The organism is Lysinibacillus sp. G01H (genome assembly GCF_028872195.1).
Lineage (GTDB): Bacteria > Bacillota > Bacilli > Bacillales_A > Planococcaceae > Lysinibacillus > Lysinibacillus capsici.
The window spans coordinates 1,672,476-1,730,146 of sequence record NZ_CP118397.1 but is presented as its reverse complement, the minus strand read 5'-3'; the positions used below and the strand labels follow the sequence as shown (position 1 = coordinate 1,730,146).

Annotated in this window: 56 protein-coding genes and 1 riboswitch (2 of these 57 cut by a window edge); of the genes, 17 read left to right on the top strand and 39 right to left on the bottom strand. The window is 39.8% G+C overall.

All coding sequences use genetic code 11. The features are described 5' to 3' along the window. From PSR12_RS08375 to PSR12_RS08355, 5 genes are all read right to left on the bottom strand, one after another. Positions 1 to 860 carry the 5' portion of an ABC transporter permease gene (locus PSR12_RS08375; RefSeq protein WP_221680782.1) on the bottom strand. The gene continues 385 nt to the left of window position 1, outside the view, so only the first 860 of its 1,245 coding nucleotides appear in the window; the start codon lies at positions 858 to 860; its stop codon lies beyond the left edge, outside the window. Further along, complete coding sequence (locus PSR12_RS08370) at positions 844 to 1,749, bottom strand: ABC transporter ATP-binding protein (protein WP_257521825.1); 906 nt, start codon at positions 1,747 to 1,749, stop codon at positions 844 to 846. Before PSR12_RS08370 ends, PSR12_RS08375 begins: the two co-directional genes overlap by 17 nt. A gap of 13 nt (positions 1,750 to 1,762) precedes the next feature. Then, positions 1,763 to 2,293: a DUF2812 domain-containing protein gene (locus PSR12_RS08365; protein WP_274772608.1), complete on the bottom strand. Its 531-nt coding sequence runs from the start codon at positions 2,291 to 2,293 to the stop codon at positions 1,763 to 1,765. Positions 2,294 to 2,370: 77 nt separating this feature from the next. Then, on the bottom strand, positions 2,371 to 2,907 hold the full coding sequence (locus tag PSR12_RS08360; protein WP_274772606.1) for a DUF2812 domain-containing protein: 537 nt from the start codon (positions 2,905 to 2,907) through the stop codon (positions 2,371 to 2,373). 1 nt (position 2,908) lies between these two features. Next, a complete protein-coding gene (locus PSR12_RS08355) occupies positions 2,909 to 3,223 on the bottom strand; it encodes a PadR family transcriptional regulator (RefSeq protein WP_257521822.1) in 315 nt (104 codons plus the stop codon). A gap of 153 nt (positions 3,224 to 3,376) precedes the next feature. On the opposite strand from PSR12_RS08355, the gene PSR12_RS08350 reads away from it, so the two are divergent. Together PSR12_RS08350 and PSR12_RS08345 are read left to right on the top strand one after the other, a co-directional pair. Next, on the top strand, positions 3,377 to 3,964 hold the full coding sequence (locus PSR12_RS08350) for a TetR/AcrR family transcriptional regulator (protein WP_009374223.1): 588 nt from the start codon (positions 3,377 to 3,379) through the stop codon (positions 3,962 to 3,964). 58 nt (positions 3,965 to 4,022) lie between these two features. Continuing rightward, positions 4,023 to 5,219 (top strand): YhgE/Pip domain-containing protein, encoded by a 1,197-nt coding sequence (locus PSR12_RS08345; RefSeq protein ID WP_257521821.1) that lies wholly within the window; start codon positions 4,023 to 4,025, stop codon positions 5,217 to 5,219. A gap of 167 nt (positions 5,220 to 5,386) precedes the next feature. On the opposite strand, the gene PSR12_RS08340 is transcribed toward PSR12_RS08345, so the two are convergent. After that, on the bottom strand, positions 5,387 to 5,968 hold the full coding sequence (locus PSR12_RS08340) for a TetR/AcrR family transcriptional regulator (RefSeq protein WP_274772603.1): 582 nt from the start codon (positions 5,966 to 5,968) through the stop codon (positions 5,387 to 5,389). Positions 5,969 to 6,123: 155 nt separating this feature from the next. Here PSR12_RS08340 and PSR12_RS08335 point away from each other — a divergent pair, with 155 nt between their 5' ends. After that, entirely contained in the window at positions 6,124 to 6,882 is a 759-nt protein-coding gene (locus PSR12_RS08335; RefSeq protein ID WP_048390161.1) for an SDR family oxidoreductase, read from the top strand. A 48-nt stretch (positions 6,883 to 6,930) separates the two neighbouring features. Here the strand turns inward: PSR12_RS08335 and brnQ are convergent, their stop codons facing one another. Together brnQ and PSR12_RS08325 are read right to left on the bottom strand one after the other, a co-directional pair. Beyond that, complete coding sequence (gene brnQ, locus PSR12_RS08330; protein ID WP_274772601.1) at positions 6,931 to 8,271, bottom strand: branched-chain amino acid transport system II carrier protein; 1,341 nt, start codon at positions 8,269 to 8,271, stop codon at positions 6,931 to 6,933. Between the two features lie 166 nt (positions 8,272 to 8,437). Continuing rightward, on the bottom strand, positions 8,438 to 9,190 hold the full coding sequence (locus PSR12_RS08325; RefSeq protein ID WP_221680773.1) for an alpha/beta hydrolase: 753 nt from the start codon (positions 9,188 to 9,190) through the stop codon (positions 8,438 to 8,440). Positions 9,191 to 9,475: 285 nt separating this feature from the next. Between PSR12_RS08325 and PSR12_RS08320 the strand changes: the two genes are divergently transcribed. Both PSR12_RS08320 and PSR12_RS08315 read left to right on the top strand, forming a co-directional pair. Continuing rightward, positions 9,476 to 10,357, top strand: a complete 882-nt coding sequence (locus PSR12_RS08320; protein ID WP_048390154.1) for a LysR family transcriptional regulator — start codon at positions 9,476 to 9,478, stop codon at positions 10,355 to 10,357. 90 nt (positions 10,358 to 10,447) lie between these two features. Beyond that, a complete protein-coding gene (locus PSR12_RS08315; protein WP_221680772.1) occupies positions 10,448 to 11,014 on the top strand; it encodes a DUF5412 family protein in 567 nt (188 codons plus the stop codon). 142 nt (positions 11,015 to 11,156) lie between these two features. On the opposite strand, the gene PSR12_RS08310 is transcribed toward PSR12_RS08315, so the two are convergent. Both PSR12_RS08310 and PSR12_RS08305 read right to left on the bottom strand, forming a co-directional pair. After that, a complete protein-coding gene (locus PSR12_RS08310; protein ID WP_274772597.1) occupies positions 11,157 to 11,945 on the bottom strand; it encodes a DUF1835 domain-containing protein in 789 nt (262 codons plus the stop codon). A 12-nt stretch (positions 11,946 to 11,957) separates the two neighbouring features. Continuing rightward, a complete protein-coding gene (locus tag PSR12_RS08305; protein WP_221680770.1) occupies positions 11,958 to 12,581 on the bottom strand; it encodes a LysE family translocator in 624 nt (207 codons plus the stop codon). A gap of 215 nt (positions 12,582 to 12,796) precedes the next feature. On the opposite strand from PSR12_RS08305, the gene PSR12_RS08300 reads away from it, so the two are divergent. The 6 genes from PSR12_RS08300 (at position 12,797) to PSR12_RS08275 (ending at position 18,265) form a co-directional block, all read left to right on the top strand. Then, complete coding sequence (locus PSR12_RS08300) at positions 12,797 to 13,180, top strand: sodium:proton antiporter (RefSeq protein ID WP_274772595.1); 384 nt, start codon at positions 12,797 to 12,799, stop codon at positions 13,178 to 13,180. Positions 13,181 to 13,570: 390 nt separating this feature from the next. Further along, positions 13,571 to 14,662, top strand: a complete 1,092-nt coding sequence (proB, locus tag PSR12_RS08295) for a glutamate 5-kinase (RefSeq protein ID WP_274772593.1) — start codon at positions 13,571 to 13,573, stop codon at positions 14,660 to 14,662. 13 nt (positions 14,663 to 14,675) lie between these two features. Further along, positions 14,676 to 15,926, top strand: coding sequence for a glutamate-5-semialdehyde dehydrogenase (locus tag PSR12_RS08290; RefSeq protein WP_274772591.1), 1,251 nt, complete (start codon positions 14,676 to 14,678; stop codon positions 15,924 to 15,926). A gap of 39 nt (positions 15,927 to 15,965) precedes the next feature. Next, positions 15,966 to 16,850, top strand: a complete 885-nt coding sequence (locus PSR12_RS08285) for a DMT family transporter (RefSeq protein WP_004229564.1) — start codon at positions 15,966 to 15,968, stop codon at positions 16,848 to 16,850. Continuing rightward, on the top strand, positions 16,850 to 17,812 hold the full coding sequence (locus PSR12_RS08280) for a carbohydrate kinase family protein (RefSeq protein ID WP_274772589.1): 963 nt from the start codon (positions 16,850 to 16,852) through the stop codon (positions 17,810 to 17,812). Before PSR12_RS08285 ends, PSR12_RS08280 begins: the two co-directional genes overlap by 1 nt. A 63-nt stretch (positions 17,813 to 17,875) precedes the next feature. Next, complete coding sequence (locus PSR12_RS08275; protein ID WP_257521816.1) at positions 17,876 to 18,265, top strand: RDD family protein; 390 nt, start codon at positions 17,876 to 17,878, stop codon at positions 18,263 to 18,265. A 138-nt stretch (positions 18,266 to 18,403) separates the two neighbouring features. Here PSR12_RS08275 and PSR12_RS08270 read toward each other — a convergent pair whose 3' ends face one another. Together PSR12_RS08270 and PSR12_RS08265 are read right to left on the bottom strand one after the other, a co-directional pair. Continuing rightward, positions 18,404 to 19,084: a hypothetical protein gene (locus PSR12_RS08270; protein WP_257521815.1), complete on the bottom strand. Its 681-nt coding sequence runs from the start codon at positions 19,082 to 19,084 to the stop codon at positions 18,404 to 18,406. 94 nt (positions 19,085 to 19,178) lie between these two features. Continuing rightward, positions 19,179 to 19,610 (bottom strand): GNAT family N-acetyltransferase, encoded by a 432-nt coding sequence (locus PSR12_RS08265; RefSeq protein ID WP_274772586.1) that lies wholly within the window; start codon positions 19,608 to 19,610, stop codon positions 19,179 to 19,181. 126 nt (positions 19,611 to 19,736) lie between these two features. On the opposite strand from PSR12_RS08265, the gene PSR12_RS08260 reads away from it, so the two are divergent. After that, positions 19,737 to 20,189: a MarR family winged helix-turn-helix transcriptional regulator gene (locus PSR12_RS08260; protein WP_274772584.1), complete on the top strand. Its 453-nt coding sequence runs from the start codon at positions 19,737 to 19,739 to the stop codon at positions 20,187 to 20,189. Between the two features lie 43 nt (positions 20,190 to 20,232). Here the strand turns inward: PSR12_RS08260 and PSR12_RS08255 are convergent, their stop codons facing one another. Beyond that, on the bottom strand, positions 20,233 to 21,588 hold the full coding sequence (locus PSR12_RS08255; RefSeq protein WP_274772581.1) for an aspartate aminotransferase family protein: 1,356 nt from the start codon (positions 21,586 to 21,588) through the stop codon (positions 20,233 to 20,235). Between the two features lie 140 nt (positions 21,589 to 21,728). On the opposite strand from PSR12_RS08255, the gene PSR12_RS08250 reads away from it, so the two are divergent. Then, the gene (locus PSR12_RS08250; RefSeq protein WP_257521811.1) at positions 21,729 to 23,366 is read left to right on the top strand and encodes a PucR family transcriptional regulator; all 1,638 of its coding nucleotides are present in this window, start codon (positions 21,729 to 21,731) and stop codon (positions 23,364 to 23,366) included. Here PSR12_RS08250 and PSR12_RS08245 read toward each other — a convergent pair. The 13 genes from PSR12_RS08245 to pdxR form a co-directional block, all read right to left on the bottom strand. Beyond that, on the bottom strand, positions 23,355 to 24,182 hold the full coding sequence (locus PSR12_RS08245) for an ABC transporter permease (RefSeq protein ID WP_004229583.1): 828 nt from the start codon (positions 24,180 to 24,182) through the stop codon (positions 23,355 to 23,357). The genes PSR12_RS08250 and PSR12_RS08245 overlap by 12 nt on opposite strands. 12 nt (positions 24,183 to 24,194) lie before the next feature. Then, the gene (locus tag PSR12_RS08240) at positions 24,195 to 25,136 is read right to left on the bottom strand and encodes an ABC transporter permease (protein ID WP_009374228.1); all 942 of its coding nucleotides are present in this window, start codon (positions 25,134 to 25,136) and stop codon (positions 24,195 to 24,197) included. A gap of 16 nt (positions 25,137 to 25,152) precedes the next feature. Then, positions 25,153 to 26,709, bottom strand: a complete 1,557-nt coding sequence (locus tag PSR12_RS08235; RefSeq protein ID WP_221680759.1) for an ABC transporter substrate-binding protein — start codon at positions 26,707 to 26,709, stop codon at positions 25,153 to 25,155. A gap of 17 nt (positions 26,710 to 26,726) precedes the next feature. Next, complete coding sequence (locus tag PSR12_RS08230) at positions 26,727 to 27,698, bottom strand: P1 family peptidase (RefSeq protein WP_274772575.1); 972 nt, start codon at positions 27,696 to 27,698, stop codon at positions 26,727 to 26,729. Between the two features lie 3 nt (positions 27,699 to 27,701). Beyond that, on the bottom strand, positions 27,702 to 28,715 hold the full coding sequence (locus PSR12_RS08225) for an ABC transporter ATP-binding protein (RefSeq protein ID WP_274772572.1): 1,014 nt from the start codon (positions 28,713 to 28,715) through the stop codon (positions 27,702 to 27,704). Beyond that, positions 28,684 to 29,718 carry an ABC transporter ATP-binding protein gene (locus PSR12_RS08220; RefSeq protein WP_274772570.1) on the bottom strand — a complete coding sequence of 345 codons (1,035 nt, stop codon included), beginning with the start codon at positions 29,716 to 29,718 and terminating at the stop codon, positions 28,684 to 28,686. Before PSR12_RS08220 ends, PSR12_RS08225 begins: the two co-directional genes overlap by 32 nt. Before the next feature lie 15 nt (positions 29,719 to 29,733). Continuing rightward, positions 29,734 to 31,188: an aldehyde dehydrogenase family protein gene (locus PSR12_RS08215; RefSeq protein WP_274772568.1), complete on the bottom strand. Its 1,455-nt coding sequence runs from the start codon at positions 31,186 to 31,188 to the stop codon at positions 29,734 to 29,736. A gap of 10 nt (positions 31,189 to 31,198) precedes the next feature. Then, positions 31,199 to 31,945: an SDR family NAD(P)-dependent oxidoreductase gene (locus PSR12_RS08210; protein WP_274772566.1), complete on the bottom strand. Its 747-nt coding sequence runs from the start codon at positions 31,943 to 31,945 to the stop codon at positions 31,199 to 31,201. A 1-nt stretch (position 31,946) separates the two neighbouring features. Further along, the gene (locus PSR12_RS08205) at positions 31,947 to 33,035 is read right to left on the bottom strand and encodes a tartrate dehydrogenase (RefSeq protein ID WP_274772564.1); all 1,089 of its coding nucleotides are present in this window, start codon (positions 33,033 to 33,035) and stop codon (positions 31,947 to 31,949) included. Beyond that, entirely contained in the window at positions 33,032 to 34,264 is a 1,233-nt protein-coding gene (locus PSR12_RS08200) for a M20 family metallopeptidase (RefSeq protein WP_221680752.1), read from the bottom strand. Before PSR12_RS08200 ends, PSR12_RS08205 begins: the two co-directional genes overlap by 4 nt. A 628-nt stretch (positions 34,265 to 34,892) precedes the next feature. Further along, positions 34,893 to 36,020, bottom strand: a complete 1,128-nt coding sequence (locus tag PSR12_RS08195) for a conserved virulence factor C family protein (protein ID WP_221680751.1) — start codon at positions 36,018 to 36,020, stop codon at positions 34,893 to 34,895. Positions 36,021 to 36,032: 12 nt separating this feature from the next. Continuing rightward, positions 36,033 to 37,919: an ABC-F family ATP-binding cassette domain-containing protein gene (locus tag PSR12_RS08190; protein WP_274772562.1), complete on the bottom strand. Its 1,887-nt coding sequence runs from the start codon at positions 37,917 to 37,919 to the stop codon at positions 36,033 to 36,035. A 121-nt stretch (positions 37,920 to 38,040) separates the two neighbouring features. After that, positions 38,041 to 39,507 (bottom strand): MocR-like pyridoxine biosynthesis transcription factor PdxR, encoded by a 1,467-nt coding sequence (gene pdxR / locus PSR12_RS08185; RefSeq protein ID WP_274772560.1) that lies wholly within the window; start codon positions 39,505 to 39,507, stop codon positions 38,041 to 38,043. A 101-nt stretch (positions 39,508 to 39,608) separates the two neighbouring features. Between pdxR and PSR12_RS08180 the strand changes: the two genes are divergently transcribed. Continuing rightward, positions 39,609 to 41,015, top strand: coding sequence for a pyridoxal phosphate-dependent decarboxylase family protein (locus PSR12_RS08180; protein WP_274772558.1), 1,407 nt, complete (start codon positions 39,609 to 39,611; stop codon positions 41,013 to 41,015). A 139-nt stretch (positions 41,016 to 41,154) separates the two neighbouring features. Here the strand turns inward: PSR12_RS08180 and PSR12_RS08175 are convergent, their stop codons facing one another. The 7 genes from PSR12_RS08175 to PSR12_RS08145 all read right to left on the bottom strand — a co-directional run bounded on the left by PSR12_RS08175 (position 41,155) and on the right by PSR12_RS08145 (position 51,718). Continuing rightward, positions 41,155 to 41,769: an HD domain-containing protein gene (locus PSR12_RS08175; RefSeq protein ID WP_274772556.1), complete on the bottom strand. Its 615-nt coding sequence runs from the start codon at positions 41,767 to 41,769 to the stop codon at positions 41,155 to 41,157. 701 nt (positions 41,770 to 42,470) lie between these two features. Beyond that, positions 42,471 to 43,514, bottom strand: a complete 1,044-nt coding sequence (locus tag PSR12_RS08170; protein WP_274772554.1) for an S-methyl thiohydantoin desulfurase domain-containing protein — start codon at positions 43,512 to 43,514, stop codon at positions 42,471 to 42,473. A 16-nt stretch (positions 43,515 to 43,530) separates the two neighbouring features. Beyond that, a complete protein-coding gene (locus tag PSR12_RS08165; protein WP_221680745.1) occupies positions 43,531 to 45,105 on the bottom strand; it encodes an OPT/YSL family transporter in 1,575 nt (524 codons plus the stop codon). Positions 45,106 to 45,127: 22 nt separating this feature from the next. After that, positions 45,128 to 45,880, bottom strand: a complete 753-nt coding sequence (locus PSR12_RS08160) for an IclR family transcriptional regulator (RefSeq protein ID WP_274772551.1) — start codon at positions 45,878 to 45,880, stop codon at positions 45,128 to 45,130. 12 nt (positions 45,881 to 45,892) lie between these two features. Continuing rightward, the gene (locus PSR12_RS08155; RefSeq protein ID WP_221680743.1) at positions 45,893 to 47,572 is read right to left on the bottom strand and encodes a hydantoinase B/oxoprolinase family protein; all 1,680 of its coding nucleotides are present in this window, start codon (positions 47,570 to 47,572) and stop codon (positions 45,893 to 45,895) included. A gap of 3 nt (positions 47,573 to 47,575) precedes the next feature. Continuing rightward, a complete protein-coding gene (locus PSR12_RS08150) occupies positions 47,576 to 49,612 on the bottom strand; it encodes a hydantoinase/oxoprolinase family protein (protein ID WP_274772549.1) in 2,037 nt (678 codons plus the stop codon). Between the two features lie 426 nt (positions 49,613 to 50,038). Beyond that, positions 50,039 to 51,718: a formate--tetrahydrofolate ligase gene (locus PSR12_RS08145; RefSeq protein ID WP_257521794.1), complete on the bottom strand. Its 1,680-nt coding sequence runs from the start codon at positions 51,716 to 51,718 to the stop codon at positions 50,039 to 50,041. Between the two features lie 213 nt (positions 51,719 to 51,931). Between PSR12_RS08145 and PSR12_RS08140 the strand changes: the two genes are divergently transcribed. Next, complete coding sequence (locus tag PSR12_RS08140; RefSeq protein ID WP_004269397.1) at positions 51,932 to 52,132, top strand: cold-shock protein; 201 nt, start codon at positions 51,932 to 51,934, stop codon at positions 52,130 to 52,132. Between the two features lie 143 nt (positions 52,133 to 52,275). Beyond that, positions 52,276 to 52,545: an amphi-Trp domain-containing protein gene (locus PSR12_RS08135; protein ID WP_274772541.1), complete on the top strand. Its 270-nt coding sequence runs from the start codon at positions 52,276 to 52,278 to the stop codon at positions 52,543 to 52,545. 398 nt (positions 52,546 to 52,943) lie between these two features. Here PSR12_RS08135 and PSR12_RS08130 read toward each other — a convergent pair whose 3' ends face one another. Then, a complete protein-coding gene (locus PSR12_RS08130) occupies positions 52,944 to 53,729 on the bottom strand; it encodes a VOC family protein (RefSeq protein WP_221680739.1) in 786 nt (261 codons plus the stop codon). Positions 53,730 to 53,878: 149 nt separating this feature from the next. On the opposite strand from PSR12_RS08130, the gene PSR12_RS08125 reads away from it, so the two are divergent. Further along, complete coding sequence (locus PSR12_RS08125; protein WP_221680738.1) at positions 53,879 to 54,364, top strand: flavin reductase family protein; 486 nt, start codon at positions 53,879 to 53,881, stop codon at positions 54,362 to 54,364. A gap of 89 nt (positions 54,365 to 54,453) precedes the next feature. On the opposite strand, the gene PSR12_RS08120 is transcribed toward PSR12_RS08125, so the two are convergent. The 5 genes from PSR12_RS08120 to PSR12_RS08100 all read right to left on the bottom strand — a co-directional run. Continuing rightward, positions 54,454 to 54,609, bottom strand: coding sequence for a YezD family protein (locus tag PSR12_RS08120; protein WP_004269393.1), 156 nt, complete (start codon positions 54,607 to 54,609; stop codon positions 54,454 to 54,456). Positions 54,610 to 54,679: 70 nt separating this feature from the next. Next, positions 54,680 to 54,775: riboswitch (SAM riboswitch) on the bottom strand. 170 nt (positions 54,776 to 54,945) lie between these two features. Further along, positions 54,946 to 56,040, bottom strand: a complete 1,095-nt coding sequence (locus tag PSR12_RS08115; RefSeq protein ID WP_274772538.1) for a DUF418 domain-containing protein — start codon at positions 56,038 to 56,040, stop codon at positions 54,946 to 54,948. Further along, positions 56,024 to 56,626, bottom strand: coding sequence for a TetR/AcrR family transcriptional regulator (locus PSR12_RS08110; RefSeq protein ID WP_274772536.1), 603 nt, complete (start codon positions 56,624 to 56,626; stop codon positions 56,024 to 56,026). The genes PSR12_RS08115 and PSR12_RS08110 overlap by 17 nt, the downstream gene beginning before the upstream one ends. A 102-nt stretch (positions 56,627 to 56,728) precedes the next feature. Then, on the bottom strand, positions 56,729 to 57,400 hold the full coding sequence (locus tag PSR12_RS08105; RefSeq protein WP_274772534.1) for a phosphopantothenoylcysteine decarboxylase domain-containing protein: 672 nt from the start codon (positions 57,398 to 57,400) through the stop codon (positions 56,729 to 56,731). A gap of 71 nt (positions 57,401 to 57,471) precedes the next feature. Then, a protein-coding gene (locus PSR12_RS08100; protein WP_048390089.1) for a LysR family transcriptional regulator crosses the window boundary here: on the bottom strand, positions 57,472 to 57,671 show its 3' end. It continues 682 nt past the right edge of the window; 200 of the gene's 882 nt are visible here — the last part of the coding sequence; its start codon lies off the right edge, out of view; its stop codon occupies positions 57,472 to 57,474.

Below are 57,671 nucleotides of genomic sequence, written 5' to 3'. Positions count from 1 at the left end.
AGTAGGAATACGATAGCATAGACGACATAGCCAATGGACAATTCCTTGACAATGCTAGCAGCTGCATCCCAAACCATCCCACCTTTGATAAACTTCGCATAGATAAGGAACACGATCGCAATAATGCCCATCTGTGTTAAAGCAAGCAATAATACTCCAGCAATTTTTGCTTTAAAATGTGTCCCAGGTTTGACACTAACTAAAAGCATTTCCATTGCGCGTGAGCCTTTTTCAGAAGCTATTTCAGTCGTAATCATCGATAAGAATGTAGAAATGAAGAAATAGATTAAAATCCCTACCGCATAGGAAACTACTAGCCCTGATTGCTTTTCTTCTTCACTTTTTCCACCGGCTGATTCCTCATTTAAGTTTTTCGTTGAAATTGTTGTTTGAGCTGCCATAATTTGTGCCGCTTGCTCAGATGAAAGTGATAATTGTTGTACGGCAAAGTGCTGTCCTGCATATTGTAATAAGGATGATAATGTAGATTGATCGTTTAATTTCAGTGGTGTGAACGTAGCAATTTCCGCATGTAATTGACCATTTTGATCGTTAATCGTCACAATCGCATCCAGCTTGCCGTCCTTTACTCTTTTTTCAAGGGTCGATACATCTTGCTCATCCTGAATAAAGTTCATATCTCCATTCGAGACAAATATACCACTTAGATCAGCAGAGGTTTCATTAATAATCGCGATTTGCTGTGCTTCATCATCACCTGTGAATAGTTCCTTAATTTCTGACCAGAAGACAGCCACTGACATGACAAGGACATATAAACAAGTCATTAAGATAAAGGATTTTGATTTAATTTTAGCTTTATATAATTGCTTCATTAATAAACTAAACTTCGACAACATGGCCACCTACCTTATCTTTAAAGATTTCATCTAATGATAAATAATCTAAGCTGAATTTTTCAATATACTTCCCATTGGATAGCTGCTCAAAGATACCTTGAGCAAAGCTTTCGTCTACTAATGTAAGCACTGTTTGCTCCTTCTCTACACGCACATCCTTGACACCCTCAAGTGCCAATAATTGTGTTGTTGACCAATCCGTACGAACTGCAAGCTTTGTTTTACCATATTGTTTCTTTAAATCTAGTAAGCTTCCAGAAAATAAAGAAACACCTCGTTTTAATAAACACAAATGATCACAAAGCTCCTCGACATTATCCATTTGGTGACTGGAGAACAAAATCGTCGTGCCTTGCTCTTTCAATAGTAAAATAGCATCCTTTAGTAAATCTTTGTTGACGGGATCTAGCCCACTGAACGGCTCATCTAAAATTAAAAACGCAGGTTTATGGATAAAACTTGCAATTAGCTGTACCTTTTGCTGATTCCCTTTTGACAATGTTTCTGCCTTATCTTTACGTTTTTCTTCCAATTCAAAACGTTGAATCCAAAAATCTATTTCCTTTTTCAGCTCTGCTCGCTTCATACCTCGTAGCTCACCAAAAAAGTAAAGCTGCTCCTCTACCTTCATTGTTGGGAAGATACCACGCTCCTCTGGTAAATAACCAAGGACATCTCGGTTAATGGCATTAACTGGCTTACCATCCCAAGTAATTGTCCCCGCCGTCGTCTCCTGTAAATCTAAAATCATTCGGAATGTCGTCGTTTTCCCTGCACCATTTTGACCAATTAGACCGAAAATTTCACCCTTTTCAATGGTAAAATTCAAATCATCCACAGCTGTAAAATCCTTATACTTCTTTGTAACATGCTGTAACTGTAACGTCATGTTGTCATCCTCCTTATCCTTCAAATATATGTAAGTCTTGTTTCAAGCCCTTTTTACGATTTCCATTTTTCACTATAGGAATGAATAGCAGTAAGGCTACAATCAAATTTATGCACCCCACGCTTGTGTTCATAGCTCCTGCAGCGAATTCCTGTAAACCTAGCGATAGATTGTAAATACCAATGATTAAATTTAACAGTAACACAAATATAAATATGCGATTCATGGATTTAATATAGTTTATTTTCGAGGAAGCATCTGAAAATATCTCAAAAGGCCCCTCCGATTTTGGTTTTCGATAATAGGCCCACCCACCAAACTTAGACACACACTCGATATTCATTTCATCTAAAAATTCAAAATAATCCTTCGACTTTCTATTAACAAATTCATTTCGATAAATATATTGACCTGGTGTCCCTTTTTCAAAAACAAAGTAGCCTACCACTGTCTTTTTAAGATTCCACCCCCGATCTGCCATGTCATTGACCCATCGTTCTTCCTTTTCGTAATCAATAAAAAAACGATACATTCTTTTTTTCATTTTGCATCACCCCTACTATAAAATCATGCTTCCTTTTTCATTATTTTCTGATTTCCCGGAAAATAATAGACGCTTCGTTAATCTGAAAATACATTTAATTCTCTCTTTAATCGATTGCGCATACGCATAAGCTTATAGAATGGGAGGGCAAATAATGCTACAACCACAAAATTCAGCGTATTTAACGTGAAACCAACCCAGTCTGTTGTTTGCTCCGAAAAATCGCCAATTAAACCGATCAGTCCAATGAACAAATTAAGTAGAATAAGAGAAAGTAAGAGCATCATCTTTTTTGACAGGTTACCAATTTTCGTTTTTTTATCTGTATACAGCTCAAATGGACCTTCCCGTGCTGCTTTTCTAAAAAATACAAAATTACCAGAACGGTCTACTTGCTCAATACCAGAGGTTTTAAGAAATTCGAGATATTCCTCTTCATAGTGCGTACCGAATCGCTCTAATTCATCATGGCGATAAACATAGTTATTTGGTTCTCCACGCTCAAACGTAAAGCGAATCCATGTAAATTTTTTCAAGTACCAGCCCTGACTAGCCATGTCATTGACCCACTTCTCTATTGCATAGGGATTAATCATCAATCGATATTTATGCATATTATTCAACTCCTCTCGTTATACGGATACCATTGTCAAAAAGTTCCCTTAATCTTAAAATTTCATATTCCACCATTGTTTTTCCAGTTTCGGTAATAACATACTCTTTCTTTCTGCCATCCCCACCAAGTGCCTCTATCCATCCTCGTTCCAACAATGTTTTAATCGCACCATATATGGTTCCTGCCCCTAAGCGCACTCTTCCATTGCTCATTTCTTCCACCAATTGCATAATGCCATAGCCATGCCTCGCCTCATATAATGCTAATAAAATATAATAAACGCCCTCTGTTAATGGCGGATGCTCCTGTGTCATACAAATCCTCCTTTATATCGTCCATCAATATATCGTCAGTCGATATACTAAAAATATATCAGCAGTCGATATAATTGTCAACGCTCATTCATAGTGTTGCAGTTCCTCGTACACTATGCTAGGATGTAAGTAATTACTTGCATGGAAGGAAGTATGTTTTTGACAACGAAAGGAACTGCACAACGAATTATCGAAGCTGCTCTACAATTGATTAGTGAAAAAGGCTATACAGCTGCAACTACCAAAACCATTGCAGAATTAGCAGGTGTCAATGAGGTCACTCTTTTCCGTCACTTTGGCAACAAACGTGGTTTATTAAAAGCCATTATTGAGCAATTTTCTTATTATCCGCTTCTACAGCAGGAGATCAATCAAAATGTAACGTGGGAATTAGAAAAGGATTTATTAAATTTCTCATTGAAGCATTTTCATTTTTTAATGTCGATAAAAGATTTTGTCATGATCGGCTTTAAGGAATCTATTCAATTTCCTGAAATTAGTGAGGAAATCGCCAATATCCCTCTCCTCATCAAAAAGGAGCTCATTCACTATTTTCAAGAGATGCATCGTCAGGGGAAAATAAGAGAAGTTGATTTTGAAGCAGCAGCATTATCGCTTATCGCTTTGAATTTTGGTCATTTTATGTCACGTGCTCAACTTGGAACAATCGTGTCTGACTTACCAACGGAAGAACTTTTACAAACTAGTGTTGCTATTTTTTCTAGGGGACTCGTTTCCTAGAAAAAATTTTTCCAATCAATGCAAGTAAGTACTTACTTAATTTTAGGAGGAATAAAAAATGACAGGTTTACAAGCATTTTTACGAGTTCGCGAAACCTATATTGGCATTGTTGCAACCATTGCCTTTCAATTAATCTTCTTTACAATCTGGATGACTGCCTATGATGGTGTCAATGAAAGAGCTGAACAGTTAAGCATTGGCATTGTTGTGGAAGATTCTGTAATGGGGCAACAGGTAGCACATAACATCAAAGGCTCCATCCCCTTTGCAATGGAGGACTATTCTTCGATGAAGAAAGCTGAGAGCGCATTAAATGAACGAAAAATTAATATGATTATGCAGATTCCAGCCGATTTTACAAATCAAATCCAAGCAGGGAAAGAGGCTGAAATTATTTATGCGATTAATCAAGCCAATGCAAGTGTAGCGAAAAATATGATGGAGGGTGTTGCAAAGCAATTAACAGAAGAAATCAATCAAGCCCTTTATCCAATGCAGCAAAATCAAGCGGTTGCAGTCTTTGCTCAACAATTTGCTCAGCTTCCATTCGAGCAAGACACTGCCCAACAAATTACCACCTCTGTCAAAACGACTGTAATGAATGTCAAAGACCATCCCGTCGATGGTACAATTGTAAAAACCAATGATGTAAAGGGATTTGCTGCAAACTTCGTCCCATTTATGGTCATCATTTCCTCCTTTGTGGGAGCGATGGTCATGATTATGCAACACCAAGAAGCAGCACAGCTCGTTCAAGCAAGCCTATCAAAATGGCAATTGTTTCTCGCACGACAGCTACTCAATGTGGGCGTAGCCTTTACATTGCCATTCATAACAATTGGTTTGATGCACCTTTTTAATATCGATAGTCAAGAAAGCCTGTTGTCGATTTATCTCTTCCAATCTGTAATGTATCTTGCTTTCCTTAGCTTGGCCCAAGTATTTGTGATTGCCTTTGGGAATATGGGGATGATATTTAATATTTGTGCTCTCTCACTCCAATTAGTAACATCAGGTGTACTTGTTCCAAAAACCATGCTATCTGAAGGATACAAACAGGTCGCTGCTATGCTACCTGCCACTTATGGAGCAGATGGCTACTACACGATCATCTTTGGTGGTAGTTCTGATAATCTCCTGCAAAACAGTAGCTCATTGGCCATCATCATCTTCGTGACACTAGCCATTGCTACGTTGATCGTCACATTTAAGCCAACAAATGATTTAATAGAAAAGAAAAGGTCTACAAGTTGATGTAGACCTTCTCTTTGAGGGGTTATCCGCTACTTCTTCTCTTCTATCCTTCAAATTCTGGCGTTCTATCCGCTACTTCTTCTCTTCTATCCTTCAAATTCGGGCATTCTATCCGCCGCTTTTCTCTCTATCCTTCAATTCTAACGTTCTATCCACTGCTTCTTACTCTATCCCCTACTTCTCACATTCTTTAAAATAGCTGCTAGCTGTTGATTTAACATGGTCACGCTATCGCTGAAATCGCCGCGATACCATTGGATGATGAGACCGATGATGGCGTTTGCTTGATAGGCGCTATAATAGTCGATCGATATATGATCCTCCATTTGATGTATGTGCTGTGTGGTAATATCTCGTTTTAGCAGAGAATAAATGCCATCAAAAAGCATGTAATAATAGGTCAGCGGGACATTTTTAGAAAAGACGATACGGTAAAACATTTTAAAGCGTTCGATATGATGAAAAATACGGATGGTATTGGGATCTAATTGATTTGTGTTCAATGTCGTGACCGCACGATAGGGTTCTTCATAGGATTGATATAAATCCTCCATTATCTCCTGAAAGTATTCTTCAAAGAGCCCCTCTTTTTGCTCGTAGTGTAAATAGAAGGTTCCTCTATTGACCTTTGCTTCTCTACAAATTTCAGCAATGGAGATTTGCTCTAATGGCTTTTGGCTAAGCAAGGTCAATAAAGCATCGTGGAGAGCTTGCTTGGTTTTAATAATCCGTAAATCCGTTGTACGCAATTTTTTCAGCTCCTTAATAAACAGTTTGTCCAAATGTGTTGATTACTCAACACATCCCGTTTTTTTGCATATTGAAATCGCTTTCATTTTTATTATATGATTTTAATGAACAGATGTTCAATAAGTAAAGAAATTACTATGAGGAGGTCTTTGAGATGAGATTAGAAGGTAAAGTAGCCATTGTGACAGGTGCAGCTTCAGGTATGGGGAAAGCCATTGCAGAAGGATATGCAAAAGAAGGCGCTAAGGTTGCCGTTTCAGACTTAAATTTAGAGGGTGCCCAAGCGGTTGTGGAAGGTATTCAAGCGGCTGGAGGAACAGCATTTGCCATTCAAACCAATGTCGCATCTACAGAAGACTTACAACGCTTATTTGATGAAACAAAAACGAACTATGGTCAATTAGATATATTAGTCAACAATGCAGGTATTATGGATGGTATGGAGCCAGTTGGAGAAATTTCTGATGAACGATGGGAAAAAGTATTTGCAGTGAACACAACAGCTGTTATGCGCTCTATGCGTATGGCTACCGAAATTTTCCTTGCACAAGGTCACGGTGTCTTTGTCAATAATATTTCTGCAGGTGGCTTATATGGTGCACGGGCTGGGGCTGCTTATACAGCTTCAAAACATGCGGTAGTTGGTTTAACAAAAAATACAGCTTTTATGTATGCTGATAAAAATATTCGCTGTAATGGTATTGCGCCAGGAGCAGTGATGACCAATATCGCCTCTTCTATGACAAATATGAGCCAAACAGGAGCTGCACGACAAGCACTAGGACTATCCATCAATCCGCGGGCTGGTCAGCCAGAAGAAATCGCTCAATTAGCGATCTTCCTAGGATCGGATGAGGCTAGCTTTGTGAATGGACAAGTTATTGCAGTTGATGGTGGCTGGACAGCTTACTAATTCATAAAGAAACACGCACAGAGACATTTTCTGTGCGTGTTTCTTTCATTATATAACTTTTCGAGACGGAATCATGCTTCCAATTACTGCCCCTATTAACGCTGGCAGTATCCATCCTAAGCCAATATCATAAAAAGGTAGCATCGCAGAATAGTATTTCTCTACTGCGTCCAACACACCTAACTTCGCATCTGGCACACTTTCTACCAGGGCTTTATAGCCATCAATCAGGCTAATGAAAAATGTAAAAATCATCGCAATGGCATACACTGTTTGCTTATTCTTAAAGAAGGATGAGCTTAGAGCAAGCAAGATTAAGACGATTGCTAATGGATATAAGAACATTAAAACTGGAATAGCATATTTGATAATATTGTTTAAACCAAAATTTGCAATCGTAAAGGATACAGCACACAACAGGAACACAAACCATTTGTAACTGATTTTTGGAAATACCTCATGGAAAAACTCACTACAAGATGTAATTAAGCCGATACTTGTTTTTAAGCAAGCGAGCACAATGATGACCGCCAATAAAATAGCTCCAAATGAGCCGAAATAATGATCGGCCACTGCCGCAAAGATTAAACCACCATTATCAAAAGTCCCGACAGCATTAATACTAGAAGCGCCCATATAGGTTATGAGACCATAAATCAGCGTCATTAAAGCCATTGCAAAAATACCTGATGTCCATGTAGCCTTGGCAATTTCCTTACGATCTGTAATCCCCGCACTTTTAATTGCATTAATGACAACAATCCCGAAGGCTAGTGAGGCAAGGGCGTCCATCGTATTATAGCCCTCTTTAAAGCCTGTCATAAAGGCAGCATCCATATATTCACCGATTGGCTGCTGGAAATGGCCCATTGGCTTTGTAATGCTTGTAATAATTAAAATAAATAAAACAACTAAAAATGCAGGTGTTAAATATTTACCGATATAATCCATTATTTTTGCTGGGTTTAAAGAAAAATAGTAGACAATGGCAAAAAATATAAAGCTAAATACAGCTAGTAGCAGTGTTGCATGTTGTGCTTGAATATATGGCTCAAACCCTACTACAAAAGGTACAGTTGCTGTACGTGGGATGGCAAAGAATGGGCCGATTGTTAAGTACAGTGCTAATGAAAAAATAATACCAAATATAGGATGAACACGATTGGCTAGATCACGTAAACCACTACTACCTGATAAGCCAATTGCCAAAATTCCGAGGAATGGTAAGCCGATAGCAGTCACTAAAAATCCGATTAATCCAAACCAAAAATTAGTCCCAGCAAATTGACCCATTTGAATAGGAAAAATTAGGTTCCCTGCTCCAAAATACAGTCCAAATAACATGGTTCCAATGACTGCGTAAGTTGAAAAAGGTATTTTTTGTTGCATAATTGATGTGCTCCTTAGAAGTTTTAGACTATAGCAAATTATTTTAATCGAATGATTTTTCACTACAATTTCATCATGTTATCAAGCATTTATTATAATTACAATAGTTTTTTCGTTTATCCAGTGAGATTCAACAAAAAAAGAGCTGTCTGCTGACAGCCCCTTCTTAGTTTGCAACTGACCATTCAATATGATCTAAAAATTTATAAACATCTTCATACACTTTATCGCGTTCTTTATCCAATGTAATAATGTGGCCAGAGTTTTCATACCAAATGATTTCTTTGTCGTCTGTTTCCACAGTATTTAAAATAAAAGGTGCGCTTTCTTGATATAGGTCATCATCTAGTGAGCCTTGTAACACAAGAGTTGGTGCTTTGATCGTTGATAATTCTTCACGCGTTTCTGTTGTTAAACGTGTTACGCCGTCCAATGAATCCTTCGGTGAAATACGTAATTCATGTAATTCTGAAATAATTTGATCTTTTGATTTATTTTCAAAGTGTTTATATAAACGAGCATAGTGGTACAAACGTGTAAATAAGCCTTTTGAATTATCACGTGTAATCGGTGCACACATAGCTACACATGCTTTCACTGGGAATGTCTCTGCCACTTTTAATGAAAAGACGCCTCCAAGTGAAATCCCAACAACAGCGATTTCTTCATAGCCTTTCTCTTGTAGGAAGTTATAACCTTCTACTACATCGTTCCACCAATCTTCTGGTTTTGTTTCTAATAATGCTTCTGGTTCTACACCATGCCCACTATAAATTGGTGCATGCACAGTATAACCTCGTTGAGATAAAAATTCTCCTAGCTTTTTTACATCTTTTGTGCTACCTGTGAATCCATGCAGTAATAGTACGGCTTTTTTGCCTCCCTCGATTGTTAGAGGTTGTGGCTTTGTTAACTTCATTTTATGATATCCCCTTCACGGAAATTAATAATTGTGTATTTTATGTGTCTATCTTACCACCCTTTATTCATAATGTACAATTTATAGTTTTTATCAAATCAATGTGTATTATGCATGAATGATGTCAACTTAATGGCTGTACTATCACACTTTCTGCTACTTAACTTTTCCATTCTGCTAAATAATTGCAACGTCCTTTTAAAAATTTTTTGCTACCTATACTTCCCGTCTGTTTCCCGTTATAATGCAGATAACTCAAAATTCACAAGAAAAGAGGTGAAAAAAATGGAGTGGCAACAATTAGAATATTTTGTAACCGTTGCAAAGTTAGAGCATATGACACGGGCTGCCGAAGCATTAGCGATTTCACAGCCAGCACTTAGTCGTTCAATTTCAAAGCTGGAGGAAGAATTAGGTGTACCGCTTTTCGACAGACAAGGGCGCTCGATTATGCTAAACCGATATGGAGAGCTATTTTTATATCGTGTCCAGCGCATGCGTAAGGAATATGAAAAGGCTGTTTTAGAATTACAGGAACTTAATAATCCAGAACTCGGAGATGTATCACTCGGTTTTTTACATACACTTGGAACGAGTATTGTACCCGACTTGATTCGTGCCTTCCGTCAAAAACATCCCCATATACGTTTTCATTTCACACAAAACTACTCCCATTCACAGTTAAAACAATTACTGGCAGGTGAGTTAGACCTGTGCCTACTAGCTGCGATCGATACAGAGCCGCCAGTTTGTTGGAAGGAATTATGGCGAGATGAGCTCTTTATAATGGTCCCAATTGACCATCCATTAGCCCATCGTAAAAGCATCAAAATGAAAGAATTGGAGCATGAAAGTTTTGTCTTAATGAAAAAGGGCTATGCATTACGTCGCTCAGCTGATCGCTTATTAAATGCTGCGGGCATTAAGCCTAAAATTTCTTATGAAGGTGATGAAGTATCGACAATCGCTGGATTTGTTGGTGCGGGGCTTGGCGTTTCCTTACTACCCGATGATGAGGATTTAAACCCAAAAAAAATCGTTAAAATCCATGTTGAGGATATGGTATGTGAACGAATTATCGGCATGGCTTGGATAGAAAATCGTTATTTATCGCCATCTGCACGTCAGTTTAAACAATTTGTTTTCGATTTTTATGACAATAAATAAAAAGAGCGAGTAACAACATCATCTAGATGTCCTTGTTACTCGCTTTATTTTCTAAAAGGCACTGTTTCACCATACTAGGGAGGTAATAATTTGAATTTATTACTTAATACATTAGGTTTCTTTGTATTTTTATTTACCTTGATCGTATTATTCATTTTTGTAATCAAATTAATAAATTTCTTTTTTAAACAGAAAAACTTCCCTAAAAAAACATTAACAGCACTATTGACAGGTTTAGTCCTGTTTTTGGGAATATTTATATATATTCAATATTTTTTTACGTTTAGTACTTTAGATAAAGAAAATACGCAAAAGGTGGCCGAATCTGTGTTATCTCCTACAGGAGAATATACAGCGCACGCTTATTATGAACCATATGGTGGTGCAGGTCCAAGTGGTGGTGTTCATGTATGGATAGAAATTTTAAATAATAAAGCTCACACAAACAAAATCGTCTATTATGCAGAGGCTAAAAGTCAATTCTCGATGAAATGGCTAGACGAGGAAAAATTATCCATTGTTAATAAAGAGCCTAATTATACCAATTCAAATAGAAGTCTAGTATTAAATATTGATAAAGAAATTTATCATGAAAATGGCTTGGCATGTCAAAGTTTGTTGATGAAAGATGAATATGAAAAGTGTTATCAAAATTAAAACGGTTAAGTTACTGTGCTGAATCATTATGTTGAAACGACTGCCTTTGAGCACTACTAATACAAGCAGCTTCAAGCATTTGGAACAATAAAAAATCAGGCTTTGCTCGCCTGATTTTTTACTGTTCATTCACTTAAATGAATTAAAGTAATTTAACCTGATAGGAAAAAATATCCGTTGTATCGCCTTTCATGGCAAATACGCCCTGTTCGACGAGGGTCAGTAAGCGATACTCTACAAAATCATTTCCTACATAATGGACAAATGTTTCAAATATCTGTGCCAAAATATGCGTAGGCATTAGCCACTCTTCATTTTGCTGTAAATGCAATTTTTTTGCACTGGCGATAATGTATGCATCCATTGCATCTTCCTCTACATGCAATAGTTCACTTTTCCATAACCGTAATGTACTTGGCTGTTCTTTGATGTTCTCCCATTCCTTAGCGAGTTGCTGACATTCTTGCACAGAGAATCGTTTCGCACTAGGGCGAAGCTTCATGAGCATTTCCGAGGAAAGCTCGCCTGTATGGCGAATGTCTAGATTGGGATGGATACTCTTTAGATTCTCCGTTGCATCAATACCATACACCATACTGCATTTATGAATTAACTCACTCATCACATAGCGCAGTCCTATTTGTTCATGTGTGTTGTGACTATACCAAATCCACACATCCACATCACAAGGTAAATTAGCGATCTTTTTCCTCCAGTTTTCATACATCTCATCATACAATTGCTGGTCATCATCATCTAAAATATGCGTGGTTAACCAAGTTTTACGTTCTTCAAAGTTTTGAAGAGGTCCAATCGAGAGATCATCATGGACACTTAGAACTGATTCATTTCGCTGCAAACGATGTTGACGAATTGCAAGTTTCATAGAACCCTGCGTTGCTAAGCTAAAGGTAATATGTAAAATAGCCATGTCCATTCCTCCCTACTGTTTGCTGATGGCAATCTGTATCCCGATAAATGTGAAGAGAATACCTTGAACCATATTTAGTCGTTTAGCAATCGCAGGTTTACCAATAATGACTTGTCTAACTTTCCCTGCAAATATACTAAACAATGAAAATAATACAAGTGCTTGTATTAAAAATACAATACCCAAAATAAGCATTTGAAACGCCACATGTCCTTGCGATGGATTAACAAACTGTGGTAACAGCGCTAGGAAAAATAACGATACTTTAGGATTTAAAATATTCATTAATATTCCCTTTTTATATAATTTAATATAAGCTTGCGTATTTTGCTGTTGCAACGTAAAAGGGTCTCCTTTAGCACGAAATGATTGCCAAGCTAGATATAATAAATACGCTGCTCCTGCAAATTTGACGATGGAAAAAATAATGGTCGATTGATAAATTATCGCAGAAATACCCAGTACTGCTGCACTAATATGAACAAGTAGTCCTGTACACAATCCAAGTGATGTGGCAATACCCGCTTTTTTATCTTGTGTAATACTTTGGGCAAGCACAAATAAATTATCGGGCCCTGGCATAATGGTTAAAATAATCGCAGCCCCTAAAAACGCAAATAACGTTGAAATGTCCAAAACTTTCCCTTCCTTCAACTTCTTTTAAAAAACTATTTACATTATACTACATGACGTTGTTCTCACTAGATGTAAGTTTATGACTTTATCCAAAACTTTTTTTCAATTTTGGTTTCACAATTTATGCTCGCTCAAGCGATACTTTTCTTCCCTAATCCATTATAATAGTAGAAACTCATGATAAAATAGATAACTTCCATAAGAGGTGATTGATAATGGCAGTAAGTGATATTGTCAAGCAATATGAGGATGAGCATGGACAGGTCTACTATAAAATGAAATCCCATGACATTGAGGTAAAGGCCACACAAAACGCAGGCTTAGCACCTGTCATCACGTATTGGATGGCTGACAAAGAGATTACGGATTCCATTCGAAATTTACGCTTCAGTCCACGTGCCCCATCTAGCTATATACAAGATTACGAAGAATTTCAAGCAATGCTTTATGCGAAAGAGCAACGAGCCATTAACCAGCTGTATGAACAAATGAGTATTAAACCCAAAAATATGTCTTCAGGGAAACAAGTCATTTGGAGTTTCTTTGTCATTGTGCTGGCTATGCTTCCCCTTTTCATAGCTATTTGGTGGTTTAAATAAATGAATAAGCAGCCTCTTTATCATTTTAACGCATTCCTTTCTTAATTTATCAAAACTTTCAACTAATTTATCCGTTCAGCTTGACAGACTTATAGAAGTAGTGCATCCTTTAGTCAATAGATAAGAAAACGAACGAAGACCAGTAGTTAGCCACTGCTTGAAAAGAGAGCGATGCCCATCGGCTGGAAGGCATTGTACAAGAAAGACTAATGAAACCTACTTCGTGAAACGTCCTAGCCAAACTAGGCGCAGTCTCGAGCGTTATGAGAAAAGTGGAATGTCGCATGATATTCAATGTAGGTGGTACCACGGAAGGCAAGTCTTTTCGTCCTAATTTTTAGGATGAAAAGGCTTTTTTTATCTTGATTCAGCAATGATGGAGGTAGTGAGATGGAGAGAAAAAGAATTGTTGTTAAGATTGGTAGTAGCTCTTTAACGAATGTGAAGGGTGAAATCGATAAAGTTCGCTTAATGGACCATGTGCAGGCAATCGCCGAGTTGAAGAAATTGGGTCATGAAGTGTTGCTTGTCTCGTCAGGTGCTGTAGCGGCGGGTTTTAAACAACTAGGCTACCCTGCTCGCCCTGTGACAGTGAAAGGAAAGCAGGCTGCTGCTGTAGGACAGAGCCTACTTATTCAAACGTACAGTGCCTTATTTAGTATTTACGATATCATGCCTGCACAGATATTATTGACACGAACAGATTTTTCTAAAAAAGAATGCTATAAAAATGCCTATGCGACTTTCGAGGAATTGTTAGAACGATCCATGCTACCGATTATTAATGAAAACGATACAGTGTCAATTAGTGAATTAACCTTTGGAGATAACGACATGCTTTCAGCACTCGTCAGTGGACTTGTCCACGCAGATCAGCTCATCATTTTAACAGATATCAATGGCCTTTATAATGCCAATCCCAATAAAAACCCTCAGGCAGAGCGCATTGATCGATTAGCGGCTATTACAGATGATTTGCTAAGCTTTGCGGATGGTACAGGATCAAAGGTTGGCACAGGTGGCATGGCCTCTAAGCTTCTGGCTGCCCGAACAGCGCTACGTGCAGGAGTGAAGGTATTTATCGGAACAGGTCATGGTGCACAGAAGCTCGTCGATATTTTAGCAGGGCATGGTGATGGCACTTATGTGGAGCATGACGAGCTTGCTGTATTAACAAATCATAAACAGTGGATTGCACTCACGGAAATTTCTGGTAAAATTTTTATAGATAGTGGTGCTGAACAGGCTTTAATGAATAATGGTAAAAGTCTATTACCTGCTGGCGTCTATCGTGTAGAAGGTGATTTCGTAAATGGTGATGTTGTAGAAGTCTATAGTGAAAAGGACTTACTAGGACGTGGCGAAGTGCTGTACTCTTCTCAAGAGCTTATCTCTGCCATGGGAAAACGGACTGATACATTGCTGAAAAGCCCTATTGAGGTAATTCACAGAGATAAATGGCTGAAAATTCAAACGAATTAAGGAGGAATGACAAATGACAAGTGAAATTCAAGAAAAAGGACAACGCGCAAAAGCCGCAAGCTACATGTTAAATATTAAAACGACCTGCGAGAAAAATGAGGCACTGAAAAAAATTGCAGAACAGCTATTAATCGATCAACATGACATTATGGCTGAAAATGCAAAGGATTTGGCACAGGGTGAGCAGCAAGGTATACCTGCATCTACGTTAGATCGCATCATGCTCAATGAAGAACGGATTGCGGCAATGGCCGATGCCATTCATTTACTCGTCTCCTTAAACGATCCAGTAGGTACAATTGTTGAACGTATTGAAAAAGACAATGGGCTACGCATCGAAAAACGAATTGTCCCACTTGGTGTTATTGGTATGATCTATGAAGCTCGACCAAATGTCACAATCGATGCAGCAACACTCACTCTAAAAACAGGCAATGCCGTTATTTTGCGCGGAAGCTCTTCCGCCAAGTTTTCTAATATGGCTCTTGTCGCAAGTATTCATCGAGCGCTTGCTAAAACATCCATCCCTATCGATGCTGTTCAATTAATTGAGGATACAAGCCGCGAAACAGCCAAAGAACTATTCCATTTAAAAGAGTACTTAGATGTGCTCATTCCACGCGGTGGCAAAGCCCTGATTGATTTAGTTGTCAATGAAGCGACTGTTCCTGTACTGGAAACAGGTGCAGGCAACTGCCACATTTACGTGGATGAAATGGCGGATTACATAAAAGCAGAAAAAATCTGTCTGAATGCTAAAACACAGCGTCCTTCTGTTTGTAATGCAGCAGAAAGCTTACTCATTCATCCTACTTGGTTTAAAGAACATGGCGTCCAGCTTTTAACGTCTCTTCATCATGCAGGTGTAACCATCATCGCGGATGAGCAAGTATGTCAGCAGTTTGAAGCTGCCCTTCCAGCTACGGCGGATGATTATGCGACAGAGTACCTTGATTTAAAAATAAGCGTTAAATTAGTGGAAAATGTCTATGAAGCGATTGAGCATATTCAATACTTTGGCACAAATCATTCTGAGGCCATCATTACAGAAGATCAATTAACCGCCGAGACGTTCTTAAACAATGTCGATGCAGCAGCAGTGTATCATAATGCCTCCACCCGCTTCACAGACGGCTTTGAATTTGGTTATGGTGCAGAAATTGGTATTAGTACACAAAAGCTACATGCCCGTGGACCAATGGGCTTGCCTGCATTAACATCAACAAAATATGTTATTCATGGCAACGGCCAAATTCGTGAATAGTTCTTATAGCTTAATAAAATAATAGAAGGAAGGTTTCGTATGAACATCTCAGCAATCATTAAACTAACAGTCTCCATGGCACTGTTTGGTTCCATCGGCTTTTTTACCGTTCACACTGGTGTTCCCGCTACAGAGCTTGTCTTTGTTAGATGCATTTGCGCAACCCTCTTTCTAGGTGGTATGTGGCTCATTACGGGTGGACATAAAACAGAGGTATGGGATAAGAAAGAAATTTTTCAAACGCTTATTTGCGGTGTCTTTATTGTGTTAAATTGGGTATTTTTATTTAAAGCCTTTGAGGAAATGTCCATTTCGATTGCCATTTCCATCTATAATTTAGCCCCTATATTTGTGTTAATTTTAGGCGCTATCTTTTTAAAGGAAAAGATGACCATTCAGGCACTTGTTGCAACAATCACTTGCTTTATCGGTAGTATTTTTATCATCGGTCTCAATAATTTTGTATCGTTCTCAGAATTTATGCAATCTGGCTTTATCTGGGCATTACTGTCAGCGGTATTTTATGCCCTTACGATGCTAACAAGTAAAACCATCACGAAGCTTAGCTCGTATGCGTTAACCTATATTCAAACAACAGTTGGAATCGTGATACTACTGCCTTTTATCGACTTCTCGCTGTTCGATGGATTAACGTCAACCAATTGGTTTTATATACTCGGCACAGGCTTTATTCATACAGGATTTGTGTACTATTTATTTTTTGATAGTATTCGTAGCCTGTCTACGATTCTTGTCTCCGTATTGGTTTTTGTCGACCCTGTTGTCGCCATTTTACTGGATATGCTATTGCTTGATTTTATGCCAAGCTTTACGCAAACGATGGGGATCCTTCTCATTTTCGCTGGTATTTTTTATACGATTTATGTTCCAAAGAAAAAGCGTCTACCACAGGAGGTCTCATAATGGGCAAGCTCTTCACAATTGGAGAATTATTAATTGACTTTACACCGACGCAGCAGCACGGCTCCCTAGCCAACATTGAGCATTTTACTAAACATGCAGGAGGGGCACCTGCCAATGTAGCCGCAGTCTGTGCAAAGCTAGGACAGCAGGCGGCCCTTCTCACACAAGTAGGTCAGGATGCCTTTGGTGACTTCCTAATCAAAACGTTGCAGCAAGCAGGTGTAGATACCCAGTTTATTCGTCAAACAACGGATGGCGAAACAAGTCTTGCCTTTGTTTCATTAAATGAACATGGCGATCGAGATTTTCAGTTTTATCGCCGACATGCTGCAGATCTCTTATACAAACAGGAATACCTCCCCTCGCAGCTATTAACAGCGCACGATATCGTTCACTTTTGCTCTGTTAATCTTGTAGAGAGTCCTATGAAACAAGCACATCTTGCCCTTATTGAACAGGCACATCAAGCAGGGAGCCTTATATCCTTTGATCCGAATGTGCGCCTTCCTTTATGGCAGGATAAGACGGCGTGTTGTGAAACCATTTTAGCCTTTTTACCAAAAGCCCATATTGTCAAGCTTTCAGAGGAAGAACTGCTGTTTTTAACTACTCTAGAAGATGAACAGGAAGCTGTTCAAACGTTATTCAAGGGATCTGTAAAAGTTATCATCATTACACATGGTGCTGCTGGGGCTACCCTATATACGAAAAAACATCATGTGAAGGCTCCTACTGACAAGGTAAAAACCGTTGATACAACGGGGGCTGGTGATGCTTTTATTGGCGCGATTTTAAGTCAATTTCTTCATCATCAACTAACAGTAGCTCAAATGGTAGCTCATTGTGAACAGTATGCGATCTCTCTGCTTTCTTTTGCAAACGGATATGCAGGCATTTCAACCACAAAGCATGGGGCGATTCCATCCTATCCTGTACTTTCATTAGATATGAATTTAGGATAAATCGAAACTTTTTGTCCTTATTGTTCGTATGTACTAGTGACAGGTCATTAAAGGAGGGCTTATATGCAATCGATGACAAAAAAACGCACAGCTGCATTTTTAATCGATACAGCTGTTTCAACAGCTGTCACGTTGGGGGTTGAATACTTCCTACGAAAAAAAGTAAAAAACGAGGCTGTTCATGCACTTGTTACGCCAACTGTGGTATTGTGGGCACTAGAATATGCACAACTCCGTAAAAATGGACAAACGATTGGCTACAAAGCAATGGGATTAACACTCGAAAATGAAGATGGTCGTCCATTATCAGAAGGTCAAATTATTAAACGCATGGCTTATCGAGACACTATCAGTACGTTCGATTATCTAAAAGATCGCCACGCCTTCGAGCAGCAGCAGGGTCAACGTCTTCCTCATGATAGCTTTGCAGGTACGGTTGTAAAGGAAAAATAAATGAAAGCTGCCTTATCGTTTGGGCAGCTTCCTTTAATTGGAGCATTTTGCTAAAGTGTGAATCTTCCTTATCGCCTGAACCATTACAGAAAGTAGCATGGAAATATACTTCAATATAAGCCTCTCTAGAGAAGTACGCTAATCTTTGGAAATAAATTGCTGTATATCATTCGATAAAATCGCGTTTTCTGACGGAAACCAAAAATAAGTAGTACCATCAAATTGTATGCCATATTGAAAAGCAATGGCATCGTCTGTATAAAGGAGTACATCATAACGGTTCGTATCTCCATTCGGCTCAAAGGATGGGGCTAGTTTACTGTTGGTTAAAATCGCCTTTATAGCTTCCATGTCAGACTGGTCTGTATAGCTAGCCGTTTTCCGATTGCCTTCTTCCATAGATGAGTAAAATTCTATTTTCTTCACTTCTTCTAATGGAACCTGATCAAAATTCTGTCGCAGCGGAGCTTCATCTCTTACCATATAAATTCGATAGCCATTAATAACCGACTGATCCTCTACGGCAATAGCATCTTCAAGACCCTTTATCGCATAAAGCTTTGTTCCCTTCTCATGGAAGGCTGCATCGCCATCCTTAAAGCGATAGGAGGTTCTTTTTACATGATCAGCCACTTTAAAATCAACTTCCCCTATTTCCTTTTCAATGAATGAACGATCGGCTAACGCGACTTCATAAACAGCTTCATATTGCTTACCATCCCATTTGATTAAATCAACCCATTCGATTATGACTTGACTACCGCAAGCTGTCAGTAACAAACTCATGATACAAAGGCATATCCATTTCTTCAACAACATCCCCCCTTTAAGCAGTAGACCCAAGCAACGATTAAAAAGTTACAAAGTATGACGCTAAGTCTGGCATGTTCTATAATCGTGTGAATTTCGTCTGCTACCAGTATTTCTTCATTAAAATATGGGGGATGCCACAATCCATAAATTCTTCACCTTCACGCTGATAGCCTAATTTTTCATAAAAGCCTTCTGCATAGGACTGAGCATTTAATTTTGCTTTTGTTAGCCCTTTATCTCGAGCAATCTGCTCTAGGCCCACAATAACTTCCTTACCAAGGCCATATTTGCGGTATTCTTCTAATATACAAATACGCTCCAATTTGCCATAGTCCTCTACAACTCGAAGTCTCCCTGTTCCAACAGGTTGCTCATTGTAATACACCAAAATATGAGCGCATGGAGCATCCAGTGCATCAAATTCATCATATTCTTCTTCCTCAGGGACTTGCTGCTCTTCAATAAAAACGCTTCGTCTAAAATCAAACGCTGTTTGTAATTCTGCTTCAGTTGTTATTTTTTTTATAGTCATTACTTATTCCTCCTAGGTTCTCCTGCCTTATCATCTTCTCTAGGTGCAATTTCACTTTGAAGATGATAGTATTAGTATAGAATGATTTTTATTGCAATTACAACAAAAATCTCAGGAGGATCGCACATGAAAGAAATCTTACGTGAAATAGGTGCCATTGCACGGGCATTAGACTCAATAAGCAATATTGAATTCAAGGAATTAGATTTAACAAAGGGGCAATATTTATATGTCATCCGTATTTGTGAAAATCCAGGTATTATTCAAGAGAAAGTCGCAGAGCTATTGAAGGTAGACCGTACAACAGCTTCACGAGCTATTCAAAAATTGGAGACCAAAGGCTTTATTGAAAAACGAATTGAACAAGGTAATAAGAAAAATAAATTACTTTTTCCTACAGCTAAAAGCATGGACATCTATCCATTTTTAAAACGGGAGGGCGAATATTCCAATGCCCGTGCGCTTGAAGGGTTTTCCAATGAGGAGATGAACAGCATTCACAGACTTCTAACACGTGTGTTGCATAACATCGAGATTGACTGGGAAGAGGTGAAGAAAGGGCATAAACGACAGTATTAAAGGCGATTCCTCGTGTTTTTTGCACATTTGGAATCGCCTCAGGCTAGACATTGGCTGCAAATACTCGTTTTAATACAGCAACCATAAACTCAAAGTCCTCATCTGTACAGCACAGCGGTGGACTTAACGTAATGATATTATTGAAGCCTTCAACTGTATCACCATTTCTTCCAATAATTAAGCCATTTGCTTGACAATCAGCTATGATTTTCGCGATTAGCTCAGGCTTGGCAGGTGTTTGAGATTGTTTATCTTCGACCAGCTCAATGCCGATGAGTAACCCAAGCCCACGAATATCGCCAACGAAAGGCAGCTCTAATAGGTCTTGCAAATCATGTAGGAATTGAATACCCAAATCTCTTGCTCGCTGCACAAGTCCTTCCTCTTCCATGATTTTTATATTTTCTAAGGCCACTGCACAAGCTGCTGGATTGCCACCAAACGTATTGATATGGCGAAAATGACTATAGCCGTCCGTCTCTTTAAATTTTTCATAAATGTCTTTCCGTATAGCTGTAATGGATAGTGGTAGGTAGGCACTCGTTAATCCTTTCGCCATGGTAATGACATCTGGTCGAATATCAAAATGCTGATGACCAAATAGCTTACCTGTCCGTCCGAAGCCACATATGACTTCATCCATGATGAGTAATACCCCATGCTTTCTACAAATGCGCTCGACTTCTTTGACATATGTAGGATGGGGAATAAGCACTCCACCACCCGTGATGAGTGGCTCCATAATGACAGCCGCAATGGTTTCTTTTTGCTCCCAAATAATTTTTTCTTCCATTTCTCGGGCAAGTGCTAGGCTGTATGCCTCAATTGACTGCCCTTTTGGACGACGATAGTGATCAGGTGGAGCAACATGTAAGAAGCCTGGTGTCAGCGGCTCGTACTTAAATTTACGTAAAGCCTGACCTGTAGCTGCTAATGCCCCAAGTGAACTGCCATGATAGCCCCGATAACGAGCAATGATTTTGTAGCGGTTCCCTTCCCCATTTTGTTGATGGTATTGACGTATTAACTTAAACGCTACTTCATTCGCATCTGAGCCACTATTGGAATAAAACATCATATAGTCATCATCAAGTAAGCTGTTAATTTTTTCAGCGAGCCTGATGGCAGGTTCATGGCTTTGTGTTAAAGGAGCATAGCAAAGCTTTTTTAGCTGCTCATACGCAACTCTGGCAAGACGCTCACGCCCATACCCTACATTCACTGCCCATAAGCCTGACATACCATCTAAAAAGCGATTGCCTAAACTATCAGTAATCCATGCCCCTTCTCCCTGTTCAATAATGGGAGGTGCTTTGTCATTATAGATAGACATGTGATGCCAAATGTGTTCATGATCTTTTTGCTGTAAAGTATGTGTAATCTGATCGTTTCGCTCCATATCATGACCTCCAATCGTGTATCATCGGTGTCTTTTTGTCTATCACCATTTTCCCTATTAAGCTAGATAATATTGAAATTTTCTGATTTCTCTAACATAATGAAATAGACATTGTACATTCGAAGGGCAGGTGCTAATTGATGTCGAAACATCCTCTACTCGTACGTGATGTCCTCAAGCGCAAGCATTTTGAATCGGCGAAGCTTATTGCAGGGCAGCATGGTCTTGATCGCCAAGTATTGTGGACACATATATTAGAAATTAAAGATTTTGAAACATTAATCAATGGTGGTGAATTAATATTAACCACGGGTGTCGGTTTACAGCTAGAACGAGAAACACAAATCGCCTACTTACAAAACCTTATTCGTAATGAGGCAGCTGGTCTTTGTATAGAAATTGGCGATTATTTTGACCATGTTCCCGTAGAATTGATTGCCATGGCAAATGCCCATCATTTCCCTATCATCATCTTTGAAGAAATTGTACGATTTATCGATATTACGCAAGATTTGCACACGTACATAATTAATCAACACCAGCAGGCACTTACACAGCTAGATACACTATCCAAAACCTTTATGGAATTATCATTAATGCCAAATGGTATTTTGAAAATATTACAAGTGCTCCATCAAGATACAAATGCTCCCTTTCTATTTGTTTCAGAAGATACAAAAAGCTTTTATTATCCTATGGAGGCTAAAAAATACTTACGTGTCATGGAGGAGCATTGTCAGCAGTTAGAACTACAAGAGCCCTTGCACCTTCTATCCTTGGGAAAAGACCATTTTGTCATTATTCCTGTTAATGGGCTTGGACAAGTGTGGGGCTATTTATGTATGCATTCTGAACTGCCAAAGCAGAGTGATTACACCTTGTTAAATCTTGAACGAGCAACTATGTCGATTGCCCATATTTTAATGCGTAACCGCATGCTTCAGGAGCGACAACAAAGCCGTGAAGATGAATTCATACTAGCCTTAATTCAAGGTCAGCCAGTAGATATTCAATACTATCAAAGCTATTTACCAATCGAAAGTCGTAATTTATTTTACCGAGTCGTTGTGTTCAATCTCCATGATGAAGCCAATACTGTGCCTGAAGAAGAATGGCAGGAAATCCAGCTACAAAATGCCATGTATGTTCGTTCGATCCTGAAAAAGCTTGGATTTTTCCCTACTGTTTCAGTAAGACAGCACGAGATAATTATTTTAGCCTTTTTCATTGCTGCAGATTATATGAAAGACAATCGCGACGCTTTTGATCAAGCGATTTCACAAATTATTGCAAGAAAAGCAGCACAATTTTTTGAGCAACTTACCCTTAGCTGTGGTATTAGCAATGTCTATCAATCGATCGAAAGTGTTCATCTGGGCTATAAGGAAGCCAAATCAGCCATCCAAATGCAGCATCATCAATTGACGAGCTCCATCTATTATAAAGATTTAGGTGTTTATCGATTGTTATTACAGCAAGATCAAACAGCCCTCCTACAATTTGTAAAAGATTATTTACAGGAAATTTTAGTATTAGATCAAAAAAGTAGCCATGATTTATTTCAAACATTGGCTGTCTATCTGACCTGTAATGGGGCTAAAAATGATACAGCAGAACAGCTGTTTATTGTCCGTCAAACACTTTATAAACGAATAGAACGATTAGAAAGTATACTAGGTGCTGATTTTTTACAAGCCCCTCACCGTCTCAATATTGAGATGGCTGTTAAGGCATATGAACTGTTGCAAAAGACAGCACCTGATCTATTACGATTTTGAACGCGGATCCATAAAATCTCGTAAAGCATTACTGAGCATATATAAGCCTAGAACAAGAATCGTAATGGCTCCCCCAGGGGCATACGTATACCAAGGGGCACCGATTAAATAGGCTTGTGAATCTTTTAACATTCTACCCCAGCTAGGGTTTGGTGGCTGTACGCCAAGCCCTAAATAGCTCAGTGCTGCCTCGGCTAACATTGCTGTCGCAAAAGTCACGGTTGCTGCAACAATAATTTGAGACGAAATGTTTGGCAAAATATGACGGAACATGATGCTATAAGGCTTAACACCAATTAATTTCGCTGCCAGCACATATTCCGAGTCACGTTGTTGCACAAAGCCACTGCGGGCAATCCTCGCAATAGCTGGTATCGCGATAATCCCAAGCGCTATCGCTGTATTCGTTATTCCTGGGCCGAATACCGCTACAAGCATTAATGCTAAGATGATTCCTGGAAAGGCCATTAAAGCGTCCATCGTGCGCATAAATATTTCATCGACCCAGCCACCAACATAGCCTGCAATTCCGCCTATGAGAATACCAAATATCGTTCCAATCGCAACCGTTAATAGACCCACGGCAAAGGCTGTTTGTGTCCCCTTCATAATGCGACTAAAAATATCTCGCCCAAATTCATCTGTTCCAAACATATAGGCACCACCTGGACCACGCAATTTTTCAGGTATATTCATCGCGTTGACATCATGGGGTGTATAAAAAAAGCTAACAATCATGACGAGCAGAAAGCCAACAATGACGAGGAGACCAATGACTAAATTGATTTTTTTAGTATAGCGCTGTAATTGTTTCATAGTAGTCACCTCTTAACGTAATCGAATTCTCGGGTCCAACACAGAATATAAAACATCGACGATAAAATTAATCATGACAACAGCTACTGTAATATACATAACGATCCCTTGTACGAGTGGAAAATCACGATTACTGATAGCCGTAATCAATAACTGACCGATCCCTGGCAATGAAAACACCTGCTCCACAATAATCGTCCCTGCTACAACTTCTGCCATAATCAACCCAAAAACCGTCAATATCGGAATCATGGAATTTTTCAATACATGCTTATACATTACATTTTGTTCAGACATCCCTTTACTGCGAATCGTGCGGACATAATCGAGCTGGACCTGCTCCAAAATGGCTGTACGAACATAACGAAAATTCACCGCAATTTGTGGAATCGCAATGGTTAAAGCTGGAAGTATTAGCGTACTGAGCGCCCCTGCTACACTTTGTGTCCAAGGTATATAGCCACTAATTTTAAAGAAGCTGAACTGTAAGCCAATGTAAAGAATAAGCATCATCCCTAGCCAAAATGAAGGCACAGCCATACCGATTTGGGTTACAGTCGATAATGACACATCACTTAATTTATTTTGTCTTCTTGCTGCAAACATCCCTAAAGGTAAAGAGATGATTAAGACAATGATAAGGGTGAGTCCTGCTAATGACATGGTGACAGGAAGTCGATCAAATAATAGTTCTTTTACTGGCATGGAAAATCGAATGGAATTCCCTAATTGCCCTGTCAATAAGCCCTTCATCCAATCCACATATTGTTCATAAAGAGGACGATCCAAGCCAAGCTCAGATCGTAAATTTTCAATTTGAGTGGGATCCGCCTCTGTCCCTAGCATTGTGCGGACTGGATCACCAGGTAAAATTTGAAAAACACCAAATGTAATAATGGATACTAGAAGGATGGTTGTTATTAACAGGATGATTCGACGTAGGATATACATCATAAGCACTCATCCCTTTCTAGTTTGAAAACTTGACCTCTGACATATCGTGGAACCAGAATGGATAGCTCTTGAGCCCCGTCACCTGTTTGTCAGATCCCCAAACAATTTGATAATCCGCAATGTATACTGCTGTCGCCTGCTCAGCTAATATTTCCTGTGCACGATGATAGTACTCTATTTGCTTGGCTTGGTCGGTTTCCTTTAAAACATCAGCCATAATTTTGTCGTATTCTTCATTTTTAAATAAGAAGAAGTTTTCACTATCATTTGTAGAAATGTAATCATTCAACACTTCAAAAGCAGATGCACGACCCGTTAAATCAATCGTTGTCATTGCATAGTCACGACCAAAGTAAACGCGATCTAGCCAAATTCCCCATTCCACTACTTCAATTTCTACATCAATTCCGATCTCTTGTAGATTAGCTACGACAATTTGTGCAATATTTGAGTAAATATCATTGTGTGAAGAGACGGTAATTTTAGTTTTAAAGCCATCAGGATAGCCCGCTTCCGCTAATAGCGCCTTCGCTTTTTCCACATCTCGCTCATACATGCTTTCTAAACCCTTCTTTTGGAAATCACCCATCGCTGGACTCATATTAGAGCCAAGTGGCACAGCATAGCCTGCAAACACGGAGTCAATAATATCGGCTTTACTAATGGCGTAATTGATTGCTTGACGAACCTTCACATTATCAAATGGTGCCTTTGTTTCGTTAAATGTAACAATAAGAGAAGAGTTATTATTTTGGTGTGATAAACTATAGCTTCCCTCTACCTCGCTCACACGGTGCCAAGGAACACTCGTTAAATCTACTTCGTTTGCCATCAAGCTCATAATGGCTGCCTGATCATCTGATTGGAAGGCAAAGGTTACTTTATTCAAATAAGGCAATCCTTCTTGCCAGTACTGTTCATTTTTCTTAAGTTCTAAATTTGTACCTGGTGCATATTTCACAAAGGCAAATGGACCTGTACCAATTGGATTTTCATTATGCTTCCCATCATTGCTCTTTGGAATAATAGCTGATTGTCTCCCTGTTAAGGAATACAAGAAATTTGAATTTGGCTCTTTTAGCTTGATCACAAATGTACTTGCATCAGGCGCCTCTGTAGATGCTACGTTATCAAAGCTATTGGACATTTTTTCCCCACCATTTTTCCCCATTAAACGGTCAAAGGAATATTGAATATCCTCCATCGTTAAATCATCACCATTATGAAACTTCACACCTTGGCGAATTTTAAACGTATAGGTTAAGCCATCCTCAGAGATTTCATAGCTTTCAGCAAGTCCCTCTTTTAAGGAGCCATCTGTTTCAGGAGCCATTAGCCCTTCAAAGATATTTAGAATCATTTGATACGAAATGGATGCTGTCGCCTTATGTGGATCTAAAAAATCTGGATCATCATTCACACGTACAACAATTTCCTGTGGAACATCTGTTGCCGTTTGACCATCTGTAGTACCTGAAGTAGTCGTAGTTTTCTCTCCATCACTTGAACACGCTGCCATAACGATTGCCACTAACAGTGTTAGTAGTATCAATCCGCTTTTTTTCCATTGCATGGCTGTTCCCCCTTTTTTTAAGTGCTTGTCTTTTGAATGCTTGTATAACTCTCAACATCCGCCAATCGTTCAGCGGCTTTAATGCCAGCCAGAATCGCTTCCTCCATCACCTTTGTCGCTAGCTGGCCTAAATAATCAAGTGCATAGGATTGATCCCCTGTACCAAGCACAAAAATCGTATCGCCATCCAGCATCGTATGAACAGGATAAATCGTGCGTGCTAAGGCATTTTGCGTAAGCTGCGCAATCTTTTTAGCCTCCGCCTTCGTTAGCTTGGCATTCATTGCCACAACACCAATGGTTGTATTAGTACCCGCTAAAGCCTCTGATTGTGCATGTTGCTCTAAATAGGCACAGCAATCCACCCATTGACCAGAATGTGTATCTCTTGCTCCAGCTAAAATTTGCCTCGTTGTGGGGTCCTTGACATCTCCAACTGCATTGACAGCCACGATAGCACCTACTACAAGACCATCTTTCCCCGCATAGGAAGCACTACCAAGCCCACCCTTCATTGCAAATGCTGGACCAGCTAATTTGCCTACAGTTGCTCCGTAGCCTGCGCCTACATTGCCGTTTGGAAATGAACCGACTTGTGCCGCTTGTGCCGCTTCATAGCCCATAAGTGCAGTAGGTCGTGCATGTGGATCACCGATAAACAAGTCAAAGAGTACAGCACCTGGTACAATCGGTATTTTCGCTACTCCTGCATCTACCCCAATCCCTTGCTCCTCTAAAAATTGCATAACGCCTGTAGCAGCATCTAACCCAAAAGCACTACCCCCAGCTAAACAAATGGCATGGACTCGGTCAATTTCATTGATGGGATCTAACGCATCTGTTTCACGAGTACCTGGTGCAGAACCCCGAACATCCACTCCACACACCGCTCCGTTTTCCACTAATAGCACCGTACAGCCTGTGATGCCCTCTTTATTCTCGCGATGTCCTACCTTAACACCTGGCACATCCGTTATATTGCCAAACATTCTTCACACCTCACTTGTTAAATAATTGCAATTTTCTGATTTTTCTTTATATAAAAAACAGGCTACTCGTTGTTGATCATTTTCATCGTGAAGCTTCGGTCTCTCCTGATGGCATCTTTCCATCACATACGGGCAACGTGTATGAAAGACACAGCCAACAGGTGGATTCATCGGACTTGGTAACTCACCCTGTAAAAGTATTTCTTGCTTAGGCTCATCAAAATTCACAACTGGTATTGCAGATAGTAATGCTTGTGTATAGGGATGTAACGGATTGGCATATAGCTCCTTCTTTGTCCCAATCTCCACTACTCTGCCTAAATACAGCACTGCCACACGGTCACTAATATGCTTCACAACGCTTAAATCATGTGAGATAAATAAATAGGTTAATTGAAATTCATCCTGTAAATCCATCATGAGATTGAGCACTTGTGATTGCACCGACACATCCAGTGCTGAAACGGGCTCATCGGCAATAATGAATTCTGGATGAATCGCTAATGCCCGTGCAATCCCAATACGCTGCCGCTGCCCACCAGAAAATTCATGTGGAAACTTATGCATGGCATCCTCAGGTAGCCCTACCTTTTGTAATAGCTCCTTCACACGCTCTTTGCGTTGCTCCTTCGTCAAGGTTAATTGCAGCTTCATCGGTTCTTCGATAATAGAGCCGATTCGCATCCGTGGGTTGAGGGAGGCAAAGGGATCCTGAAAAATCATTTGCATTTGATTACGATAACTTTGCAGCTTATTCCCCTTTAAATGCTGGATGGGCTGTCCTTTATACAACACTTCCCCTGCTGTTGGTTCAACGAGCTTCAAAATTGTTCGCCCAAAGGTGGATTTTCCTGAGCCTGATTCGCCAACAATACCAAGCGTTTCCCCTCTATAAATCTCAATCGAAATATCATCCACCGCTTTAATGACCTTTTTCTCTTCCTTCATCGACTTACGTTTCACAGGAAAGTAGGCTTTTAAATGATTAATTTCCAGCAAAACTTCTTTCTCCGTCATGAGCCAGCTCTCCTTTCTCCGTGAATAAATGACAGCGTACCTTATGTGCCTCTTGAATGTGATGAACAGCAGGTTGCTCCTGATGACAATGTGCCAGCGCATGGGGACAACGTGGCGCAAAGCGACAGCCGTCAGGTAATGCATACGCAGGTGGCACTGTACCAGGAATCGATGGTAGCCTTTTGACATCTGTTTCAAGGCTTGGCATCGTCTTTAAAAGCGCTGTTGTATAAGGATGCTGTGGATTTAAAAAGAGCTCTCTTACTGGGGCTTCCTCGACAATCTGTCCCGCATACATCACCATAACGCGGTCAGCTGTCTCTGCAACAACGCTCATATCATGGGTAATGAATAAAATGGCTGATCGATGCTCTTCCTTCATTTTTAGCATCAGCTTTAAAATCTGTGCCTGAACCGTGACATCAAGTGCCGTAGTTGGCTCATCCGCAATCAATAGCTGCGGATTATTCGACATCGCAATGGCAATCATGACTCGTTGTCGCATCCCACCTGAGAGTTGGTGAGGATATTCGGTGATGACCTTTTCTGCATTCGCAATCCCGACTTCTTTTAAAAGCTGTAGCGCTTTATTCCATGCCTCTTTTTTCGATACCTTTTGGTGTCTTCGTATGCCTTCAATCATTTGATTGCCAATCGTAAAAACGGGATCTAAAGAGGTCATGGGCTCTTGAAAAATCATACTAATTTCATTGCCTCGAATACGGCTCATTTCTTTATTTTTATAGGTAAGTAGATTTTTACCATTTAAAGTGATAGAACCTGACGTAATTTCTCCTGGAGGTATAGGCAGCAACCGCATAATGGCTAAGGATGTAATACTTTTGCCACTTCCCGATTCACCAACCAGTGCAACGGTTTCTCCTTTATGAATAGTAAAATTCACATCTTCCACAACTTTTGCCTCTTTGCCATTTTTTAAATGGAATTTAATTGATAAGTGATTGACCTCTAAAAGTACATCTTTTTCTTTTGGCTGTTCCATATGCGTCCCTCCATCTCAGTGTTGATTAGGTGGTGCATAGCGTATAGCGATATTTTTCATTTGCGTATAGTTTCGCAGTGCAACAAAGCCCTTCTCTCGACCAATTCCACTTTTTTTATAGCCGCCAAATGGCATTTGAATGCCTCCAGCAGCCCCATAATTATTGACAAATACTTGGCCAGCCTGCACACGACTTGCCACATAATGAGCCGTATCGATATTTTGTGACCAAATGCCTGCCACTAGGCCATAGTCCGTACTATTGGCTAATGCGATGGCCTCCTCTACAGTGGAAAATGTCAAGACGGTTAACACTGGACCAAAAATTTCCTCCTGAGCTAATGGATCATTTGGATCAACACCATCAAGTATAGTTGGCTGAACATAAAAACCATTCTCATGGCCTGCCAATGTCAATGGTTCCCCACCTGTCACAACATAGCCATCTACCTTTGCTTGCTGTAATAATGCAGTGATTTTCGTATATTGTTGTTCATTCAGTAACGGTCCCATCTCCATATCTGCCTCACCTGGTCCTACTTGGATCGCTTGGAACCTTTGTGCTAATCGGGAAATGAAGGACTCTTTTATTCGTTCCTCAATGAGTAAACGTGCCCCTGCTGAACAAGTTTGTCCAGCATTTTGGATAATCGCACGTACGACTCCCTCTAATGCCTGCTCCATGTTAGCATCCGCAAAAACAATATTAGGAGATTTACCACCAAGCTCTAATGTCACAGGCACAACATTTTCTGCAGCCGCCTTCATTACCGCAATTCCTGTGGGAACAGAACCTGTAAACGTAATATGATTAATATCGGGATGTGAAGTTAAATAAAGACCAACTTCTCGTCCCAAGCCCGTAATATGCTGAAAAATCCCTTTCGGCAACTTATCGGCGAACCATTGTGCAATGGCATGTGTTGTTAGTGGTGTATCCTCCGCACTTTTCACAATGACTGCATTACCAGTTGCTATAGCGGCTGCTACACTTCTTGCCGTAATTTGAATCGGATAATTCCATGGCACAATATGTACCGTAATGCCCACTGGCTCTAGCACTACTGCATTTAATAGCCCATCCTCGATTGGAATGGTATCCCCCATCACCTTATCCGCTGCACCGCCATAAAATTCAAAATAGCGAGCCGCTGCTTCAATATCTGCTCTTGCCTGTGATAAGGGCTTTCCTACATCCCGACATTCGAGTAAACTCCATTCCTCTGCATGCTTACGAATATAATGAGCAAATTCGATCAATAACTGCCCACGTTCATAGGCTTTCCATTGACGCCAGTCCTCTCGTTCAAAGGCTACTCGTGCTGCACGCACTGCCTCTTCTACATGTTCTTTACTTGCGTTGCCAATTTGTGCAATCACTTCACCTGTTGAGGGATTCTTAACATCGAGGTATGTCTGAGCATCACCGTGAACCCACTCACCATCTATCAACATAGGAATTTTTTTCATTGTACCCCTCCTATAATCCACGGCCACCATCTACATGTAATGTCGTTCCTGTGACCATACTTGCTGCATCTGAGAGTAAATAATTAACAGCTCCTGCTATATCTGCTGGCTTCACTAATCGTCCTAATGGCACAGATTGCACAAAGACACTTTGCTTCGTCTGCTCTACATCTGCACCTTGTGCGGCGAATTGACCAAGCATTTGTGTGTCTGCTGGTCCTGGATGAATCGTATTAACCCGAATTTGACTAGATGCTAGTTCAATTGCTAGTCCTCTCGTAAAGCTCTCTGCTGCACCCTTGGATGCAATATAAGCCTGTAAGCCCGGTCTTGGTCGCACTGCTGAAATCGAGGCAATTGTAATAATAGAACCCCTTTGCTGTTTTTTCATAAAAGGGACAACTGCCTTTGTCGTGATAAATAAACTTTTCACATTAACATCCATTAAACGATTCCATTCATCCATTGTGACCTCTTCAATCGGCGTAGCTGACTGAGCAATTCCCAGTGCATTAACAAGACCATCTATTCTGCCATACTTATCAAAAACCTGCTGGCAGATGTCTTGCACACGTTCCTCCTGTAACACATTGACTTCAAAGCATTGAAGGGCATCCTGTGCAATATCTGATAAGGCGTCTATTGATAGATCAAGTCCAACAACTCGATTGCCCTGCTTTAATTGCTCTTGAATAATGGCCTTTCCCATACCGCCTCCTGCACCAGTAACCACAATTACCTTTTGCTCAACTGCCATGCTAAACACCTCCTGCTGTTAAAGTTCTATTAATAATTTCCTGACAAATCGCATCGCCCATTTGTGCTGTTGTCGCTTGTCCACCAATATCTGCTGTTTTCACAACGCCTTCTTGCAGCACAGCTGTAATGGCTTTAACAATGAGCTGTTCTAAATCTGGTCTGCCTTGATGGCCAAGCAGTAAGGCAAGCGACCAAATTTGAGCGATTGGATTGGCAATACCCTTGTCTGCAATATCTGGTGCTGAGCCATGAACAGGCTCAAACATCGATGGAAAATCCTTTTCGGGGTTCAGGTTGGCTGATGGAGATAGACCAAGTCCTCCTACAATAGCAGAGCCTAAATCGGATAAAATATCGCCAAACAAATTGGACGCCACCACCACCTCAAAATTCTGTGGTCGTTCTACGAAATAAGCAACGAGTGCATCGATATAAATGGATTCGAGCTGTAGTGCTGGTGAACTTTGAGCCACCGTTTTGCTTGTATGCTCGTCCCAGAATTTCATTGAATGAATAATGGCATTTGATTTTGTCGCACTTGTTATTTTGGTTTTACCGTGTTGCTTCGCATAATCACAGGCAGCATGGACAATTTTTTCAATCCCCATTCGTGTCATGATGGTATTTTGAATCGTCATTTCCTGCGGCTGCTGTTGGTACAGTCGACCACCACTGTCCGAATATTCACCCTCTGCATTTTCACGGAAGATCACAAAGTCAATTTCTTTGCCGTTAGCCAACGGAGACGCGATCCCTGGCAGTGATTTAATAGGACGGAAATTCACATATTGCTGGAACTGTTTCCGAATCGGCATAATCAATTCCCAAACGGTCACATCATCGGGCACACGAGCATCGCCAATAGCTCCAAATAAAATCGCATCATATGTTTGAAGTGTTGTCAGTGCATCATTAGGCATCATACAGCCATGCTGCACGTAGTAATCGGAGCTCCAAGGAAAGATGGTTGTTTCAATTTGTAAGGAGCTATGTTGTTCTTGCAAACAATTTAAAACTTTTAACGCTTCCTGCATAACCTCTTTTCCTATGCCATCTCCTGGTATTACTGCTATTTTGATCGCCGTCATTGTGCATCACCCGCCAAAAATTTTAATGCTGCTAAACGGTAAATTGCCGTTGTTTCTGCCAATTCTTCAATATCCACATACTCATTGATTTGATGAGGGATTTCTCGATCTCCTGCCCCAACTGTTACAATTGGAATACCATGCACATGAAGAAACGTGCCATCTGTCGCGCCTGGAACACCGTTATATTTTGGTTCCTTTTCTGTTACCTCTGCCACAGCCTCATATATAGCCTGTACAACGGGGTCTTCCTTCGCTGTTGCTGTTGCAGGTCGGTTATCAAGAACCGTCAGTTCAGCTTTGAAATCAGGGTCATCTGCTTGTAATCGTTTAATAATCGCTTCAATCTTACTCAGCAGTTCATCATGATCCTGCGCAGGCACCGTGCGAATATCGAGTGTTGTCATACAATGATCCGGAATGACATTGATTTGTGCATCGCCTTTTACAGGCGCACGTAAAATCGTAGGTGTAATAGATGGCCAATTCAGCATTGGATCACGCCCTAATCGTGCTTGCTCCTCTTTTTCCAGCTTTTCAAGCTCTACGATGAAACGTGCCATACGCCAGTTAGGATTGATGCCACTCCACGAAATCGCACCATGCGCCATTTTACCGAAAATATCTACCTGTAAACGAATAGCCCCACGTTGTGCAATACACACATTATTTTCCTGTGGCTCACAGATAATCGCACCATCCACACCATCAGCCCAGCCATTTTTAATAAAATGTTTAATGCCCAGCATAAGCCCTTCTTCATCACAAGGAATACATAAAATAATTTTGCCCGTAAACGCCTCTTGATCTAGTAGCAATGACTGACAAGCTGTAATCATACAAGCAAGATTCCCTTTTGTATCATTCGTTCCCCTGCCATACATACGCCCATCAATGATTTCTGCACCAAATGGATCGTAGGCCCAAGCCTCTCGATTGCCCTCTGTCACCACATCTGTATGTCCTTCGAAAAGTAATGTTTTCCCAGGCTTACCCGAATCAATAATGCCAATGACATTCGGTCGCCCCGGCACAACCTCCTCGATATGCGTCTCGATCCCAATATCTCGTAAATACGCCGCTACAAAAGTTGCCACCTCTTGCTCATTGCCCTTCGGATCGTTCTCACGGTAAACGCTTTCAATGCGCACGAGCTTCTGTGTTAGGGCAATGACCGTCTCACGATCTCGCACATACGATTCTGTTGTCTTTAAACTAGTTACTGTCATGCAAAGGACCTCCTATTTTTAAAGAATATTCTGAATTTATGTTATTTTAACATTGTCCTTTCTCTATGAAACTAGACAATATGTTAATGATTCAAAGAGCGCCTTTAACTTTTTGTTTAGCAATAAATCACTAGAAAATAACATTTTTTTCTGTTTTACGCGGTTTTTCGATCAATCCAACGAATGAAAGAGAGTATTGATTTTGATTTTGACGTGGTTAGAGATTTTTAGTTTGGAAGAGAGCAACACTTTTTTTGAGCGGGATTTCTTTAATTTGGAGAAAGAGTTTTTGGTACTTTGGAGCGGCTTTCTCTCCTTTGAGAGCGGATTCTCACTTCTTTGGAGCGGTTTCATCTCTTTTTAGAGCAGGTTCTCACTTCTTTGGAGCGGCTTCATCTCTTTTTAGAGCGGGTTCTCACTTCTTTGGAGCGGCTTCATCTCTTTTTAGAGCGGATTCTCACTTCTTTGGAGCGGTTCACCCTTTTTAAGAGCGGGTTCCCACTTCATTGGAGTGGTTCGCTCACTTCTTGGAGAGGACCTTCACTATTCAGATGCAACCTCACCCTCTTATTAGAGCAAACTCCAGCATTACAAAACAAAAAAACCAGCATTTGCTGGTTTTTCCTGATTATTGTTGACGGGATTCGGTCATTTGCTTCCAAACCGAGCCTTTTGCTTCCTCACCTTGTTCGATACGGGCAATGGCCATTTTCACTTGTAGCTTCACTTCGAATTCTTTGTCATCTTCGGCAGCCTTCAATGCTGTTAAGGATTGTTCTGTGCCGACCTCATATAAATACATGGCTGCGCGCCAGCGAACCAATTTGTTTTTGTCCTGTAAGGCTTGCAGCATGGCTTCTTCAAATTCTACAAAGCCCAGGTCACTCATGCAGTCACCTGCTGTTCGACGTACTGCTGCACTTTTATCTTGGAGGGCTCTTTCTAAATAAGGGACAACTGCCACATCCTCAATCATGCCTAAGTACACCGTCGCTAGTCGACGGATAGACATTTGTTCATCCTGTAAAGCTAAATCTAATAGCGGTAGATCGTCTAGCTCAGGATCAGCCATTTGATCGAGCAGTTGGAAGCGTTTCTCCCATTCGGGTTGCTTGAACTGCTCTACTGTCACTTTGAGCTTGTCCGTTTTCACAGCCGCTTTTTCACCATCATTATTGATAGCTGTGACAATTTCCGCTAAACGTTCTGCAGAATAAGTGACATCAATTTCCTGTTTGACTGTTTCAGCAATTTCCTCCAGCTCACCGTAGCGAACCCCATAATCAATCCACTTACGTTGGAAAATATAGTTTTCATCTACTGCCGACTCAATAATTTGATTAAAAGCATCGACAAAACGGTCTCCGCAGCTTATACGATATTCACGTTGGTTATCAAAAACTTTTACTTGTAAAGGCACCTGCTTGTAAAACTGTACATGGACATAAACCTCTCCATAAAATTCATTGGCCACAACCGTTTCTTCTTGTGTTTGGACATCTTCCCCTAACACTTGTCGAATACTTGCTAGGATACCTTCCCATGCATATTTGGCATTACGCTCAACAGCAAAGAAATCGGCTACATGGTAAACGCCCTTTACTCCTTCAATCGCTAAAAAAGCAGCCGCCTCGCCTGATGCTTCGTCTTTATTATCCTTTGTAAAATTATAGCTCTTCCCGAATGGTAGCTCTGTATCAACAACAATCTTCATAGAATTGGGACTTGGCGTCGGTTCAATGGTAATAATCTTCATGTCTATCGCTCCTTATCCGTTCACTATTTCATCTAAATACGACCATCTTTCAATAAGATGCTCATATTGTGCATTTAGCTCATCCAACTTAGCTGTTAATTCCTGTAGCTTGGTAAAATCTGAGCCTGCATTGGCGATTCCTTCTTCGGTCTCCATAATAGCCGTTTCTGTTTTCTCTATATCATCTGCAATCGTTTCCCATTCTTTTTGCTCTTTAAACGATAGCTTTTTTTTGTCTGATTTTGGCTTTTCTGATTTGGCCTTTTCCACTTTTGGCGTTTCTACTTTGACAGTCGCTGCCTGCTCACGTTTCTCCAGATACTCACTGTATAGATCCAGTGTTTCCTCAACTTGTCCCTGACCATCTAGTATCCATAGCTTTTTCGCAATACGGTCGAGGAAGAAACGATCATGGGAAATTGTGATAACCACGCCTGGGAAATGCTCGATGAAATCCTCTAGCACACCTAATGTTTCAATATCTAAATCATTCGTTGGCTCATCAAGTAATAACACGTTTGGTTGCTCCATCAATAAACGTAATAAATGAAGACGCTTGCGCTCACCGCCCGATAATTTTCCAATTGGTGTACCATGAGCATGCAGCGGGAATAAAAAGCGCTCCAGCATTTGAGCTGCTGAGTAACGGACGCCCTCTGCATCTGTAATATCATTTGAAGCCTCACGTATATATTCAATCATGCGCTCATTTTCATTCATTTTCGGCAATGTTTGCTTAAAATGTGCCAACTTCACTGTTGACCCAACAAGAATTTCACCTTGATCGGGTGTCAGCTCTCCTGCTAGCATGTTCAATAAAGTTGATTTTCCTACACCGTTCGCGCCGATAATACCAATTCGATCACCTTGCTGTAGTAAAAATGAGAAATTTTCAAGGATTTTTTGCTGTCCAAAGGCTTTCGAAATATTCTCAGCCTCCAGCACTTTACGACCAAGTCGTGTTGTCGCAAGTCCCATATCCAAGGAAACATCTTCTGATTTGCGCTCTAGGTTTTCTTCTAGCTTTTCAAAGCGTTGAATACGAGCTTTTTGCTTGGTTGAACGCGCCTTCGCACCACGACGAATCCATTTTAATTCTGACCGATAACGATTGCGATCCTTCTGTGCAGAAGCAGCTTGCATCTCCTCACGAATAGCTCGAGCCTCTAAATAATCACCGTAATTCCCTGTATGACGATACAAGGTTTGATTCGCTAACTCGTAAATATGTGTTGATAATTCATCTAAGAAATAACGATCATGGGTGATGAAAATCACTGCACCCTTTAATCGTAAGACCATCTCTTGAAGCCATTCGGTAGACTGTAAATCTAAATGGTTTGTGGGCTCATCTAATAAGTAAAGATCCGCTGGTTCAATTAACACCTTCGCTAATGCAACACGTTTTTGCTGACCGCCTGATAGCGTTAGTACCTCTTTTTCAAAAGTTTCAATCCCAAGCTTTGTTAAAGCCGTCTTCGCAAGGGCATTGACATCCCATGCCTGCTCTTCATCCATGCGCTGTTGCAGACTAAATAACGTCTTTTGTAAACTTTCGGATGTTGGGTTACTTGCTAGAGCAGCAACCGTTTCCTCATATTGACGATTCAGCTGTAAAATGGGCGAATCGCCTGAAAAGACAGCTTGTAAAACCGTTTCGCCTGCCTGAAATGTAGGCTCCTGAGGTAAATAAGCGACACGGTATTTATTCGGACGATCTACTGTCATCGAATCCGCTTCCATGTCCCCAGCTAAAATGGATAATAGAGTTGATTTTCCCGTTCCATTTATACCGATTAAGCCTGCCCGCTCTCCCTCATAAATGGTAAATTCAATATTTTGAAAAAGCGTTTTATCGCCCACTGTTTTGGTTAAATTTTGTACAATTAAATGACTCATTCCACTATTCCATCTCTTTCATGTTAGGTATTGTTCATGCCCACACGATTTTTATGTAGACGATTATTGATATCCACTACTCATCATAACATCAAACCGCAGGTAAACAAAGAACAACAAACTAGCAACGAACTGATGGCATGTCCTGTAAATAAGATTCCATAAGCTGACAAAGCTTGATGATTCCTTGTGTTAAGTCGTGCGGTTCAGGATAAGAATAACTAATTCTCAGATGGTGATATTGTGGCTCTCCTGGATAACAAGCTGAGCTTGGTAAAAAGGTAATTTGGGCTTGTTGAGCCTTCCATAACAGCTCATCCGTATTGCCATTACTAGGTAAAGACACCCAAATATTAAGCCCACCTTTTGGTTCGATCCACGTAACGCCCTTTGGTGCATACTTATTCAACAATGCAATCGTCTGATCCCTTCTTATCTCAAGCGCAATGCGCAGTTTTTCTAAATGGGCATGCATTCGGTCTGAACGTAAAAATGGAATCAGTGCCTTTTGTGTTAATAAGGGGTTACCTGAATCGGTACTGGATTTGGCAGATAAAAGTCGTTGATGAACAGTACCTTTTGAAAGGATAGCACCGATTCTACAGCTTGGGGCTAACGTCTTACTAAAGCCCTTTAAATAAATAACATGACCACTTGTATCTAAAGCTTTCAGAGGTGGTGGTGGGGGGTTATTGTCAAAATAGATTTCATTCCATGAATCGTCCTCTACAATAAGAAAGCCATATTGTTGGGCAAGATCCAGTAATTCTCCCCTTCTCGCTGCACTTAAAACTGTGCCTGTAGGATTGTGAAAGGTTGGATTTGTATAGATAAGCTTTGGTTGTTTGCTTAGGCAGAGTGTCGCTAGAAGGGTTGTCTGCATCCCTTCCTCGTCTACTGGTATGGGAATAATGTGGGCCCCACGATTTCTAAAGACATCGATTGCTGCTGTATATGTAGGGGCTTCGGTAATGACAATATCTCCAGGTCCAATAAATGTTTTAGCCACTATATCTATACCTTGTTGTACACCGTTTGTGACAATAATTTCTTGTGGTGTTGTAGTAATATTACTATATGCTTGGACATAGTCTTGGATTGCCTTTCGTACATCTTCATCCCCCTGTACCGTTCCATAACGAGCCACAATCTGAGGATCTGCCTGTAATATGGCCACAATTTCATTCACCAAGTAAACAGAGGGTAATAACCCAGGATGGATGGTAGCACTGGAGAATTTGATCGCATATTCCATTCTTTTATTTAACATAGATTGTGAACGTTGAATGTAATCAGGAATGGTTAGTTGCCAATTATAATCACTACCGCCCTCATTTGTGCTTCTTTGTTTTTTGTTTCGAACAAACGCCCCCTTGCCATGTATCACTTCAATATAACCATTTCTTTCTAATAAGGCATATGCCTTACTGACCGTGACAGGGCTCACTTGATTTTCTTTTGAAAAGCTCCGAATAGAAGGTAATTGGCTCCCTTCCTGTAAAAATTCTGACCTTATTTTTTCTGCAAGGATAGTTGAAATCTGATTAATTAAAGATTGATCAGACTGACGATTCAGCTTTATTTCCATTGGACCTCCAACTGTTATAGTCTTCATTTGACTGTTATATATATCACTATATAGTGTAGAGACAGAAATAGCTAAGTTAATATGAAGGGAAATGATGACACATGATGAACATGAAGCAAGATCAGGAAAAAATAAAAACGCTTTTAATGGATGTAGTTGACCATGCAGCCAATTTTTTTACTAATCTGGAGCATAGAGCTGTAACGAACCATTCCCCTAGCCTTCCTGCTTCGACACTTCCAGAAGTGGGTGAGGGTGCTCAGGCAACACTTCAATATTTTACAAAGCAATTTGCTGAAGGCTTAAATAGTAGTGTAGGCTCAAGATACTTGGGTTTTGTCACAGGTGGGTCTACCCCTGCTTCAATTGTTGGAGATTGGTTAGTAAGTGTTTACGATCAAAATTTATCCCATTCTAAGGGCTCTATTGCTGGTTCAATGGAACTTGCGACAATTGACATGCTAAAGGAGCTATTACTATTAAGCGATGATTATCGAGGAACATTTGTCAGTGGGGCTACGATGGCTAATTTTGTAGGACTTGCTCAAGCAAGGGAATGGATTGCACAATACTATGGAAAAAACACTGCGCTGGATGGTCTATATGGTATCCCTCCAATAAAGATTGTTAGCGGAACGCCCCACTCAAGTATTATCAAAGCAACTTCTATGCTTGGCATGGGGAGAAATTCCATTCATACTATCCTATGCCTAGAGCAGCGAGAAGCAATTGACATCATAAAATTACAGCAGTTTCTTGAAGAAAATCCACATGAACCGTGTATAGTTGTAGCAAATGCAGGAACTGTCAATACCGTTGACTTTGATGATTTACAAGCAATTGGCGAGCTAAAAAAGCGATACCCTTTCTGGCTTCATATCGATGCGGCTTTTGGTGGCTTTGCAGCCTGTTCACCAAAGTATCGTCACTTTGTTGAGGGCATGAATTATGCAGATTCTATCACAATTGACGCACATAAATGGCTGAACGTCCCTTATGATGCCGCTATGCAATTTACCCGTCATCAATCATTGCAAGCAACCGTTTTTCAAAATAATGCAGCCTATCTTGGTAGTTCCCTTGAAAATCCAGATTTCTGTGATCTTACGCCTGAAAATTCACGTCGTTTTCGTGCGCTGCCTGCTTGGTTTTCTTTACAGGCCTATGGTAAATTGGGCTACCAACAATTAATAGAAGAAAATGTATTACTCGCACAACAGCTTGGTCAAAAAATAAATGATAGTCCCTACTTTACATTGCTAGCACCTGTTCGACTGAATATCGTGTGCTTCGCGGTCAATCATGAGGCACTAACAGCTGAAATGAACCAACAATTTTTAACAACTTTAAATCAACAAGGCCAAGTATACATGACGCCAACTGTCTACAAAGGTATGCCAGCTATTCGTGCGGCTTTCAGTAATTGGCGCACTTCCCAAGCAGACCTGACAATCATTTGGGAAGCATTAACAACAGCGATATCCTCTTTTTTTAATGAATCCATCTAAGAATGGAGTAACACTTGTTGCTCCTCCAATCTATTTGATAGTCACTACAAAACTAAATCACTACCTTGCCATAGGAATGGCACTCAATAAAGAACAAAAACCGCCCTTCAAATTGAAAAGGCGGTTTTTGAGCTATGTGCTACTGACCGATTTCGTGCTTCAGTTGCTTTAAAAAACTTTCCATAAATTGATGACGTTCAAGTGCCATTTGCTTGCCCTTTTCCGTCACCATTAAATCTTTTAGCAGTAATAATTTCTCATAAAAATGAGTAACAGACGCGGTATTTTTTTGACGATATTCGGACTCTGACATATTTGTGCGTACTTCTTCTTCCTTATCATAAAGCTTGCGACCTTTTGCTCCACCATAAGCAAATGTTCTGGCAATGCCAATAGCACCAATCGCATCTAAACGATCTGCATCTCGGACGATTTTTGCTTCCAATGATGTTGCTTCTAGCTCATTCCCACCATTAAATGACACTTGAGCGATGCAATCTCGAATATGTTGCTTTTTTCCCTCGCTAACAGGTAATTCCTCAATAAGCTGTTCTTCCTTTTCCTTGCTATCGGTATACTTTTTGTCACTGACATCATGTAAAAGTACAGCTATTTTCACAACTTCTTCATCTGCTGTTGGCTCGCTATGTAGGATAGCTAATGCATTTTGATAGACACGCTCAATATGTTGAAAATCATGACTAGCATCAAATTGCTCATATATTTCACGTACTTTATTCATTAAATGATTCATAGTCTACACTCATCCTTTCCTACAAATTATACTGTATTTTATTACATAAGAGGTAATCTAGAAAAATTAAAAATCATATCTATTTCAATTGACTAATTTTTCAGAATATTGTATGATAAACGTACAGAACAGCTATCTGTTCTGTACCTCATATTTTTCAGCAATGTACAACAGCTGTGTGTTTAACAGATTTAACATTAACTTCAGCGGGCTTACAATTGAATAACCTGTTTAAAAGATGACGTGCGTATTGAAAACCTATCATCTAAACAAATAAAAGTGAACACTTTCCCTTAGAAATTCTTTGTTTAACCCGCATAGCCAAATGTACATGCCGAAAATGTGAACAACAAGTTAGTTTGTTGCATGACCAAAAGGATTTCGCCAGTTGTAGCAGAAGTGCATTGTTTTTTCATTACTGGTTGTTACCTTCTTCTAGTCAATTCCTTGATTATGTATGAACGTAGCTCCTCCCTTTATTGAAAATCGTACACGATAATTGCTTGCAGCTTGTGAATACCACGTTCGATGAGTTGTGCAAATCAGTAAGAAATTCATTTAAGCCATCAATGTATGAAGTGAAAAAGGAAGTAGGAACGATTGTGATAAAATGTATTACCATCCCGCTGAAGGACAAATAAAAGCTGCCCATCTTACATTCAAGTAGATGATGGCAGCTTTTACTGTTTTGTTTTCTTATTTCATAGAACGCCTTTGATCACTTCATCAATTTCCCGCAATAGAGCCTTGTTTTGCATGGTTGTACTTAATTTTAAGTTAGATTGGTCTACATGTATCACTGCGACATGCATTCCCTCTTTAATACTTGCACTTGGAACTGGCATCATTTTCTCTGTATCGAACGTCATGATGAGGTCTGGGAATTTGGATTGTACCTGTCCTTCCTTCGATAATGTCATATATTCATTCCAGAACGTCAGATGGTAATCACCCACTGATAATTCCCCTACATCGAAGCCATTTTCCTTTGTTAACGAATAATTTGTGACGGCACCTGATACGATGTGCACGCCATTCAAATATTGCAACACATGGGCTAACTTTTCTTCAAAGGTTTGCCCATTTAAGAAGCGATAGCCAAGTTCTATGGCCATAGTGATCGCATTTGGTGCGCCATGTTTTTGTAAATAGTCAATCGTCACAGGATTTCGAGTGACCCCTACTAGTCCGCCTGCTAATATAGAAGCTTGGCGTGCTGTCTTTGCGGTGCTGTGTAAATTTCCTTCCACAAAGCCATGGACCGCGAAGTCATCTTTTCCTCCTGCATAAAATTGTACGGATTGATATTTTTCTTGTTCATGAAGATTTAAAGAACCCATGATTCCCGTTGGATGTGCTCGTCCATTACAGGGAGCATCCACAACAGGTACATTTAATAAAACTGACTGCAACCAGCCATTGATCGTCGTGATGGCACCATTTTCATTGGTAATGATGCCCTTTAGACGTTGATTGATATGGTTGTTCATACTACGATAGCTCCAACAAAGCTGTTCATTTGAAATATATTGATCGACCGCTGATGGCGCACCTACCATTGCCACACAGGCAACTAAATCTTCTTGATCTAATTCGGTAATATCCACCATTTGAGGTTCACCTGCTGCAAAGATTTCCTCAACTAGCTTGAGTCCTTCCTCTAGGAGACCACCGCCGCCTCCGCCAAGGATTGCTCCTCCATAAACGGCCGCAATCCCATCCTCATAGGACAATACTTTTGTCATCCTTTATTCCCCCTTTCTATTTCCCTATTTTGATAATAGAAGTGAAGAAGCTATATAAAGCATCTCCGGCAATAACACCTGCTGCAAATACTGTCATTTCAGATTCTCTCTTACCTTTCGTCACATATGTGAAAATTACACGTAGTAAGATACCAACTAGGACAGCCCAACCAGCAATTGGATTGACAAGTAATAGACCTGTTGCAAATAAGATACCCATTTGACGTTTTGAACCACCGATGAGCTGAATTAATGCACCTGGAATCGCCCATATCATTAATTGTTTTGCTACATCGCCTGTAACGCCCGATTGAATTGTTGCTGCATACACATGGTTAACAGGTGCTACTAAATCCTGTGCAAAATAAGATTTATAGGATAGTAGTACTACAACTGCCGAAATTGCAAAAGCTAGCATACCAGCAATCAATTGTTGCTTGCGACCTTCTTTTTCTAATGCAACATCACTACCATTACCACGTAAAATGAAACCAGTTTTTAAGTCATAGCCCATATCCGCAAACGCTACCCCTGTAGCAGCACTATACCCTGCTAGTAATGCAAGTGCTGGCGCTGGGAAACCAATTAAAATACCAACAATCAATGTAATAAATGCCACTGCAAATGCTGGGAACCAACCCGCATGCATCGCTGCGATACCCACAATTAGCTCATGGACAAATGCAGCAATCGTTGCAAAGATGATGAATCCTATTAACATACCGAAAGACATGTGTGAAATAATACCACCTAAAATAGCGATTAATAGAGCAATGGCTAAATAAGCTATAAAACCAACACCAAATGCTTGGCGAATTTCTTTTGCATCTTTTGAATAGCTTAACTCTTCTGACTTTTTAGCCGACTTTTTATTCAATAAGGCAAAAGCTACTTGGAAAAGTGCTACAATCCCAGCACCAATCATAACGCCATGTGGAATATAGTAAGCATTTAAGTCAACATTAAATAATTGAACAGAATAGCCTCTTAATAAAAGCCCAACACCAAACATCGTCAGTGCCCAAATATTACCGATGAACGCTACCCCAAAAGCTGACATTGGAATTTTCAAAACAGATCCCACGATACCAATTAACACACCACCAATTAATACTTTTGCATTCTTACCACCTTTATCGCCCGCCTTAATGGCTTCAGCTGTTGCAATTCCCGGTGGCCAAGTACCTGCTGCTGGGAAAATCTTTGTATCGAAAAATTTATATAATAATAAAGCATCAACAAACATCGCTAAAATGACACCGATAAACAATGGTAATACTAAATTTTCATAGCCTAATACATATGGAATACCAATTGGCAACATTAAACTACTTGCTGCACTGAACGTTGCTGCCGAAATGGCTGTTTGAATAATATTTTGTCTGTGTACAGATTTAAAGGCAATTAGCTTGCCAATCGGTATTCTTCCAAGAATCATCGCAAATATTGCCCCAACGATTGATGTATTGGCAGAAATCCCTAAAGTCGTAATCAGCTGTATCCCAATAATTGCCCCCACAACAGATGTTAAGACGATCATTAGTAGAGTTACAGGCTCTAAAGCCCTTGGATGTAATACTTTATTATTCATAGTGTCAGCTCCCCTATTGTTGTTATAATTTTGAAATGTGTGATTGAATTTGCTGAGCTACTTTCACTAACTGTTCAAGCATATTTTTCTCCCTTTGATCATCTAAATCATATACTAACCCAGAAATTGTAAGAGATGCAGTGATTTCCTTTTTATAGTTAAATAACGGTACACTGATGCCAAATGCATGTTCATTATACTCCCCGACGGTAACACACCAGTTGTTTTGGCGAATTTGTTGCAGCTCTTCCTTTAATGACGCTAGGAAAGAAACCTGCTCTTCCTTCGATTGTTCCTCATGAAAGAAGGCCATTAACTCCAGCTGTCTGTCCTCCTCTAAATAAGCAAACATGACCTTACAGGAAGCACCGATGTAAAGGGGTGTCTTTGTTCCTAAAGACACCGCATACTTTACATTTTTATTACTTTCGGCTATTTTCGTTGTGACACCGTATTCATTGTCCATATAAGTAAGAAATACTGATTCATTGATTTCACTGGCAAGATTTTGCATCAATTCATAAATGGTCGAGTGAGGGTCTTTTGAATTCGATAACACATCATAAAAAAGGTACATTTTATAACCTAATTTATATTTTTTCGTGTGTTCATCCTGTATTAAATAACCTGCTTCTGTAAATGTATTAATGGTTCTTTGCACGACACTTGTCGGCAGTTTCATCATGCGTGAAATTTCACGAACACCTAATGCACTTTCTTTCGTTGCAAAGCATTCTAGTATATCCAATGAGTTTTTTAATGTCTTGACAGTCATCTATTTCTCCCTTTAAACGTTTTGATAACCGTATCGCTCTTTCGCTACATCTACAGAAATATATTCATTTAATAAATCACGTTTAATGGCCTCTGAGCTTCTTTCATGTGGAGGACCATACCCGCCGCCCGTTGCTGTCACAAGCTCAATACGGTCGCCTTTTTGCAATTCATAATTGGCAAGTACGCCCACTGGTCCAATTTTCGTTCCATCCTTTTTATGAATGATTAAATAGTTGTGAGAGCCTTCTCCACCACCATTTAAGCCGAATGGCGCGAATTGATGTCTACCTAAGTTCACAGAAACCTTTTGACCATCATGATTGACTGTATAAACGCGACGAACACCTAAGCCACCTCTAAATTGACCAGCACCAGCACCGTCACAATTTAAGCTATATTCATCAATTTGAATACCGTATTTTGTTTCTGCAATTTCAACTGGAAGATTATATGTTTCACCATCTCCCATACAGTATTGCCCGCTTTGCCCATCCTCATCATTCGCAGCTCCCCAGCCACCAACAGATGGCTCTACAATTAGGAATGACTCATCATTATCAGGATTTTTTCCAGTGAGAATAAACGTACAAACAGATTGTAAATGCCCTGCCGATAAGCGTTCTGGTAAATGCGGCGCAAGAGCTTTCCAAATGAGATCAGCTGCCCCAATACGTGCCTCAAAGTTCATAGACACAGGATGTGGACGTTTAGCGGAAACAATGGAATTGTCATCTGTGATAATCGTTAAGCGTTTAAAAACACCTTCGTTAATTACGTCAATATCGCCAAGTAATGCTAGGAACATAACGCGCACACTTGCCATTAAACCAAATTGAGAACAGTTCATTGGCACATTGACTGCAGGATGTGAGCCTCTGAAGTCACAAATAAACGCCTCATCACTAATTGTGACTTTCACTTTTATTGGATAAGGTCCACCCTTTAATGGGTCCCCTTCAATAAAATCCTCCGCATAAAATTCACCTTTAGGTAGGTGTTGAAGCTCATACTCTACAATTTTCTCACCCTTGTCCAATAATTTTTGAATGGACAATTTCACCGATTCCGCACCAAACTTCTGACAAAGCTCTGCGATTCGTTTTTCACCTGTTTTTAAGGCGGCTACTTGTGCAAACATATCACCGATTGAAAGCTCTGGTAAACGAACATTCGTAGAAATAATTTCATAGACTGCATCGTTCAACTCACCTTGATGATAAAGTTTGACACCTGGTAGCTGTAAACCTTCCTGATAGATTTCATTAGAATTACTTGTAAACGAACCCGGGTCCATGCCCCCTACCTCTGTCCAGTGTGCTTTATTGGCAGAGTACGCAATAATTTCACCGTTGTAGAAAATAGGGAGAACTAAGCCCACATCCGATAAATGTGAGCCGCCTCCAACATAAGGGTCATTGATAATAATGACATCACCTTCGTGTAGTTTTTTCCCATTATCAAACTTTTCAATTACACGCTGTACCATTGGACTTAACATCCCAATAAAACTCGTTACACCGTTTCCTTGACTAATTAAATTACCCTTGGCATCTGTTAATCCACAAGCATAGTCTAATACCTCATAGATAACTGGGCTCATAGAAGAGCGTGCTAGGGCAACAAACATCTCATCGCCTATAGCTAGCAATGAATCTTGAATAATTTCTACTGCAAAAACATCTTTTTTCATGTTTTATTTCCCCTCCATCTCTACAATCAAGTTGCCGTATTGATCAATTTCAATCGATTGCTTGTTATTGATTACGACCGTAGATGTTGGATTTTCCACAATTGCAGGACCTGTAATGACATAGCCAGGTACTAATTTTTGTTGGTCAAAGACATTGACCTCTACCCATCCTGTTCCCTTCACATATAAATTGCGTTGTGCCTTTATACATGTGGAATTGTCGATATGAGAGAAGTCTAGCTCTTTAAATTGAACCGCCTCATCTTTCCCGTAGATTGTAAGATGTAAGTTGACTAACTCAATTGGTGTAGCTGGTAAATCAAAAGAAAACTCTTGTTTATGTTTGATATGGAAGGCTTCAGCTAATGCAAGTAGCCCCTCTTCATCAAGCGTAATAGTTGATGCATTTAATTTAACGGCATGCTCTTGACCTTTGTAGCGTAAATCATAATTAATTTCAAAATAATAATGATCCTTTGATAATGGTGCATCTGCATAGGCAGTGGCAATCACTTGATCAATATTTTCTTGGATAGCCGCAAGATGGTCTTTGTCAAAGTTCATTAAACTTGTTTGAATGTAATCTTGTCGATATTCGGTCATCATCATTCCTAATGCTGAGAAGACGGATGAGCCATAAGGAATAATGACTTTTTTCATACCAAGTTCTTCTGCTAAATTAATCGCATGTAGTGGACCACCACCGCCAAATGCTACCATTGTAAAGTCTTCAGGGTCATAGCCTTTACGAATAGAGATCAGCTTCAGTGCATTTAACATATTGGAGTTTGCAATATCTAAAATACCTTGTGCTGCTTCTTCTGCTGACACATTAAATGGTTTCGCAATTGCTTCAACAAGAGCCTCCTCCACTTTGTCAATGGATACTGGGTTATCAAAGTTTTCTAAGGATAATCTTCCTAAATAAACATTGGCATCTGTAATTGTTGGCTGTGTATTCCCTAAGCCATATGCTACAGGCCCTGGATTTGCCCCAGCAGAATCTGGTCCAACCTTTAATGAGCCAAACTGATCTACACGTGCGATGGAGCCACCACCATTTCCGATTTCCACAATATCTACTACTGGTGTTTTAATTGGATAGCCCGCAAATTTTTCATTTCTTTCAATATAGTAATCTGTTGTGACATTGACTTTGCCATCTGTAATAAGCGAACATTTTGCTGTCGTCCCACCAACATCAAAAGCGATAATATTGGATTCTTTGAGAAGTTGACCTAATTTTGCAGCTCCAAACATACCTGCTACAGGACCAGATTCTACAAGATTAATCGGCAGCTCCATTGCTTTATCAAAGCTTGTAGTCCCGCCATTCGATTGCATAATTTTTAAATGGTCTGTAATGCCAATTGTGCTTAATTTCTCTTTTAGGCTTTTTAAGTAGGCATGTGCAATTGGCTTCACATAAGAATTGAGGACTGTTGTGTTTGTTCTTTCATACTCACGGTATTCTTTAATCGTTTCACTTGAAAGTGTGATATATACCTCAGGCCAAATTTTTAAAATGGCTTCTTTTAACTGTTGTTCATGAATTGGATTTTTATAGCTGTGTATGAGGGAAATGGCGATTGCCTCAACACCCAATTCCTTAAATTGATGAACGATCACGTCAACTTCCTCGGTATTAAGCGCTTTCATAATATTTCCTTTAAAGTCGATTCGCTCATCGATTTCTTGACGTAAATAACGCTCTACAAATGGTTCTGGCTTTTTATATTTAAAGTTATATAAGTCTGGTCGATTTCCACGAGCAATTTCTATAACATCACGGAAACCCTTTGTTGTAATTAACCCAACTACGCCCCCCTTTCTTTCCGTTAATGTATTGATGATAACCGTCGATCCATGAATAAATGATTCAATGAAAGAATCTTCCGTTACATGTCGCCCTAATACATTTAATATGCCATCCTCAAAGTGACCAGGTGTCGTATGTCCCTTATCAAAATGAAGATTTCCTTTTTCATCTGTAAAAACTAGGTCAGTAAAAGTACCGCCAATATCTGTTGCGATTTTCAAGACTTCATCCCTCCGTGTTCCTATTATCGGTACAGTGTTCCGAATTAGAATTAAATAAATTATATTTAAAATAAAAAGAAAATTCAATGTATTTTTTAAATAAAAATTCATTTGACAATTATCCTTCGTTGTAAAAATCCGCTCTATCTTTCCAATATCAGATAAATATTGATAAAAAATACCAAACACATTTATATAAGGAAAGTTCTCATGATTTTTTTGCAACACAAAAAAGATCCTAGTTTTCACTAGAATCTTAAAAAAATTAATATTTTCGAATTTTTACTCAAGGGGTAGATAAAGTAATCATCCTAAATTTTACTTTTATACCATATTTGAGTTGTAGACAGTTGATGATTTTGCGAACGATGTTTACCAAAATTATCAAAAAAAGCTGCCCATTTAGTTAGGCAGCTTTAATATCGTTTAGAACAATCCTACCGCATGTCCTTCATTATCGACATTCATGCGTAGAGCAGCTGGTGCTTTTGGAAGTCCTGGCATTGTCATAATATCGCCAGTTAGACAAACTAAGAAGCCTGCACCAAGCTTTGGAATAACTTCGCGAATTGTGATGGTAAAGTCTTCTGGACGACCAAGTAAACTTGGTTGGTCTGATAAAGAATACTGGGTTTTCGCCATACAAATTGGAAGAGAGTCCCAGCCGAATTTTTCGATTTGGGCAATTTGTTTTTTGGCTTGGTCTGTAAATTGTACATCTTTCCCGCCATATACCTTTTGCACAATCGTACGCACCTTTTCTTCAATCGACTCTGTTACATCATATAAAGGAGAGAAGTTGTTTTCTTCCTCTAGCACAGCTAGTACTTGCTCAGCTAAGGCTAGACCACCTTTACCGCCCTCTTCCCAGACATTTGTACGGGCAATGCGAACATGATTTTCTTGACACCAGTGCAGAACGGCTTCTAGCTCAGCCTCTGTGTCCGTGATAAAACGATTCAAGGCAATAATTGGTTCAACGCCAAATGTACGAACTGTATCTACATGTTTAGCTAAGTTCTCAATCCCTTGTAGAAGTGCTTCCACATTTTCACCGACAAGTGATGTTTTTGGAACACCACCATGCATTTTTAGGGCACGAATTGTCGCTACAATGACAACTGCGCTTGGTTTAAAGCCTCCCTTACGAGCTTTAATGTTCATGAATTTTTCAGCACCTAAATCAGAGCCGAAGCCCGCTTCTGTCACCACAATATCAGCTAGCTTACGAGCGGTTTGAGTCGCCATAATGGAATTACAGCCGTGGGCAATATTCGCAAATGGACCACCATGAATAATAGCAGGTGTTCCCTCTAATGTTTGAACTAAGTTTGGCTTGAAGGCATCTTTTAATAAAAGTGTTAAGGCACCTTCTACCTGTAAATCACGCACAAAGACAGGCTCACGCTCGAAAGTATAGCCAATCACGATACTAGCGATGCGCTCACGTAAATCCTCAATGCTTGTTGCTAAACAGAATACCGCCATAATTTCAGAGGCAACCGTAATATCAAAGCCATCCTCACGCGGCATGCCTTGAACAGGACCACCTAATCCCACCACTACCTTACGAAGGGCACGATCATTTAAGTCCATGACACGCTTCCAAATAATGCGTCGTGGATCAATGTTGAGTGTATTTCCTTGGTGGATATGATTATCAATAAATGCGGATAAAGCATTGTTAGCTGTTGTAATCGCATGAAGGTCGCCAGTGAAATGTAAATTAATATCCTCCATTGGTATAACTTGTGCGTAACCTCCGCCAGTTGCGCCACCTTTTACGCCCATGACTGGACCTAATGATGGTTCACGTAATGCGACCATCACCTTCTTATCTAATTGATGAAGGGCATCTGCCAGTCCAACAGTCACAGTCGACTTTCCTTCACCAGCAGGGGTTGGACTAATAGCTGATACTAATACTACCTTTGCATCCTCGCCCTGAGCAGTAATTTTTAATGGGTCAATCTTTGCTTTGTAGCGTCCATACTGCTCAAGAGCATCCTCTGGAATACCCGCAGCATTGGCAATTTCCGTAATAGGTTTGATCACTGCTTGACTAGCGATTTCTAAATCTGATAATGGTTGATTTTTCGTTGTCATTTGGCATCCTACTTTCTATGTTGTTCATTTCCATTATAGTCTTAATTGTGAAAAAAAAGAAAGCCAGATATACAAGCATTTCGTCAATCAATTGACATCTTTGCTCAATTCCTGTATGTTCTAAGAGAAAATGCAATTTTTTCACATTTTCACAATGAGAGCACCATTTATTTAACTTTATTTTACATTCAAGCGCATTGGAGGCGAATGCTTATGCAACAGGGGATCGTAAAGTGGTTCAATAATGAAAAAGGTTATGGCTTTATTGAATGTGATGATGGCGAAGATGTATTTGTTCATTTTACGGGCATCCAGGAGGAAGGCTTCCGTACACTTGAAGAAGGTCAAAAGGTTTCATTTGATGTTGTGGAAGGCAATCGTGGACCCCAAGCATCAAATGTTGTAAAACTATAAGCATAATGGGGCTATCCGTGTAGTTCCAGATTAGCAGCGGATTAGGAAGTGCATCGTTTTCTTCATCCGCTTTTTGTGTTGTTTTAAGCTGAATGCCCCCTCCATGCTATAATAGAAGTAACAATACGTAAGGAGGGATTTCGATGCAAAAACCAATGACTGAAGTTATTTTGAAGCATAAAGAACGACAAAGTGTAGCAGAATTTGCAACAACACTGGAAACGATTGCAAAAAAGCTTAAAGAAAATGGTGAATTCACTTTTGTTCAAGGCACAGAGCCAACAGTTGTCAGCCCAAGTGAACAGCTCAAAATCGACTACTCCTATACAAAAAAGGGCGACAAGCATTCATTTGAAATTGAATTTGATTGGTATACAGGTACAGAAACGCCGAAAAAAATGACAATTGAATAATTATTGGCAACGAAAATCCACTTCTCTGATGAAGTGGATTTTTCCATTGTTGAATAAAGATCATGTCACTAGAAAAAGACCTTTTAGAAAAGTGATGGGTGACAGCACCTCTCGATAAAATGAGTAGTGAACACCTTTGCTAAAAAGTGAGTGGATTGTAGCGATAGCGGAGGAAGCGGCTCGCCCACAGGAAAGCAAGTAGCCTGCATTAGAAATTCTATGGATATTTTTGTTTTCAACACTATGTAAAGTGGCTGGGTCAAAAGTGTTTCAGCCAACAAAAATACCGAACTATCCACTGAAATGCTCACGAAGTGTTTTGGAATAGTTCGGTTTTTCTAGTTGTCATGTTTTGTTAATTTAGAGATTATTTAGCTTATGTTCCAGCCTTTTTCTCATTATCGATTTATCCAATAAAAAGCACCAGGACAAACTAATGTTTCCTTTGTTCGTTTAGGATCCTTTAATGTCACACCAAATGGTCCCTCTTTGACATGGCCAAGTGTCATTGCCATCGCACTCTCTTCCTCATAGAAATCTAAACGCATATTCGGTAGCTGTAGTGACATATACTGCTCATACTGCGTAGGCACTGGTAGCTGTAACACCTCTTGCCACAGTTTTACTGTTGCCTGCATGTCCTTGACGTAGAATTGGACGGATTCCATCGTGATAGCCTGTTTTACATCAATGGCACCACTTGCCTTTAATTGAACCAAACGCTCTTCATTTTCCTCCGCCCATTCAATTAAAAATGGAAAATCAATTGGCAGATCTGGCTTACCAAAATGCAGTAGCTTCCATTCTACCACCGTGCCATCTGGTCTTGTTCTGCTACATGCATCTGGTCCATATACTTCATAGCCCAATGCTCGCAAGCGTCGACCCTCTTCGTCAATATTTTTTGTGCGCAGAGCAATTCGAGAAAATCCCTGGCGCTCTTGATCACGTTTAAACGTATAATGTAGGGAATATGGGTATTGTGCCGCTTGCTCAAATAAATCACGATCATAGATAGCAATTTGTTCAATGTAGCTTAAGCCAAAGTAGCTTAACGTATTATAAGTCCCCCACATCGTGTGCTGCCCACCATTCACTGTATGGACATTTCGTTTATTGAAGAAAACCTTTATATTTTCTGGTGACTCCACTTGATGAACCAGATGATCAAAATATAAAGTCATGGCCATTCCCCTTTCTTTCCCCATTACCTTTACCTGTATGTTTGATTAGTTTAAAATTTACTCAAGAAAAGGAGTTACTAGTAGGATATGAAAAAAAGTTTCGTTTACCTACAAACTCCGTTCACTAATTTCATAAAGAGGTGATTTGAATGACAGATTTAGTAGCTGCTTTTAAATTGGCATTAGGTAATTATCCTACAGGCGTAACAGTTGTCACGACATGTCATGACACAAAACCGATTGGCTTAACCGTCAATTCCTTTGCATCTGTTTCAATCGACCCGCTCCTTATTTTGTGGTCACTCGATAAAAAATCTCAGCTCCATCCCTATTTCACGACTGCGCCAAATTTTGCGGTCAATATTTTAGCGAGTGATCAAGAGCATTTATGTACACTATTTGCTAGTAAAATCCCTGATCGCTTTGCACAAGCATCATGGTCAACTTCCTCTTTAGGACTACCGATTTTACATGATACCGCAGCTAATTTACAATGTAAAACATTTCAGCAAATCGATGCTGGCGACCATACCATTTTTATTGGGCAGGTCGTAGACATTACAAATGCTCAAAAAGAGCCTTTGCTGTATCATCGCCGTCATATCGGTCCCATACCAAAAAGCTTTTATAGCTAGCCTTTACACAAAAAAAGGCCACTTGTAAGCACAGGAAATCCTTCATGCTTATAGGTGGCCGTTTGACATAAGTTCTACTGAAATCATTGTTATTTTTTCTGCGGAAATCTCTGCTTTTCAAGCCTATTAATTTGCACAATCACACCATCTTGAATCGTAATATGCACTTCACCAAATTCAAGATTTTGAATCGCCTTCGCAATTGCCTCTAGTTTCTTATCATCTACTTTTACTGACTGAGCCATACGATACACCCCTTCTTTTTTATCCTTATTGTTCATAAAGAGGCCAACGCATCAAACTGATTGATAGCCCCTCCTATCTCTCAGACACCATCTGTTGGATTTGGCACCTGTTTTTCGGTTGCCGAGGCTTCATTGGGCCAAGTCCCTCCACCTCTCTTGATAAGAGTACTGCGTTTCTTGAAAATAATTCTATAATTCTGCTATAGGAATGTCAATACAAAATATTAGAAAACCTAGCTGAATACTATGCAATATGTCGTTTAGATTAAAAGACTCCCTTTACCTAAAGTATTTTATGCCTAGTCAGTGAGAAATAGATGGCAATCCATTAATTTATTACAAGCTCCATTTCCTCATCATGAATTCAAGTGGGCCTCGATGATGTTTAGCCCTCCACCATACAGAAACAACGACACATCCTAAAAAATAACAGCAGGCATACAGCATGGAAAAAGCAAGTGTTTGGTTCTCCAGCCTTTGGCAAACAATTAGTATTCCAATGCCTATAACAACATGGCCAACATAATGCGTTAAAGACATTTGTCCTGTTAATATGAAAGATTGAATTACTTTATTTTTACATGTCTCTACAAGATAGATGGAGCCCACGATGATGACAATAGCCGAAGCCGAATTAGATAGGACATACATCACATTCGGTGGAATCGGTCCTGTATCAAATAAATACAATGCACTCTCTACATCTAATAAATGAATGGTTGTCAGCTTAATGAATAACCTTGAACAAGCCTCAGTCATGATAACTAGCAATAAACCTGTCACCAGTAAGTTTTTTCTTAATGTATGATTTGTTAAATCTAATGTGCCCATTACCATACCTATCAGAAAGAAGCAAATCCAGGGGAATAGAGGGTGATAGCCATTAAACATCAAATTTCTTATAAATCCTGCTGGTGTCCAAAAATCAAGATACTCTAGTAACACATATGTTGGATGCCAACCAGCAAGGTAACTAAATTGAATTTGGAGCCATTGTGAAAGGATAAGGATGGCACCAATTATGAAGATCATCATTTTCTTGGATTGGGCAATCAACCAAGCAGCAACAAACATATACACGCCATAATAATGTAATATATCTCCCGTCCAGCCGATCGCATACAATATTATCCCTATCGTAAATAACAAAAGCGCCCTCTTCCACAAAGTAAGTCGATTCTGACGAAGAAGGATTGGGTCCTTACTCTCTCTAGCTTGACGAGTCATGAAGGCTGTCCCTATCCCTGCTAGCATGACAAATACGGCCGAAGCACGTCCCTCGAAAAGATGTTGGAAGGCAATTAACCATCTTGAACCATTCGTTGTAGAACCTGTTATGACGCCAAAATTGACAATGAACATGCCAAGCATGGCGAGAGCTCTTGCAAAATCAAGACCTTCAATGCGCCGATCATTATTTCCCTTTATCATTTTTGCCCCCTTGAATAACGCTATGTACTGCCTCCTTCCAAATAGCCCGATAGTTCAATTGGTTGCCTGTTAACATGAAATTACCGATATTATCATAGACCAGGGCTAGCATCTGGGCCTTCGCTTCTAGATGGGGAGTATCCTCTAGCACTCCTAGCTGTACGCCATATCGTAGGATAGCAACAAAGCTGGTTAAAAAGCTGGTTTCTAGCTCTACTAATTGTCTTTTATAGTTTTCATCGCGAGCTGCTAATAGTACATATTGATTAAATATTTTATTAAAATAAGGGTCCTTGTCCTGTGCCTCAATAGAATTATAGCCTAGCTTAAGTAATTCCTCCTTAAAATTAGCGGAAGAAAGCTCTTTATAATCCACAGCGACATCATGTTGAATTTCTTTATATAATTCATCAAATATGAAAGCAATTAATTGATCTTTTGATTGAAAATAATAGTAAATGGCTGGTTTTGAAATACCGACCTCTGTAGCAATCATTGCTAAGCTTGTTTTTTCAAACCCATTTTCCGCAAACATCCCATAAGCAATTTCTATAATCTTTTGAAAAGTTTGTTCTTTATTTCCCATTATTACCCTCCTTTTTTACCGACCGTTAAGTAAATATTATAGGATCCTATCCTTTTAGACAAGAAAAAACTGTGTAGAAATGTTTCTCTACACAGTTCACATTTATTGATTTTGTAAATACAACATTAAAGCTTCTGCTGTTTTTTGCTTGCCCATTACTTTAAGAGGCTGTCCATCAGCAGGTACAATCCAATGAGGTTCATCCCCCCCATATAAAGACTGAGAGCTATTTGCTACCATAAATTGAGCATTGGCTGTTTCCATACGCAGTCTGGCACGAGCTAACAAAAATTCCTCATCATTAGTTGCTTCGAGCTTAAAGCCTACTAACGTTACATTCGGTTGCCATCCCTTAATTTGACCTAATACTTTTGGCGCTTTTTTAAAATGAATAATAGGTGGTTCGTCAGAAGGCATTTTCCCCGTTTCCTCCATTAAATTACCTGATTGATCATACACTTTGTCAATGACCCAATCAGAGCCAGCAGCCGCCATAATGACGATGTCGACATGTTGTTGAACTGCATGACGCACCTTTTGTCCTAAATCCTCTATACCTTCAAATTGTATCAATGTCATATCATTTTGGTTTTCTGGGAGCTGTGCAAAGTAACCATGCATGTAAACTACGTTAGCGCCAGCAGACAGCGCCGCCTCTGCTAAATAACACCCCATTGTGCCTTTTGATAAATTCGTATGACCTCGTACACGATCCCATTTTTCAAGTGTTCCCCCACTTGTAATGAGTACGGTTTTGCCCTGTAATGTCCCCATACACTCACCTATTTTCTGAAATATATACAAATACTATTTTAACGTAATGTAAGGATAGGCTTCAATAGCCACTATTTTAGGGAGCTGTTTTGTTCTTTTAGCCAAGCACTTAATATCTCTGCAAATTTCTTTGTGACTGGCGAAGCATGGTGTTTCATGGCAATACCAATCGTTCGGTAGCCACCTTGCTTTAACGGAATCGCTCTCAATGTTGGCGGTAAATTTTGAATAACCAACTGAGGTAATATACTGATCCCTAAATGATGAGAAA

What these genes read in the sequence shown, in the direction of transcription:
- proB (WP_274772593.1), top strand. Translation starts at nt 13,571, where the DNA reads ATGGAGAGAAAAAGAATTGTTGTTAAGATTGGTAGTAGCTCTTTAACG.
- PSR12_RS08210 (WP_274772566.1), bottom strand. Translation starts at nt 31,945, where the DNA reads ATGGCAGTTGAGCAAAAGGTAATTGTGGTTACTGGTGCAGGAGGCGGT.
- PSR12_RS08240 (WP_009374228.1), bottom strand. Translation starts at nt 25,136, where the DNA reads ATGATGTATATCCTACGTCGAATCATCCTGTTAATAACAACCATCCTT.
- PSR12_RS08135 (WP_274772541.1), top strand. Translation starts at nt 52,276, where the DNA reads ATGCAAAAACCAATGACTGAAGTTATTTTGAAGCATAAAGAACGACAA.
- PSR12_RS08195 (WP_221680751.1), bottom strand. Translation starts at nt 36,020, where the DNA reads ATGAAGATTATTACCATTGAACCGACGCCAAGTCCCAATTCTATGAAG.
- PSR12_RS08155 (WP_221680743.1), bottom strand. Translation starts at nt 47,572, where the DNA reads ATGAAAAAAGATGTTTTTGCAGTAGAAATTATTCAAGATTCATTGCTA.
- PSR12_RS08235 (WP_221680759.1), bottom strand. Translation starts at nt 26,709, where the DNA reads ATGCAATGGAAAAAAAGCGGATTGATACTACTAACACTGTTAGTGGCA.
- PSR12_RS08275 (WP_257521816.1), top strand. Translation starts at nt 17,876, where the DNA reads ATGCAATCGATGACAAAAAAACGCACAGCTGCATTTTTAATCGATACA.
- PSR12_RS08280 (WP_274772589.1), top strand. Translation starts at nt 16,850, where the DNA reads ATGGGCAAGCTCTTCACAATTGGAGAATTATTAATTGACTTTACACCG.
- PSR12_RS08165 (WP_221680745.1), bottom strand. Translation starts at nt 45,105, where the DNA reads ATGAATAATAAAGTATTACATCCAAGGGCTTTAGAGCCTGTAACTCTA.
- PSR12_RS08170 (WP_274772554.1), bottom strand. Translation starts at nt 43,514, where the DNA reads ATGACAAAAGTATTGTCCTATGAGGATGGGATTGCGGCCGTTTATGGA.
- PSR12_RS08130 (WP_221680739.1), bottom strand. Translation starts at nt 53,729, where the DNA reads ATGACTTTATATTTTGATCATCTGGTTCATCAAGTGGAGTCACCAGAA.
- PSR12_RS08230 (WP_274772575.1), bottom strand. Translation starts at nt 27,698, where the DNA reads ATGTTTGGCAATATAACGGATGTGCCAGGTGTTAAGGTAGGACATCGC.
- PSR12_RS08160 (WP_274772551.1), bottom strand. Translation starts at nt 45,880, where the DNA reads ATGACTGTCAAGACATTAAAAAACTCATTGGATATACTAGAATGCTTT.
- PSR12_RS08245 (WP_004229583.1), bottom strand. Translation starts at nt 24,182, where the DNA reads ATGAAACAATTACAGCGCTATACTAAAAAAATCAATTTAGTCATTGGT.
- PSR12_RS08290 (WP_274772591.1), top strand. Translation starts at nt 14,676, where the DNA reads ATGACAAGTGAAATTCAAGAAAAAGGACAACGCGCAAAAGCCGCAAGC.
- PSR12_RS08225 (WP_274772572.1), bottom strand. Translation starts at nt 28,715, where the DNA reads ATGACGGAGAAAGAAGTTTTGCTGGAAATTAATCATTTAAAAGCCTAC.
- PSR12_RS08145 (WP_257521794.1), bottom strand. Translation starts at nt 51,718, where the DNA reads ATGACAACGAAAAATCAACCATTATCAGATTTAGAAATCGCTAGTCAA.
- PSR12_RS08115 (WP_274772538.1), bottom strand. Translation starts at nt 56,040, where the DNA reads ATGATAAAGGGAAATAATGATCGGCGCATTGAAGGTCTTGATTTTGCA.
- PSR12_RS08325 (WP_221680773.1), bottom strand. Translation starts at nt 9,190, where the DNA reads ATGAAGTTAACAAAGCCACAACCTCTAACAATCGAGGGAGGCAAAAAA.
- PSR12_RS08120 (WP_004269393.1), bottom strand. Translation starts at nt 54,609, where the DNA reads ATGGCTCAGTCAGTAAAAGTAGATGATAAGAAACTAGAGGCAATTGCG.
- PSR12_RS08260 (WP_274772584.1), top strand. Translation starts at nt 19,737, where the DNA reads ATGAAAGAAATCTTACGTGAAATAGGTGCCATTGCACGGGCATTAGAC.
- PSR12_RS08365 (WP_274772608.1), bottom strand. Translation starts at nt 2,293, where the DNA reads ATGAAAAAAAGAATGTATCGTTTTTTTATTGATTACGAAAAGGAAGAA.
- PSR12_RS08310 (WP_274772597.1), bottom strand. Translation starts at nt 11,945, where the DNA reads ATGGCTATTTTACATATTACCTTTAGCTTAGCAACGCAGGGTTCTATG.
- PSR12_RS08180 (WP_274772558.1), top strand. Translation starts at nt 39,609, where the DNA reads ATGATGAACATGAAGCAAGATCAGGAAAAAATAAAAACGCTTTTAATG.
- PSR12_RS08255 (WP_274772581.1), bottom strand. Translation starts at nt 21,588, where the DNA reads ATGGAGCGAAACGATCAGATTACACATACTTTACAGCAAAAAGATCAT.
- PSR12_RS08345 (WP_257521821.1), top strand. Translation starts at nt 4,023, where the DNA reads ATGACAGGTTTACAAGCATTTTTACGAGTTCGCGAAACCTATATTGGC.
- PSR12_RS08200 (WP_221680752.1), bottom strand. Translation starts at nt 34,264, where the DNA reads ATGACAGTAACTAGTTTAAAGACAACAGAATCGTATGTGCGAGATCGT.
- PSR12_RS08320 (WP_048390154.1), top strand. Translation starts at nt 9,476, where the DNA reads ATGGAGTGGCAACAATTAGAATATTTTGTAACCGTTGCAAAGTTAGAG.
- PSR12_RS08215 (WP_274772568.1), bottom strand. Translation starts at nt 31,188, where the DNA reads ATGAAAAAAATTCCTATGTTGATAGATGGTGAGTGGGTTCACGGTGAT.
- PSR12_RS08270 (WP_257521815.1), bottom strand. Translation starts at nt 19,084, where the DNA reads ATGTTGTTGAAGAAATGGATATGCCTTTGTATCATGAGTTTGTTACTG.
- PSR12_RS08105 (WP_274772534.1), bottom strand. Translation starts at nt 57,400, where the DNA reads ATGGGGACATTACAGGGCAAAACCGTACTCATTACAAGTGGGGGAACA.
- PSR12_RS08125 (WP_221680738.1), top strand. Translation starts at nt 53,879, where the DNA reads ATGACAGATTTAGTAGCTGCTTTTAAATTGGCATTAGGTAATTATCCT.
- PSR12_RS08360 (WP_274772606.1), bottom strand. Translation starts at nt 2,907, where the DNA reads ATGCATAAATATCGATTGATGATTAATCCCTATGCAATAGAGAAGTGG.
- brnQ (WP_274772601.1), bottom strand. Translation starts at nt 8,271, where the DNA reads ATGCAACAAAAAATACCTTTTTCAACTTACGCAGTCATTGGAACCATG.
- PSR12_RS08140 (WP_004269397.1), top strand. Translation starts at nt 51,932, where the DNA reads ATGCAACAGGGGATCGTAAAGTGGTTCAATAATGAAAAAGGTTATGGC.
- PSR12_RS08175 (WP_274772556.1), bottom strand. Translation starts at nt 41,769, where the DNA reads ATGAATCATTTAATGAATAAAGTACGTGAAATATATGAGCAATTTGAT.
- PSR12_RS08355 (WP_257521822.1), bottom strand. Translation starts at nt 3,223, where the DNA reads ATGACACAGGAGCATCCGCCATTAACAGAGGGCGTTTATTATATTTTA.
- PSR12_RS08205 (WP_274772564.1), bottom strand. Translation starts at nt 33,035, where the DNA reads ATGACGGCGATCAAAATAGCAGTAATACCAGGAGATGGCATAGGAAAA.
- PSR12_RS08190 (WP_274772562.1), bottom strand. Translation starts at nt 37,919, where the DNA reads ATGAGTCATTTAATTGTACAAAATTTAACCAAAACAGTGGGCGATAAA.
- PSR12_RS08110 (WP_274772536.1), bottom strand. Translation starts at nt 56,626, where the DNA reads ATGGGAAATAAAGAACAAACTTTTCAAAAGATTATAGAAATTGCTTAT.
- PSR12_RS08335 (WP_048390161.1), top strand. Translation starts at nt 6,124, where the DNA reads ATGAGATTAGAAGGTAAAGTAGCCATTGTGACAGGTGCAGCTTCAGGT.
- PSR12_RS08250 (WP_257521811.1), top strand. Translation starts at nt 21,729, where the DNA reads ATGTCGAAACATCCTCTACTCGTACGTGATGTCCTCAAGCGCAAGCAT.
- PSR12_RS08285 (WP_004229564.1), top strand. Translation starts at nt 15,966, where the DNA reads ATGAACATCTCAGCAATCATTAAACTAACAGTCTCCATGGCACTGTTT.
- pdxR (WP_274772560.1), bottom strand. Translation starts at nt 39,507, where the DNA reads ATGGAAATAAAGCTGAATCGTCAGTCTGATCAATCTTTAATTAATCAG.
- PSR12_RS08300 (WP_274772595.1), top strand. Translation starts at nt 12,797, where the DNA reads ATGGCAGTAAGTGATATTGTCAAGCAATATGAGGATGAGCATGGACAG.
- PSR12_RS08265 (WP_274772586.1), bottom strand. Translation starts at nt 19,610, where the DNA reads ATGACTATAAAAAAAATAACAACTGAAGCAGAATTACAAACAGCGTTT.
- PSR12_RS08350 (WP_009374223.1), top strand. Translation starts at nt 3,377, where the DNA reads ATGTTTTTGACAACGAAAGGAACTGCACAACGAATTATCGAAGCTGCT.
- PSR12_RS08370 (WP_257521825.1), bottom strand. Translation starts at nt 1,749, where the DNA reads ATGACGTTACAGTTACAGCATGTTACAAAGAAGTATAAGGATTTTACA.
- PSR12_RS08220 (WP_274772570.1), bottom strand. Translation starts at nt 29,718, where the DNA reads ATGGAACAGCCAAAAGAAAAAGATGTACTTTTAGAGGTCAATCACTTA.